At 61.3% G+C, this 57,671-nt stretch carries 49 protein-coding genes and 3 pseudogenes (1 of these 52 running past the window's edge); 20 read left to right on the top strand and 32 right to left on the bottom strand.

Annotated elements, in window-relative coordinates:
• The 6 genes from dapA to IVA82_RS10995 all read right to left on the bottom strand — a co-directional run.
• On the bottom strand, positions 1–312 hold the start of the coding sequence (gene dapA / locus IVA82_RS11020; RefSeq protein WP_247391354.1) for a 4-hydroxy-tetrahydrodipicolinate synthase. It extends 594 nt beyond the left edge of the window; the window shows 312 of its 906 coding nt (coding positions 1–312); the start codon lies at positions 310–312; its stop codon lies beyond the left edge, outside the window.
• A gap of 31 nt (positions 313–343) precedes the next feature.
• On the bottom strand, positions 344–2,107 hold the full coding sequence (locus IVA82_RS11015) for an ABC transporter permease subunit (protein ID WP_247391352.1): 1,764 nt from the start codon (positions 2,105–2,107) through the stop codon (positions 344–346).
• Between the two features lie 4 nt (positions 2,108–2,111).
• Positions 2,112–3,209 (bottom strand): ABC transporter ATP-binding protein, encoded by a 1,098-nt coding sequence (locus tag IVA82_RS11010; RefSeq protein ID WP_247391496.1) that lies wholly within the window; start codon positions 3,207–3,209, stop codon positions 2,112–2,114.
• 26 nt (positions 3,210–3,235) lie between these two features.
• On the bottom strand, positions 3,236–4,315 hold the full coding sequence (locus IVA82_RS11005) for an ABC transporter substrate-binding protein (protein WP_247391350.1): 1,080 nt from the start codon (positions 4,313–4,315) through the stop codon (positions 3,236–3,238).
• A 13-nt stretch (positions 4,316–4,328) separates the two neighbouring features.
• Positions 4,329–5,798 carry an FAD-binding oxidoreductase gene (locus IVA82_RS11000; protein WP_247391348.1) on the bottom strand — a complete coding sequence of 490 codons (1,470 nt, stop codon included), beginning with the start codon at positions 5,796–5,798 and terminating at the stop codon, positions 4,329–4,331.
• Positions 5,799–6,495: 697 nt separating this feature from the next.
• Positions 6,496–6,645, bottom strand: a complete 150-nt coding sequence (locus IVA82_RS10995) for a hypothetical protein (RefSeq protein WP_247391346.1) — start codon at positions 6,643–6,645, stop codon at positions 6,496–6,498.
• Here IVA82_RS10995 and IVA82_RS10990 point away from each other — a divergent pair.
• From IVA82_RS10990 to IVA82_RS48935, 10 genes and pseudogenes are all read left to right on the top strand, one after another.
• Complete coding sequence (locus IVA82_RS10990) at positions 6,644–6,874, top strand: hypothetical protein (protein WP_247391344.1); 231 nt, start codon at positions 6,644–6,646, stop codon at positions 6,872–6,874. The two genes, IVA82_RS10995 and IVA82_RS10990, sit on opposite strands and share 2 nt — an antisense overlap.
• An 18-nt stretch (positions 6,875–6,892) precedes the next feature.
• A pseudogene (locus IVA82_RS10985) lies at positions 6,893–7,294 on the top strand (amidohydrolase family protein); the annotation flags it as partial.
• A complete protein-coding gene (locus tag IVA82_RS10980; protein ID WP_247391340.1) occupies positions 7,291–8,034 on the top strand; it encodes an enoyl-CoA hydratase-related protein in 744 nt (247 codons plus the stop codon). The pseudogene IVA82_RS10985 and the gene IVA82_RS10980, both read left to right, overlap by 4 nt.
• Positions 8,035–8,627: 593 nt before the next feature.
• Complete coding sequence (locus IVA82_RS10975) at positions 8,628–9,905, top strand: lipase family protein (protein ID WP_346658822.1); 1,278 nt, start codon at positions 8,628–8,630, stop codon at positions 9,903–9,905.
• Positions 9,906–10,824: 919 nt separating this feature from the next.
• Entirely contained in the window at positions 10,825–11,649 is an 825-nt protein-coding gene (locus IVA82_RS10970; RefSeq protein ID WP_247391338.1) for a metallophosphoesterase, read from the top strand.
• 6 nt (positions 11,650–11,655) lie between these two features.
• Positions 11,656–12,822 carry an ABC transporter ATP-binding protein gene (locus IVA82_RS10965; protein ID WP_247391336.1) on the top strand — a complete coding sequence of 389 codons (1,167 nt, stop codon included), beginning with the start codon at positions 11,656–11,658 and terminating at the stop codon, positions 12,820–12,822.
• On the top strand, positions 12,819–13,748 hold the full coding sequence (locus IVA82_RS10960) for a sugar ABC transporter permease (protein ID WP_247391334.1): 930 nt from the start codon (positions 12,819–12,821) through the stop codon (positions 13,746–13,748). The genes IVA82_RS10965 and IVA82_RS10960 overlap by 4 nt, the downstream gene beginning before the upstream one ends.
• A gap of 50 nt (positions 13,749–13,798) precedes the next feature.
• Positions 13,799–14,623 carry a carbohydrate ABC transporter permease gene (locus IVA82_RS10955; RefSeq protein ID WP_247493302.1) on the top strand — a complete coding sequence of 275 codons (825 nt, stop codon included), beginning with the start codon at positions 13,799–13,801 and terminating at the stop codon, positions 14,621–14,623.
• A 29-nt stretch (positions 14,624–14,652) separates the two neighbouring features.
• On the top strand, positions 14,653–15,957 hold the full coding sequence (locus tag IVA82_RS10950; protein ID WP_247391332.1) for an ABC transporter substrate-binding protein: 1,305 nt from the start codon (positions 14,653–14,655) through the stop codon (positions 15,955–15,957).
• A 70-nt stretch (positions 15,958–16,027) separates the two neighbouring features.
• Positions 16,028–17,650 (top strand): inositol monophosphatase family protein, encoded by a 1,623-nt coding sequence (locus IVA82_RS48935; protein WP_247391330.1) that lies wholly within the window; start codon positions 16,028–16,030, stop codon positions 17,648–17,650.
• A gap of 65 nt (positions 17,651–17,715) precedes the next feature.
• Here IVA82_RS48935 and IVA82_RS10940 read toward each other — a convergent pair whose 3' ends face one another.
• The 15 genes and pseudogenes from IVA82_RS10940 to IVA82_RS10870 all read right to left on the bottom strand — a co-directional run bounded on the left by IVA82_RS10940 (position 17,716) and on the right by IVA82_RS10870 (position 33,399).
• A complete protein-coding gene (locus IVA82_RS10940; RefSeq protein WP_247391492.1) occupies positions 17,716–18,105 on the bottom strand; it encodes an NUDIX hydrolase in 390 nt (129 codons plus the stop codon).
• A gap of 65 nt (positions 18,106–18,170) precedes the next feature.
• Positions 18,171–19,190, bottom strand: coding sequence for an alcohol dehydrogenase catalytic domain-containing protein (locus tag IVA82_RS10935; RefSeq protein WP_247391328.1), 1,020 nt, complete (start codon positions 19,188–19,190; stop codon positions 18,171–18,173).
• A 149-nt stretch (positions 19,191–19,339) separates the two neighbouring features.
• Positions 19,340–20,287, bottom strand: a complete 948-nt coding sequence (locus IVA82_RS10930) for a sugar-binding transcriptional regulator (protein WP_247391326.1) — start codon at positions 20,285–20,287, stop codon at positions 19,340–19,342.
• A gap of 97 nt (positions 20,288–20,384) precedes the next feature.
• Entirely contained in the window at positions 20,385–21,914 is a 1,530-nt protein-coding gene (locus IVA82_RS10925) for an alkaline phosphatase D family protein (RefSeq protein WP_247391324.1), read from the bottom strand.
• Positions 21,911–22,672, bottom strand: coding sequence for a glycerophosphodiester phosphodiesterase family protein (locus IVA82_RS10920; RefSeq protein ID WP_247391322.1), 762 nt, complete (start codon positions 22,670–22,672; stop codon positions 21,911–21,913). Before IVA82_RS10920 ends, IVA82_RS10925 begins: the two co-directional genes overlap by 4 nt.
• A gap of 8 nt (positions 22,673–22,680) precedes the next feature.
• The gene (locus tag IVA82_RS10915) at positions 22,681–23,601 is read right to left on the bottom strand and encodes an ABC transporter permease subunit (RefSeq protein WP_247391320.1); all 921 of its coding nucleotides are present in this window, start codon (positions 23,599–23,601) and stop codon (positions 22,681–22,683) included.
• Between the two features lie 4 nt (positions 23,602–23,605).
• Positions 23,606–24,640, bottom strand: coding sequence for an ABC transporter permease subunit (locus tag IVA82_RS10910; protein WP_247391319.1), 1,035 nt, complete (start codon positions 24,638–24,640; stop codon positions 23,606–23,608).
• Positions 24,637–25,968 carry an extracellular solute-binding protein gene (locus IVA82_RS10905; protein WP_247391317.1) on the bottom strand — a complete coding sequence of 444 codons (1,332 nt, stop codon included), beginning with the start codon at positions 25,966–25,968 and terminating at the stop codon, positions 24,637–24,639. Before IVA82_RS10905 ends, IVA82_RS10910 begins: the two co-directional genes overlap by 4 nt.
• A 171-nt stretch (positions 25,969–26,139) precedes the next feature.
• A pseudogene (locus IVA82_RS10900) lies at positions 26,140–27,710 on the bottom strand (FGGY-family carbohydrate kinase).
• A gap of 112 nt (positions 27,711–27,822) precedes the next feature.
• A complete protein-coding gene (locus IVA82_RS10895; protein ID WP_247391316.1) occupies positions 27,823–27,981 on the bottom strand; it encodes a hypothetical protein in 159 nt (52 codons plus the stop codon).
• A gap of 748 nt (positions 27,982–28,729) precedes the next feature.
• Positions 28,730–29,776, bottom strand: a complete 1,047-nt coding sequence (locus IVA82_RS10890; RefSeq protein ID WP_247391314.1) for a branched-chain amino acid ABC transporter permease — start codon at positions 29,774–29,776, stop codon at positions 28,730–28,732.
• Positions 29,773–30,642, bottom strand: coding sequence for a branched-chain amino acid ABC transporter permease (locus IVA82_RS10885; protein WP_247391312.1), 870 nt, complete (start codon positions 30,640–30,642; stop codon positions 29,773–29,775). The genes IVA82_RS10890 and IVA82_RS10885 overlap by 4 nt, the downstream gene beginning before the upstream one ends.
• A complete protein-coding gene (locus tag IVA82_RS10880) occupies positions 30,639–31,364 on the bottom strand; it encodes an ABC transporter ATP-binding protein (protein WP_247391311.1) in 726 nt (241 codons plus the stop codon). Before IVA82_RS10880 ends, IVA82_RS10885 begins: the two co-directional genes overlap by 4 nt.
• The gene (locus IVA82_RS10875) at positions 31,361–32,110 is read right to left on the bottom strand and encodes an ABC transporter ATP-binding protein (protein ID WP_247391490.1); all 750 of its coding nucleotides are present in this window, start codon (positions 32,108–32,110) and stop codon (positions 31,361–31,363) included. The genes IVA82_RS10880 and IVA82_RS10875 overlap by 4 nt, the downstream gene beginning before the upstream one ends.
• Positions 32,110–33,399, bottom strand: a complete 1,290-nt coding sequence (locus IVA82_RS10870; protein WP_247391308.1) for an ABC transporter substrate-binding protein — start codon at positions 33,397–33,399, stop codon at positions 32,110–32,112. The genes IVA82_RS10875 and IVA82_RS10870 overlap by 1 nt, the downstream gene beginning before the upstream one ends.
• A 220-nt stretch (positions 33,400–33,619) precedes the next feature.
• Here IVA82_RS10870 and IVA82_RS10865 point away from each other — a divergent pair, with 220 nt between their 5' ends.
• The 3 genes from IVA82_RS10865 (at position 33,620) to IVA82_RS10855 (ending at position 36,565) form a co-directional block, all read left to right on the top strand.
• On the top strand, positions 33,620–34,153 hold the full coding sequence (locus IVA82_RS10865) for a 2,4'-dihydroxyacetophenone dioxygenase family protein (protein WP_247391301.1): 534 nt from the start codon (positions 33,620–33,622) through the stop codon (positions 34,151–34,153).
• A gap of 8 nt (positions 34,154–34,161) precedes the next feature.
• Complete coding sequence (locus tag IVA82_RS10860) at positions 34,162–35,223, top strand: 2,3-butanediol dehydrogenase (RefSeq protein ID WP_247391299.1); 1,062 nt, start codon at positions 34,162–34,164, stop codon at positions 35,221–35,223.
• Positions 35,224–35,599: 376 nt separating this feature from the next.
• Positions 35,600–36,565: a serine hydrolase domain-containing protein gene (locus IVA82_RS10855; RefSeq protein ID WP_247391297.1), complete on the top strand. Its 966-nt coding sequence runs from the start codon at positions 35,600–35,602 to the stop codon at positions 36,563–36,565.
• 38 nt (positions 36,566–36,603) lie between these two features.
• On the opposite strand, the gene IVA82_RS10850 is transcribed toward IVA82_RS10855, so the two are convergent.
• From IVA82_RS10850 to IVA82_RS10815, 8 genes are all read right to left on the bottom strand, one after another.
• Positions 36,604–37,575, bottom strand: a complete 972-nt coding sequence (locus IVA82_RS10850; RefSeq protein ID WP_247391295.1) for a helix-turn-helix domain-containing protein — start codon at positions 37,573–37,575, stop codon at positions 36,604–36,606.
• Between the two features lie 363 nt (positions 37,576–37,938).
• A complete protein-coding gene (locus IVA82_RS10845) occupies positions 37,939–39,534 on the bottom strand; it encodes a GMC family oxidoreductase N-terminal domain-containing protein (protein WP_247391293.1) in 1,596 nt (531 codons plus the stop codon).
• 48 nt (positions 39,535–39,582) lie between these two features.
• Complete coding sequence (locus IVA82_RS10840; protein WP_247493299.1) at positions 39,583–40,989, bottom strand: aldehyde dehydrogenase family protein; 1,407 nt, start codon at positions 40,987–40,989, stop codon at positions 39,583–39,585.
• A 186-nt stretch (positions 40,990–41,175) separates the two neighbouring features.
• Positions 41,176–42,150: a helix-turn-helix domain-containing protein gene (locus IVA82_RS10835; RefSeq protein ID WP_247391290.1), complete on the bottom strand. Its 975-nt coding sequence runs from the start codon at positions 42,148–42,150 to the stop codon at positions 41,176–41,178.
• 217 nt (positions 42,151–42,367) lie between these two features.
• The gene (locus IVA82_RS10830; protein WP_247391288.1) at positions 42,368–42,586 is read right to left on the bottom strand and encodes a ferredoxin; all 219 of its coding nucleotides are present in this window, start codon (positions 42,584–42,586) and stop codon (positions 42,368–42,370) included.
• Between the two features lie 12 nt (positions 42,587–42,598).
• The gene (locus tag IVA82_RS10825; RefSeq protein ID WP_247391286.1) at positions 42,599–42,919 is read right to left on the bottom strand and encodes a hypothetical protein; all 321 of its coding nucleotides are present in this window, start codon (positions 42,917–42,919) and stop codon (positions 42,599–42,601) included.
• A 269-nt stretch (positions 42,920–43,188) separates the two neighbouring features.
• Complete coding sequence (locus IVA82_RS10820) at positions 43,189–44,415, bottom strand: FAD-dependent monooxygenase (protein ID WP_247391285.1); 1,227 nt, start codon at positions 44,413–44,415, stop codon at positions 43,189–43,191.
• 41 nt (positions 44,416–44,456) lie between these two features.
• Entirely contained in the window at positions 44,457–45,668 is a 1,212-nt protein-coding gene (locus IVA82_RS10815) for an ABC transporter substrate-binding protein (protein WP_247391284.1), read from the bottom strand.
• Between the two features lie 184 nt (positions 45,669–45,852).
• On the opposite strand from IVA82_RS10815, the gene IVA82_RS10810 reads away from it, so the two are divergent.
• From IVA82_RS10810 to IVA82_RS10800, 3 genes are read left to right on the top strand one after another with little or no spacing between them, the layout of a single operon-like run.
• Complete coding sequence (locus IVA82_RS10810) at positions 45,853–46,728, top strand: fumarylacetoacetate hydrolase family protein (protein WP_247391283.1); 876 nt, start codon at positions 45,853–45,855, stop codon at positions 46,726–46,728.
• A gap of 38 nt (positions 46,729–46,766) precedes the next feature.
• On the top strand, positions 46,767–47,264 hold the full coding sequence (locus tag IVA82_RS10805) for a MarR family transcriptional regulator (protein ID WP_247391282.1): 498 nt from the start codon (positions 46,767–46,769) through the stop codon (positions 47,262–47,264).
• 39 nt (positions 47,265–47,303) lie between these two features.
• Entirely contained in the window at positions 47,304–48,284 is a 981-nt protein-coding gene (locus IVA82_RS10800) for a cupin domain-containing protein (RefSeq protein WP_247493298.1), read from the top strand.
• Between the two features lie 276 nt (positions 48,285–48,560).
• Here the strand turns inward: IVA82_RS10800 and IVA82_RS10795 are convergent.
• From IVA82_RS10795 to IVA82_RS10785, 3 genes and pseudogenes are all read right to left on the bottom strand, one after another.
• Positions 48,561–49,028 (bottom strand): annotated as a pseudogene (locus tag IVA82_RS10795) (TetR/AcrR family transcriptional regulator); the annotation flags it as partial.
• A gap of 15 nt (positions 49,029–49,043) precedes the next feature.
• Complete coding sequence (locus tag IVA82_RS10790) at positions 49,044–52,151, bottom strand: efflux RND transporter permease subunit (RefSeq protein ID WP_247391280.1); 3,108 nt, start codon at positions 52,149–52,151, stop codon at positions 49,044–49,046.
• The gene (locus IVA82_RS10785; RefSeq protein WP_247391279.1) at positions 52,151–53,257 is read right to left on the bottom strand and encodes an efflux RND transporter periplasmic adaptor subunit; all 1,107 of its coding nucleotides are present in this window, start codon (positions 53,255–53,257) and stop codon (positions 52,151–52,153) included. Before IVA82_RS10785 ends, IVA82_RS10790 begins: the two co-directional genes overlap by 1 nt.
• 232 nt (positions 53,258–53,489) lie before the next feature.
• Between IVA82_RS10785 and IVA82_RS10780 the strand changes: the two genes are divergently transcribed.
• The 4 genes from IVA82_RS10780 to IVA82_RS10765 all read left to right on the top strand — a co-directional run.
• Positions 53,490–54,068, top strand: coding sequence for a TetR family transcriptional regulator (locus IVA82_RS10780; protein WP_247391488.1), 579 nt, complete (start codon positions 53,490–53,492; stop codon positions 54,066–54,068).
• 31 nt (positions 54,069–54,099) lie between these two features.
• A complete protein-coding gene (locus IVA82_RS10775) occupies positions 54,100–54,951 on the top strand; it encodes an alpha/beta hydrolase (protein ID WP_247391278.1) in 852 nt (283 codons plus the stop codon).
• A gap of 167 nt (positions 54,952–55,118) precedes the next feature.
• Positions 55,119–56,279, top strand: a complete 1,161-nt coding sequence (locus tag IVA82_RS10770) for an iron-containing alcohol dehydrogenase (protein WP_247391276.1) — start codon at positions 55,119–55,121, stop codon at positions 56,277–56,279.
• Positions 56,280–56,852: 573 nt separating this feature from the next.
• On the top strand, positions 56,853–57,671 hold an 819-nt coding region (locus tag IVA82_RS10765), incomplete at its 3' end, for an ISNCY family transposase (RefSeq protein ID WP_247493297.1).

Here is a 57,671-nt window from a genome sequence, read left to right as displayed (position 1 = left end):
GCCGTCCACGCCGTCGGCGGCAAATTCCTTGCCGGCCTGCAAGGCGTCGTGAAAACCGGTGTCCAGCACCCCGGCGATAACGGGCCCCCTGCCCGCCATGGCCTTTACCGACAACCCCGCCATCCGGTTGCGCTCGACCCGCGATAGCGCGCCATACTCGCCGGTGCCGCCGAGCGGCACCACACCGTCAATGCCCTGCTTGAGGAGCCAGGTGAACAGCGCCGACACCGCATCGGCGTCGATGGTGTCGTCGGCCCTCACAGGCGTCGGAATGGCGGGAAAGAGGCCGCGAAGGCGATTTGCAGTCAGCATGGCGAGAACCTCTCGTTAGGAACGTGGGCGGCTATCTTGCGGCGGCGCGCCGACGCAAGCGCTCGGCAACGAAAATCAGAAGCCCCATGAAGATGAACAGGCAGGTGGAGACGGCAGCTATGACGGGCGAGACCTGAAGCGTCACCTCGTCCCAGAATTGCTTTGGCAGCGTGGCGTTGAGACCGCCGGTCGCAAACAGCGCGATCGTCAGCTCGTCGAATGAAGTTGCAAACGCGAACAGGAACGAGGAGAACATTCCGGCTGCGAGAATCGGAAAGGTGACGTAGCGCAGCGTTGCGATCGGCCTCGCGCCGAGACTTTGCGCGGCGTGGTCCAGCCGCGTGTCGTAGCTGCGCAGCACGGCCATCATGGTGATCACGACATAGGGCACCGCCACGACGGTGTGTCCGAGAACGAGGCCGGTGGCCGTTCCGACGAGGCCCATGCGCGCAAAGACATAAAACAGACCGACCGCGATGATCATGCGCGGCACCACGATCGGCGACAGGATGAAAGCGAGCCAGGCGGCCTTGCCCGGGATCTCGCTACGTACCAACAGGAATGCAGCCGGCGTCCCGATCAGCATGGCGAGCAGCCCGGTGCCGAGACCGACCATCAGCGAACGCAACATCGCCTGGGTCCACAGCGGCGACTGAAGCACGGTCTCGTACCAATGCAGCGTAAAGCCCTGGGGCGGCCAGTTGAGGCCGCCGCTGCCGAACGACAGCGGGATCATCAGGATCGTCGGCGCGCTGATGACGATGAGCATGGTCCAGACGAACGCCTGCAATCCGAAGCCAGCCTGGTCGGGACCGCGCTCGCGGCGGTGAGAGGGCAACAGCAGGATGATGCGGTCGGAGATCGTCCCGAGCATCGTGAGAAGCGCGTCGCCGGCTGTCTTCGCCGGGCCTGACAGGCGCGAGGGCGTCGCACGGCGCGCTGTGGCTGCGCCGGTCATCGTCGAGAGGCCGAGCAGCCGGTCATAAGCCGCGAAGACGACCAGCACGACAAGCAACAGCAGCACCGAGATCGCGCCGGCAAAACCCCAGTTCATGGTTTGAAGGACCTGATCGATGATGAGCTGCGTGATCATGGTCTCACGCCGACCGCCGAGCAGCGCCGGCACGATGAAGAATCCGATCGCTGTGACGAACACCATGATCCCCGCCGCGGTGACACCGGGCAGCGACAGCGGAAAGTAGATCTTCCAGAACGCCATGCCGGGCCGCGCGCCGAGCGTCGCAGCCGCGCGCGGCAGGTTGCGGTCGATGTTTTCCATCACCGACAGCATGGTCAGCACGGCGAGTGGAAGCAGCGCATTGACCATGCCGACGAGGACACTGCCGAAATTATAAAGCAGGCTCGCGGGGCTCGAGATAATGCCGAACGACAGTAACAGCTTGTTGATGACGCCGTTGCGCCCGAGCAGCACGATCCAGGCAAAGGCGCGCACCAGAAAGCTGGTCCAGAACGACAGCAGCACCCAGAACAGCAGCGTCGCCTTGCGCTCCTTTCCGACCACCGAGATCAGATAGGCGATGGGATACCCCGTCACGACGCAGACGAGCGTCGTGGCCAGCGAAATCTTCAACGTGATGAGGAGGACGTCGACATAGACGGAGGACGCAAAGAGCTGGCGGTATTGCGCGAATGTAAAGCCATTGTCGTTGTAGAAACTAAGCAGCAGCAGTTGGCCGACCGGATAGACCAGGAACAGGGCGAGCAGCATGACGAGCGGCGCGCCCATCGCGACCCGCGTCCAGATTTGCTTTTGCTGTGCGCGCAGCAATACCATGGCCTCACAGCCCCCCGCCATCGCGGATCGCAACAGCGTCCGCCGGATTCCAGCCGAGCGACAGGCGCTGACCAATCTCGTAAGGCGCCGAGCTCGAGCGGGTCGGATAAGAAGCGACGAGCTGCGGCAGGCTCGCGGTCTCCGGCTCAATGTAGAGCCGCGTCATGCTGCCGCTGATCATCACATCGACCAGCCGGCCCGCGAGCTTGCCGTTTCCGGCAGCACCGTCCTCGACCTGGAGATTCTGAGGCCGGACCATGATCTTGATGGGTTCGCCGGCGGCAAAGCTGCTGCCATTGCCGACGGCGCGCGAACGCGCCTGATCGGTCAGCACGATATCGAGCCCCTGCGCATCGACGTCGCGCACCGTGGCGCTCAGCAGATTGGACTCGCCGAGGAAGTCCGCGACGAACAGCGAGCGCGGACGGAAATAGAGATCCTGCGGCGTGCCGAGCTGCTCGATCGCGCCTGCATTCATTAGGCAGATGCGATCGGACATGGTCATCGCCTCTTCCTGATCATGGGTGACATAGACGATGGTGGTGCGAAGCTCGCGATGGATACGCTTGATCTCGAGCTGCATCTGGTCGCGCAGCTTCTTGTCGAGCGCGCCAAGGGGCTCGTCCATCAGAATGATGGCAGGCCGATAGACGATGCAGCGCGCCAGCGCGATGCGCTGTTGTTGGCCGCCGGACAGCTCGCGCGGATAGCGCTTTGCAACATCCGGCAAGCGCACCGTTTCCAGTGCTTTTGCGGTGCGCCGGCGTGCCTCGGCGTCGGCCACCTTTCGCATCTTCAGTGGGAACGCGATATTGTCCTCGACCGTCATGTGAGGAAACAGCGCATAGTTCTGGAACACGACGCCGATGTCGCGCGCGTAAGCTGGGCTGTGCGTGACATCGGCATCGTCGATGAGGATCTGCCCTTTGTCGGGATGGGTAAGACCTGCGATCAGGCTCAACAGCGTGGTCTTGCCCGATCCGGATGGGCCGAGCAGCGTGAGGAATTCGCCCCTGGCGACGTCGAGATTGGTCGGTGCCAGCGCGACGAAGTCGCCATAATGCTTGCAGAGTCCAGAGGTGCGTAGGCTCGACGACACCATGGCCTGCTCCGATTGTGACACGCGGTTCAAGCCAGGATCCAGCTGTTGAACCGCTCGATGACGGCGGCCTGGTTGTCGTTCCAGTATTTCGCATCGATCTTCAGGCCGGCATTGATGTTGTCCGGATAGGTCGGACAGTTCTTGGCGACCTCCGGCTTGACGTAATTAAAGGCCTCCGGCTGGGTGAGGCCGGCCGGGAAATATTCGACAAGCGCGGCCTGCCGCTTCGGGTCCGACGAGAACTTAATGAACTCGCGGCAGGCGTCGGCATTCGGCGTCCCGGCGAGGATCGACCAGTTATCGCCGCCCCAGATCCCCTGGTTCCAGATGATCTCGACGGGAGCACCGGCCGCCTGCGCGGACTGCGGACGAGACACCCAGGTCGGCAGCAGGTCGATCTCTCCTGAGGTCAGCATCTGCTCGACCTGCGCGCCGCTTGTCCACCATACCGCGACGGAAGGTTTGATCTTGTCGAGCGAAGCAAACGCCTTGTCGAGATCGCAGGGATAGACCTGGTTCGTCGGCACGCTCGCCCCCATCAGCGCTTCCTCGATCGTATCAAACGGATGCTTGCGCACGGCACGACGTCCCGGAAAATCCGTCACGTTCCAGAAATCGACCCACGATTGCGGCGCCTTGCGGCCCTTGAAGGCATCCTTCCGATAGGCGAGCACGGTGGTATAAACATTGGTGCCGACGCCGTAGGGCGACATGAATTCGGCCGGAATCGACTTGATCACCGGCTCGGATTCCAGGCCATGCTTTTCAAGATATTGCTTGCTGCCGGTGGTCAGCAGCAGGATCGCGGGCCAACTGATCTTGGCCATGTCCCAGGTGTAGTTCTTGGTGTCGACCATGGTCTTGATCTGAGCGACCGGCTCCGCATTGGCCTGGACCCCGACCACCTCCACTCCGGTCGCCTCCGTGAATGGCCGGTAGAACACGGCGCCGTAGGCCTTGGTGTAGATGCCGCCGTCGTCGCGTACGACGATGCGCTTGCCCGCGGCGCGCGATGGAGACCAGACGGCGGGTGCGGCCAGCGCGACCGCTCCGGCACTAAGAAGCAGGCGGCGGCGGGAAGTGATGATCTTCGGAAGATGGCTCATGTCAGTCCCCTCTCTATGATCTTGCGATTGACGGCGAAGACGTCGACGCGGCGCCCGCCGCGGATGGCGGCGGCAGAACACGACCGGGATTGAAGAGGCCCAGCGGATCAAACGCCTGCTTCACGGCCCGCATTAATGCGAGTTCGACTGGCGGCTTGTAGCGCTCCATCTCGCCGGTCAGGGTGCGCCCGACGCCGTGCTCGGCGCTGAACGTGCCGCGGAGCGAGCTCGCAACGTCGTTGACGGCGCGGCGGATCCGTGCGCCGACAGCGTCGCGATCCGGCAGCGCATCCCAGGCGTCAAAGCTGAAGAACGGGATGAGATGGATATTGCCGTCGCCCATATGGCCGACGATCACGAACGGCAGATCGGGCACGATGGCGCGCACCGATGCCATCGCGCGCTCGATGAAGGCCGGCACGGCCGACACGGGAACGGCGGTGTCCGACGTCAGTCCGACGCCGGCCTTCTTGTTGGCTTCCGAGACGCTGTGACGCACCAGCCACATGGCTTTGCGCTGCGCCTCGCTCGATGCGACGACGCCATCGCTGATGATCCCGGCCTCGAGCGCGCGCTCGAGCACGGCCTGCATCGTTGCGGCGAGCTCTTGCGCATTGCCGGTGTCGGACAACTCGACCAGGACATGCCAGGTGTCGACGCGCTCGACCGGACAGCGGCGGCCCGGCACCTCCTCGAGGACGATTTGGACCTGCTTGGCGTTCATCAGCTCGAAGGCCGAAAGCCGCGAACTGCAGGCGGCCTGGAACAGGCCGAGCATGTCCAGCGCCTGCTGCGGACTGTCGACGGCGAGCCAGGCCACGGCTTCCGGCTTCGGCAGCGGATGCAACTTCAGCACGGCGCCAGTGATGATGCCGAGCGTGCCCTCGGAGCCGATGAAGAGATGCTTGAGGTCGTAGCCGGTATTGTTCTTGCGCAGCGCCGAGAGGCCGTCCCAGATCGCGCCGTCAGGCAGGACGACCTCGAGGCCGAGCACGTTGTCGCGGGTGTTGCCATAGCGCAGCACCCCGGTGCCGCCGGCATTGGTGGCGATGTTGCCGCCGATCTGGCAGGAGCCCTCGGCACCCAGGCTCACCGGATAAAGCCGGTCTGCCGCGGCAGCAGCCTCCTGGATCGCGGCGAGCACGCAGCCGGCATCAACCTCCATCGTGTTGTTGACGGGATCGATCGACCTGATCCTGCGCATCCGCGTCAGCAGGATAATGACCGGTGGCTTTGAATGCTCGGATGGCGTCGCGCCGCCGCACAGGCTGGTGTTGCCGCCCTGCGGCAGCACTGGCACCCCGTTCTCGACGCAAAGGCGAACGACGGCAGCGACCTGCTCTGTGTTGATGGGAAGAACTGCGCACAACGCCGGGGCGCGATAACGGCCACGCCAATCCTCGGTGAGCCCCGCAAGATCTTCCTCGCGAGTCAGCACTGCCGTGTCACCCAGCAAGCGCTTGAATGCCTCGATCAATGCCATCAACCGGCCTCCAGGGAGAGACTGCCCAGCAGCGTTGTTGCCGCAATTAATCGCAATGCGATTACTTCAATTGCATTATGCTAACTATGAGTCTGGGAGTCCGTCCGAGTCAAGCCGCGCGTCATCTGCAACGCATTCGATGTGGAGAAAGCCGGTCAACCGCCGTAGCAATCTGCCCCGCTTAGTGCCAACCGCTCATCTCCTTGAGAGCGAACGACTGACGAAACATCACCTTCGCCGGTGAAAGTGGATTGGCAGCCCACTAGGACCGCGAGAAAGTCATCGGCATCATATTCCGCGCCGATTGTTCTGCGGCGCGCTCGACCCCGATGAAGCTTCTGACCATCATTAGAGAAACGGCAGCGGATTGGCCGCACGATAGAAGCGGCGCAAGGCCCGATCCTAACAGAAAGGGGGCGACTGACCGATGCTCTCCGAACGCAAAGGTCACACGTTCGAATCGTGTCGGGTGCGACAGTTTCTTTGTTTTACAGAGCGATGTGCGTATCCGAGCCGAAACTCCAGTTCTGTCTCATTCTAGCGAGTAAGCATAAGCAGGTCTGGAAACATCGTAGCCGAGTACAGCTAGTTGCAACTAAGATGCCTTTTGGAACGAGCCTCGATTAGTTCTGGCCGACACGAACGTGGGCCCGACGAACGAGCAATAACTGCTTGACCTGAAGTAAATTGAGCTGGATCAGAGAGTAATCCCTTCAAGCTTTCCGATATTCTCCTCAAAGCCTTTTTTCGATGAGCCGGGCAACGGACCCGGCCTGGCGAACGCATCCACTACGTTGCCCAGGAGCTGCGAGACGTTGTTCTCGAAACCGTTGATGGGCAGCGCCATGCTGGCCGCCATCGCCGGCGCGCCTAAGGTCTTGCGCGGAGTCGCGGTGGCGGACGAATCCATCGGCGACCCGACACTCGAGCGCTGGCGCACGGGCGGCATCGTCGGATTGCGCTTCACCGAAATGCGCACGCCGTCCGGCGAACGCTATCCCGGCAGCGTCGGTTTTGCGGCCCTTCATGCCCTGGCGCCACGCATGCGCGAGACCGGCATGCACGCCCAGCTCTAGGCCAGTGCATCTCAGCTTGCAGAGCATCTGCCAGGATTGCTCAGGCTCGGCGTGCCGCTCGTGATCGACCACATGGGTAACCCGGATGCACGGGAAGGTCCGGACGGGGTGGCCTTTGTTCGGATCGTCGACCTGCTCGCCGACGGCGCATTGTGGATGAAGCTGGTGCTCTGCCGGCTGTCCGCCGGCGGATCGGACTACGCGCGCATCAGGCCGCTTCACGATCGCGTCGTCGAGCGCGCACCGAACCGGCTCGTGTGGGGCTCCGTCTGGCCCTATGTCCGCGTGCAGCCGGCGCCGGATGCCGGACGTCTCGCCGACCTCTTCCAGGAGTGGATCGATGACGGGGCGCTCATTCGGCGCATCCTGGTCGTGAACCCGGCCAGTCTTTACGATTTCAACAAGGAGGAACAAGCATGAGAGGATTAGAGGACATCGAACGCTTCCGCGTCACGGTCGAGGCCCATGTCGCAACCGTCACGATCACCGCCCCGCCGGTGAATGCCCAGGACCGTCGTTTCCGCGAGGAATGCATTCGCGCCTTCGACGTGCTCGGCGCAGACGCCGACGTCCGCGCGATCGTCCTGACCGGCGACGGCAAGGCCTTCTCAGCAGGCGCGGATCTTTCCGAGCGCGCAGCAATCCTGGCCGAACCCGGCGGGTATTCGCGGCACAACCGGCTTGTTCGCGCGTCGTTGGACTGCGTGCTCGAATGTCCGAAGCCGGTGATTGCCGCGGTCAACGGCGCCGCGATCGGCGCGGGCTGCGTCCTTGCGCTCGTGTGCGACATCCTCGTCGTTGCCGAGGAGGCATTCCTGTCCATGACGGAGGTCGACTACGGTCTTGCCGGCGGCGTCCGCCACGTGTTGCGCGCCTTCAGCCCGTCCGATGCGCGACTGATGATCTACACGGCTAAGCGGATCTACGGGCCGGAGCTGCTGCGGATGAACGCTGCATCCCTCTGCGTGCCGGGGGCGAAGTTGCTCGAAGAGGCCACGTCCATCGCACGGACCATAGCCGAAAAGGTGCCGCTCGCAGTGCTTCGCGACGGCTATCGTTACGAGCAGAGTCAGACCGCAGCACTGGCGGAGACTGAGGACACCAAGGAGGCGCTGGCGGCGTTCCGCGAAAAGCGAAAGCCGGTGTTCAACGGCCGGTGAGCTCATGCCGCAAGATGCGAAACGGCTTGAGCTGCTCGACTGGCTCTTCGAACTGACATCGCAACCTGACGAAAGCGGGTGGAGCGGTATGTCTTGCCTGAGTCATTTTACATGAATGGGGGCGCGGTTGTCTCCTATGGGGCACCCAAATACGACGCTTACGGTGAGCAAATCAAGTCGGCTCCGCCGAGGGAGGCTTGCCCAACTATGTCGTCGAAACATGGTTCGCGCACTACGGTCCGGCAGCGATGCCGGACAAAATCGTCGGCAAGATCAACAACCCATTCAATCTTGTGCTGCAGGAGCCCGACGCGGTGGCTCGGTTCGCCAAGGTTGGCCTCGAGCCGCGGGCTCCGAGCCCAGCCAAGCGGCTGCGCTGCTCAAGGCGGAATCGGAAAAGTGGGGAGATGTCATCCGGCGGATCAGGCCGCAGGTGGGATAGGATCCTCGATTGGCTGCTAACGCGCCTTTCGAGTGCGGGAAAATAGACGTAGCTCAGGACGTGCGTAGGGATCAGCGCCGTAGGGAGCAACGTGACGAGTCACAAACGAGTGCAGCCTCGCGAGCTGCACAAAAACGGAGGAACGCAAACGATGAAAGCACTTGCAAGAATGGGCGTTGCGGCACTCGCTCTCTGCGCCTCGCCTTGTCCGGGCACGCTGTACGCCGCAGCGGAATCACTACCTCAGGGGCCGAGCGTTGGTGATCAGGATTTGTCGCCGTTCTACCGCTGGACCGACGCTTTGCCCGAGAAGCCAGGTCTCATGCTACGCCAGGAGGGGCTACCCGATCAGCCTGAGATCGTTGCGGCCGCAACGGCGAGGAGAATCCTGTACACTTCGGTGGATTCAAGATGGCGATCCGGCATTGTTCCGGTAAGCGGCACTCTCTATCTTCCGAAGCAGGCCGCGCCACAGGGCGGATGGCCGCTTGTTGCCTGGGCGCATGGCACGCTCGGCGTCTCGGACAGGTGTGCCCCGTCCTGGAGCAGGCATCGACCGCGGGACGGCGAGTACATCAACGATTGGCTGGAACAAGGGTTCGCCGTCGTTGCGACTGACTACCAAGGTCTCGGCGGGCCCGGCCCGCATCCTTACCTGAACTGGGAAGCAGAAGGACGCTCGGTGCTCGATGCCGCAAGAGCAGCGCTCGACCATTCAAACGGGCAGATCACCAACGCCATCATCATCACGGGTCAGTCGCAAGGCTCCGGCGCCTCGCTCGGCGCAACGCGTCTGGCGCCCTCTTACGCGCCCGACCTCAACATCAAGGCATCGATCGCAACCGGCGTCATTTCCGCGTTTCCCCCGGCAGACAAGAAGCCTTCAAGCGAGCAGAGTTTTGCGCGTTCAGTTCCGCCGCAACTCACCATTCTCATGATGATCGGCGGTGCTCTCGGGGACGACGCGATAAAGCCGGGCGACCTCGTTACTGAGGTAGGGAAGCCACTGCTGCAGGCCGCCCGCGAGGGATGCAACGCGGAGCTTGCACAGGTCGTTCGCAGCAATGGCCTGACCCTGGCAAACAGCCTGAAAGATCCAGTCATCGCGGATCGTCTAAGTGCCGTCATAAATATGAGTCCGGTCCGAATGCCGGTACCGGTCTTTCTCGCGACGGGCCTGGCCGACAAGTCGATCCAACCGCAGCGCCAATATGCCGCAGTTGAAGCCCTCTGCGCTGCCGGGAGCCATGTGGTTTGGAAGACCTATGCCGGCGTGAGCCATAACGGAACGGTGCACGCAGCCTATTCCGACGAACTTGCATTCGTTCAGGCCGCCCTGGCGGGGACTCCGATGCAGTCCAATTGCGCTTCGATTGCCGATCCTGGGCCGGCGGGTGAGCCCTTACCCGGTTTCAAATTCAACGATTGATGAGAGACCCCGAAACCACGCCTTAGGGTGTCCGGCTCAAACGCCTCCACGCTGCCCGAGGCAGATCCATTGGGCAATGGAGGAGAGCCATGCGCTCATTTACACGTGCAATGAAACACATATCGAAATACGCATCCGGAGATGCAGGCAATCATTGGATTGATGGACCTGTCGAGGCGCTGGCCCCTGGCCTACCGGAATCCCGTCAGACGGTGGTCAACGGGCCGGGTGACTCACCTCGGCGATTCGGCACACGCCACGCTCCAGTCGCTCGCCGAAGGCGCCGGCATGGCCATTGAAGACGCCGTCCATCTCGCACACCTGCTCAAGAGCGAGCTCCTATCCATCATAGGCAAATTTGATCTAGCTACAACAATCAAGGTCAAACCACGTCAGCTCACTTCTCCCAAACTGACGTTCGCTGCTTCAGAGGCTCCACACTTTGGGGGCAACACGCCCCTCGGCTCCTCAAGTGTGACATTCAGCTGCAGCAGCCGACGGCGACCAACTGATACGTTGGTAGGCAGCAGGTGCCGTTTCTTCTCCCCGCACGCGAGGGAGAACTCACCACCTTCGGCACCATGCGCAGACCTCCACGAGCAGCTCGATGAGGCAACGTACCCAGGGCACTGGTCTGAGGTAGTCGTGGCATGGCCGAACCTCAGTGAGCCGATCGAAACCGGCCTTCAGACCCCGACTCGAAATTACAATTGTCACCACTGACGATCATATGTATAGTTACCGAAAACATTCAAGCTGCTTAGCGCTGTCGAAGGGAGGGAGCGCCAGAAATCTCGAGTCAAGCAATTGCAAATGACTGTGCCAACCTCGCGTGGCCAGAATCGAGGCGTTCGATTCGAGAGAGAGACCGCTGTGCGCCCAACGCACGGCATGACACGCGACCCAAAGCAGAGGCGTCATGGTCCGAGTTATTCAGATTTCCGATACGCATCTCAGCCCGAGCAAGCAGCACTTCGAGGCGAACTGGGCACCGCTTGCGCGTTGGATCGCGCAGCATAAACCAGATCTCGTCATACATACCGGTGACGTAACGATCGACGGCGCCGATCAGGAAGCCGACGGAGCCTATTGCGCAACCCAACTGGCGTCGCTCGGCGTCCCGGTCTTGGCGGTTCCGGGAAATCACGATGTCGGCGAAGTCGGCAACCCGCACCAGCCGGTGAATGACGAGCGGCTTGATCGCTTTCGCGGCCACTTCGGTGACGACCGCTGGCTACGCGATGTGGAGGGCTGGCGCCTGATCGGGCTCAATTCGATGATCTTCGGCGGCGGACCCGAGGAGGCGCGGCAGACCCAATGGCTCGAGACGGCGATGGCCGATGCTGCGGGGCGTCGCATTGCCTGGTTCACGCACCGGCCGCTCTTCATCGAGTCCCCGACTGAGGCCGACACTGGTTACTGGTCGGTCAAGCCGGAGCCGCGTCGCGCCCTTCTCGATTTGCTGCATCGTTATCGGGTGGAGATCGTGGCCAGCGGACATCTGCATCGCTGGCACGAGATTCGGCTGAACGGCACCCACTACGTCTGGGGGCCGGCGGCCAGCTTTCTGGTCGGTGAGAAATTGGCGCCGCCAATGGGCGGCACCGCGCGGCTCGGAGCAGTGATCTACGACATCGACGGCGAAAGCATCGAAGTGAACATCCGTCCGGTGCCCGGTCTTATCGATTACTGGATCGACGATGTCGTACACGAGGTCTATCCGACGCGCGAAGCTGAGGCTTAATCCGAGATGGCCGGCCTCACATTGCGCGGCATCGGGAAGACTTTCGGCGACACGGCCGTTCTCAATAACATCGATCTCGATATTGCGGACGGAGAGTTTCTGACGCTGGTTGGCCCCTCCGGATGCGGCAAGTCGACGCTCCTGCGCATCATCGCCGGCCTTGAATCGCAGGACAGCGGTTCGGTGTCGATCGGCGGTACTTCGGTCGACCATATGCGGCCTCACGAGCGCAGAATCGCCATGGTGTTCCAGAATTACGCGCTCTATCCCCACATGTCGGTGTTCGACAACATCGCGCTGCCGCTCACCATGACGCGCCTCAACCTGTTCGAACGGCTGCCGCTGATGCGTCATCTGTCCCCTCGCCGCAGGGGCGTCATGGACGAGATCGCGCGTGAGGTGCGCGCCGTCGCGGAGCAGCTGCGCATCGAGACCTTCTTTCATCGCCGTCCTGGACAGCTTTCCGGCGGGCAACGGCAGCGAGTCGCGCTCGGCCGCGCAATGGTGCGTCATCCGCAAGCCTTTCTGATGGATGAGCCATTGTCGAACCTCGACGCCAAGCTTCGTGTGCACATGCGCGGCGAGCTGACCGAGCTGCACTCGCGCCTCGGCGTCACGATGATCTACGTGACACACGACCAGATCGAGGCGATGACGATGTCCGATCGCCTTGCCGTGATGGATCACGGCGAAATACTCCAACTCGGCACACCCGCCGATGTCTATGAACTGCCCGCCACGACCGCGGTCGCGCAGTTCATTGGCAGTCCGGCGATCAATCTATTTCCGGCCCGCGTGGGATCCGACCGCCAGATCGAGCTGCTCGGCCGCACACTGCCGATCGATGTTCGCAACGCGCCAGCTCCCGAATTGACGATCGGTGTGCGTCCGGAGGCAATGCGGATCGGGGGAGGACCGTGCACGATCACGTGCAAGTTCCGGCGCCGCGAAAATCTCGGCTCGGAGAGCATTCTTCACTTCGACCTCGTGGCCTCTCCGGAGGTGGCGGTACTCTGCCGGATCGACAATGATATGCCCATTCCCGAGGGCGAGGTCACGCTCGCCTTCGAGCCGCGGGATTGCCACGTGTTCGACAACAATGGCCGCCGCATCGAGGTGGAAAGCCGCGATGCGGCCGGCCGCGACCTGCGCCGCGCGAGCGAGGTCCGATGAACGCGATCACCCCAGAAATCACCCCGCTCGCCTGCGCGCCGCCGGCCAGCCGCCAGCGATGGATCGAACGGTTCGCGGGGCTAGGCTTTGCAGCACCCGCCCTCATCCTGCTGGTCCTGACGAATTTGGCGCCGCTGGCTGCTCTCGCGTTTCTCAGTTTCACCAATTACGAGCTGGGCGCGCTCGACTTCTCGTTCGTCGGTCTCAAGAACTTCGGCACGGCGCTTCAGGATCCCGTGATCCGGCGCTCGGTTACCAACACCCTGCTCTATGTGGCGATCGTCGTGCCCGGCGGCGTCCTGATCTCGCTGCTGGTGGCAATCCTAATTCATCGGCGCAAGCGCACGCGCGCCCTCTATGAAGTGATCTATTTTCTCCCCGTCACCTCGACGCTCATTGCGATGGCGACGATGTGGCAGTTCATGCTGCACCCCAGCCTCGGGCTCATCAACCAAGCCCTCAAGAGCCTAGGCTTCGCCGAGACGGCATTCCTGAGCGAGCCGCGCCTCGTCATTCCGACGCTCGCCGCGATCGGCATCTGGCAGCTTGTCGGCTTCAACATGGTGCTGTTCCTTGCCGGCCTCTCGGCGATTCCCCGAGACCTCTATGAGGCCGTCGATATCGACGGCGCAAGCCATCCCATCGACCGCTTCCTGAAAGTGACGTGGCCGATGCTTGGTCCGACGACGATGTTCGTGACCGTGACGACCTTCATCACGGCGTTCAAGATCTTCGACACTGTTGCGGTGATGACGCGTGGCGGCCCCGGGGGCGCATCCGAGGTGCTCCTGTATGCCATCTATCTGGAGGGGTTTCAGTACTTTCACATGAGCTATGCGGCGACGCTCACGCTGGTCTTCCTGGCGTTCACCCTGGTGTTCTCGGTGCTGCAAACCTTCATCCTTGATCGACGGGTGCACTATTGATGCGCATATCGGCCACGATCGCCCGTCCGCCTGCGCCGGTTGCGGTCCGGATGCGGCGCCTCGTGTCGCTTGCCCTCGTCCACGCGGTGCTGATCAGCGGCGCAGTCTTCATGCTGCTGCCGTTCGTCTTCATGCTGACGAGCGCGATCAAGCCGCCGGGCGAGATATTTGAGGCGACCTTCCGGCTCTGGCCGCGCCAGTTCTACGGATGGCAGAACTTCGAATCTGCCTTGAACACCGCGCCGCTCCTGCGTTTTCTGTTCAACGGTCTCGTCGTCTGCGGCGGAATCCTCGTCGTCCAGCTGCTGGTCGCCATTCCCTGCGCCTATGCCCTCGCCAAGCTGAGGTTTCCGGGACGGCCGATCTTGTTTTCGCTGGTCCTGCTCGGTCTCTGCATCCCTGTCCAGGCGCCCTCGCTCCCGCTCTACATCGCGTTCGCCGAGCTCGGCATCCTCAACACCTATCTCTCGATGATGATGCCGTTCTTCCTGTCGGTATTCGCGATTTTCCTGTTCCGCCAGTTCTTCAAGTCCTATCCGGACGAGATCATCCAGGCCGCGCGGCTCGACGGTGTCGGTGAGTTCGAAATCGTGTGGCGCATCGTCGTGCCGAGCGCCTGGCCGGCAATCGCGGCGTTTTCGATCTTCTCTGTCGTGGCGCACTGGAACGATCTGTATTGGCCGCTCATCGTCGTCTCCGACACCAAGCTCGCAACGCCGCCACTCGGCATGATGTATTTCGCCGATTCCGAGTTGGGCTCGAATTACGGGGCGCTGGCCGCCGGCGCCACCATTATCACGGCACCGCTGGTCGTCGCGTTCCTGATCGCGCGGCGGCATTTCATCGCCGGCATCACGATGACCGGAATCAAATGACTTCAACCACCGCCAGGAGAGATACCGCCATGCTGCATCGCCGAGACCTCCTGAAGAGCGCCGCGGCCGTCGGGACGACCGCGCTTTCAAGTCCGTTTCTGACACGGTCGGCCCACGCGCAGGACGTGACGCTGGACGTACTCTATGCCTTTCCCGCCTTCGCGAAATTCCATGAACCGATCGCTCAGGAGTTCATGAAGCAGCAATCCGCCATCAAGATCCAGTTCCGGGCGCCGGCGGCGAGCTATGACGAAGGTCATCAGACCATGCTGCGGCAGGCCGTCACCAACCAGCTGCCCGACGTCTATTATTCGGGTTATCACCTGCTCGCCGAGCTCGTGCGCACGCTGGTGAAGCGCAACCAGATCACGGAAGTGGCACCAATGCTGCAGAAGGAGAATGCCGCCTGGCGCAAGGCCAACTATTCCGATGGGATCCTGGCGCTCGGCGCGGTCGACGGCAAGATCTACGGCCTCGCGTTCAATGCCTCGCTGCCGATCATCTATTTCAACGCGCAACTCGTGAAGGAGGCGGGCGGCGATCCGGACAAGATGCCGGACAACTGGACGGATATGATCGCCCTCGCCGCCAACATCAAGAGCAAGGGGTCCGATGTCGCCGGCATAGCCTATAACATCCATGACTGGCCCGACGACTGGCTGTTCCGTTCCCTGATCCTGCAAGGTGGTGGTCAGATGCTCGATGCATCGGAAACCGCGGCCGGTTTCGGCAGCGACGCCGGGCTGAAGGCCCTGGCCCATTGCCGACGGTTCGTGGCCGACGCCAAGATGCCGTTGATTGATTGGGACTCCTCGCGCCAGCAATTCATCGCCGGAAAGATCGGCATTTTCGCCGACACACCGGCTCGGTTGCGCCAGGTCACGGACCTGATCGGCGACAAGTTCACCTTGCGCACCTGCACCTTCCCGATCGACGACAAGCAAAAGGGTGGACTCCCGACCGGCGGCAACGCGGCAATCATCACGGCGAAAGATCCGGCGAAGCAGCAGGCCGCCTGGGAATTCCTGAAGTTCGTGAGTGGTCCGGAAGCGCAGAAGATCGTAGTCGAAACCACGGGCTATATGCCGACCAATTTGCGTGCCTCGGGGCCCGAATTCCTGGCTCCGTTTTACGACAAGAACCCGAACTTCCGCACCGTGTCGAAGCAGATCGAGCGCGCGAAGCCGTGGCAGGGCTATCCGGGCGGACAGTCCGTGAAGATCTGGCGTACCCAACGCGAGATCATCCATTCCGTCATGCGCGGCGAGACGCCCATCGAGGCCGGGCTCGACCGCATGGTCAAGGAAAGCAATGCCTTGATGAAGAGTTCGTAGGCAGCGGGCAATCGATTGCGGCAAGCGGCCGGACGCAAGCCACAACTTTTCTCCTCGGAGGCGGAATTCTGTGTTCATCATTGCCCAGCTCAGCGATCTGCACATCCGACCGCCCGGCAAGTTCGCTTACGGCCATGTCGATACTAACGCGATGTTTCAGAGCGCGATCGACGCCGTGCTGAGGCTCGACCCACGGCCCGATTGCGTCGTAGTCAGCGGTGACCTGACGGATGGCGGGCTCGACGAAGAATACGAGATCGTCGCCGCCGGCCTGGCCAGGCTGCCGATGCCGGTGTTCGTCATTCCCGGCAACCACGACCGGCGCGAGCAGCTCATATCGTCGCTCCGCCCGCGCCACCGCTACCTCCCGCCCGACGGGTTCATCAACTTTGTCGTGGACGATTTTCCGCTGCGGCTGATTTTCCTCGACAGCGTCGAGGCTGGAAAGATCCACGGAACCTTCTGTCCGGCACGGCAACAATGGCTGCGCGACGTGCTCGCGGCCGGACGCGGCAAACCGACACTTATCGTCATTCATCATCCGCCGTTCTTCGTCGGAGCCGACGGGATGGACGATCTGCGCCTCCTCGAAGCCGACGCGCTCGACGCAATCATCAAAGACCATCCGGAAATCGAACGCGTGCTGTGCGGTCACTATCACCGCTCGATTACGGTGCGCTATGCGGGGACAGTGGGCTATGTGGCGCCCAGCACGGCGCACCAGGTCGCGCTCGACCTGCGGTCTGGCAGCACCAATCGCTTCATCAAGGAGCCGCCGGGTTTTGCGTTGCACGTTTGGCGGCCGGATATGGGCATCAGCAGCCATCTTGTTCCGATCGGAGTGTATGGTCGCCCGTTCGACATCGCAGCACCCGATCGGAACTCTCCGGGGATCGAGCAGCGCAAGAGCCTTCCGACGCTGCTAGCGCGCGCAGAGGCCGTCGTTAGCGAGGCGGCGGCCAAGCTGGTGGCGATGCAGTCCACGCCGCTGCGCACCGAGCGCAAGGACCATCTCGACATCGTCACCGAGGCGGATCTCGCCTCCGAGGCGATCATCGTCGCGGGTCTGAAGGCGCTGACGCCGGATGCCGGCATCCTGGCCGAGGAGAGCGGCGCGAGCCCAGGGGACAACGCTGCGCGCTGGATCATCGATCCGCTCGACGGGACAATCAACTACGCGCGGGGACTGCCGTGGTTTTCCGTGACGGTCGCTTACGAGGTTGGCGGCGAGACGAAACTCGGCCTGATCAACTCTCCCAAGATCGGACTGACGGCGCGCTATCTGGCGGGAGAAGGCGCGACGATCGATAGCGTGCCGGCATGCGTCTCGACGACGCGTTCGTTGTCGGATGCGGTCGTTTCGGTGATTCTAACCTCTCACTTCTCGCCCGAGGAAGTCCGACGGACGTCGCGCGTGATTGAACTGCTCGGCAGAGTGGCCCGCGGCGTGCGTATCGTCGTCTCCGGCGCCCTCGAGACGACGATGGTCGCCTCGGGTCGGCTGGACGGCTTTGTTTCACTGAAAGCGGACATCGTCTCGCACGCGGCCGGGATCCCGATGGTGTGGGCCGGCGGCGGCCAGGTCACGACGCTGGCGGGACGTCCGTGCCGCAACGACGATCTCGACAAGATCGCCTCCAACGGATTGATCCACGAGGAACTGCTCGCTCTCCTGCGCCAGGCGCTACAATGACGAGCAGTTCCAGACCCGCATGACGGACGAACCTTCACCCGAAGGAACCGTTTGGCGCAAGCCACCTAGCGGCGGCCTCGCCTCGGAAACAGCTTGTCGCGGATGTAGCGCGAGGTCGGCGTCAGTCTGGCGCCGCGCGGCTTGCGCCAGACCGCTTTATCGATCTCATTCTTGTCGCCAACCTTCAGGCGCCCCGACGCCTTCTTGGCCAGGAAGATCGCATCACTCATTCGCCGGCCGGTTCGGCTCTTCCTCGCTTTTACTTCCTTCCATAGTTTCAACGGCCCGAGCTTCAGCTTGGGAAGCTCCTCTTTGATCTCGCGACGAAGGCAGCTCCTGTCGCTCTCGCCTGCCCGCCTTCGGCCGCCGGGAAACATCCAGAGCCCGTCGCGCCTGCGCCGCACCAGGAGAACGCGACCTTTTCTTGCGACGACCAACTTCGACGATTTCGCCATCACGTCACGACAGGTCCTGCTTCTGTGCCTATCCCACTGCACCAGGCTCTTGGATAGCGCTCAATCTACGGGCAGATGATCGCCTTGATGATGCCATCGCGCCGCGCGACCTGCTGCTCGAACGCGGCGGGCGTCTGCTCGAGCGAGAACCGATGCGTGGCCAGCGGCGCCAGCTTGATCTGCCCGGCATGCGCAAGCGCGATGGCTCGCGGATAGACTTCCGGCATGCGGCGTGAAAACTTGATCGACAGGCCCTTCCGGCGCGACTCCGCGCCGCTGAGGATGTACTGGTTGTTCTCGGGGATGCCGACAAGAACGACCCGGCCACCGATACGGGCGCAACGCGCCGCATGCTCGAAGCCATGCGAGGAGTCGGTCGCCTCGATCACCAGATCGACGCCGCGACCTTCGGTGGCATCTCCGACCTCGGCGTAGCTGCGGCACGCCACATCCGCCCCGAGGTCGCAGGCCAGCGCGGTGCGCTGCTCGACGGGGTCGATCGCGATGATCTTTCCGCTGCCTGCGAATCGCGCCAGTTGCACCAGCAACAATCCCACCGGCCCGCAGCCGAGCACCGCCACGGTTTCCAGTAGCCGCGGACACGCCAGATCCATGGCATGGATTGCGACGCCGAGCGTCTCCAGGATCGCCGCGCCGGCCGGGTCGATGCTGTCCGGCATCAAATGCACGGCGGATCTGGGCACGCAGACGAATTCGGCCATGGCGCCGTTGTGAGGGGCGTAACCGAGGAACTTGACATTGGGGCAGAGATTGGTGTGCCCGCGGTGACACCACTCACAATGGCCGCAGGGAATGGAGGGATCGACCGCCACCAGCGCGTCGGCCGAGAGCCCCGCTTTGCGCGCCGAGTCCGGCGTGAGCACGCCCGAGAATTCATGCCCCAGAACGAATGGCCTGACGTGCGTCGGGCCGGTTGTTCCGCCCTCGAGATAAGAATGCAGGTCGCTGCCGCAGACGCCGACAGCTTTGACTCGGATGATGAGCTCGTCCTCCGCGAACGGCCTCGGCTCGGGGATATCGAGGACGCGGATATCACGAATGTCCTGGAGCACCGCAGCGCGCATGTCGACGCCATCCTTCTGAGCATTTGTCTCTTCATATTACATATGTAACTCCGGGATAACAAATGCTTTTACACGCCATTCGGCGCGGATGCGGGCTATCGCGCCCCGGTGTCGAAGGCGCGGCTCCCCTCTTGGGCGCGAAAATGCAGCTATTTCTGCTTGTCGATCAATTTCAGCGCGGCGACGGCGGCGTTCTCGTCGGTCACCAGCACCTTGCCGATCCGGCCGCGCAGCACCGCGGCGATGATCGGCGCCTTGTTGAGCCCCCCGGCGATCAGCATCGACGTCGGCACACGCGCCAGCTTCTCGAGCGGCAGCGCAATGGCACGGCTGTTGATGCCATGATCGATAGGCCGGCCGGTCTTGTCGAGAAATTGCGCCAGCACGTCGCCGACGGCGCCTGCCGCCCGCAGCTGCTCGGCACGCACGTCCGGCGGCAGCCCATGGCGCATCAGGAGCGAGCGCGGCGTCAGATCTCCCATGCTCAACAGCGCAAGATCGATCCGATCAACGCTGTTCAGCACCTCCTGATAGACCTCTTGAGCCAAAAAGGTGTCGCGCGAGCGCCGGCTGCTGACGAAGATCGGGGCGGCCAGATAGCTGCACTGGGCGTGCAGCCGGTGCGCGAGCTCACCCGCAATTTCGAAGGTGTTGAGCTCGAGTCCGCGCGACAGGCCTCCCATCATGGAGACGATGGACAGTTCGGGATAGTCCGCCGATGTGACGTAACGGATGGTCTCGCGCAAGGTCGCGCCCCAGCCGATGCCGATGATGCGCGGGCGCTTCTGCTCGAGGAATTTCGATAGATACGCTCCCGCCGCCATCCCGATCAGGCTGCCGACCTGGTCGGGATTCTGCGGGCTCGGGATGACGACGGCATCCTCGAGGCCGCATTCTCGGCGCAGGCGATGCTCCAGCTCCGTGCAGCTCGCAAAGGCGGAGTTGAGGCGTATGTTGACGATGCCGGTCCGGCGGGCCTCCGACAGCATGCGGTTGACGCGGGCGCGGGTCAGCCCGAGCCGCTCGCCGATGTCGGCCTGGGTCAGGTTCTCCATGTAGTAGAGCCAGGCGACCCGCAGGATGGTTTGATCAGTCACGGCGCAGCCCCCCGCAGCGGCCCCAAAGCACAGTCAGACGTCGGGGCATTTGAGGCGATCTTTCGTTGGCCGTCAAATCTGTGCCGCGCGGATCTCGTCAAGCGGCCTTTGCGCCCGGCACACCATCCTCGACCACAAAGCTCGTCAGCCGGCGCACGGCGCTTCCTGCGTCCTTGACGTCGTCGACCACCTCGAATCCCACAGTGCAATGCCGGGCGTCGAGTTCGACGGTCGCATAGCCGCGCTTGTCGCCACGCGCATAGACCAGATGCGGGTTTTCCGCCAGCGCCTTGCGCACGCTGGCTTCGCTCGGCCCGTCTGAGGTGATCGACGTGCCGACGAACTCGGTCGCAATGGTCGGTCCGTCCGGCCGAGCGAAATCGTGCTTTAAATCGGCCGTAAAGAAGGCGTGACGATCACCGCCGATCACGATCGGATTGCGCCGGCGATGCGCCACGAGCGAATCGAGGAGTCGGCGGCGTGCATTGGGATAGCCGTCCCAGCCGTCCATCCAGAAATGCGTGCCATCGTCCCCTTCCCGCTTGTCCTGTGCCATCAACGTCTGCTGCGCGACGACTGTCCAACGGCCGTGGCAGTCGCGCAGGCGCGCACCTAGCCATTGCTCCTGTTCCTGGCCCAGCATTGTCCGCGCTCCATCCGTCCGGCCTGCACAGTCCGTCACCCAGGTCGGGCGCCGGCTTCCAACACACGCCGATGCCGAGCGATATTGCCGGTCGTCGAGCAGCAGCACGTCGAGCATCTCGCCGAAGCGATAGTGCGCATAGATCGTGGCATCCGCGCCGCGTGGTCGCGCCGAGGGTGGGAGCGGCATGTGCTCGTAATAGGCCTGATAGGCCGCCGCGCGGATCTTCAGGAACTGACCGGGGTCGCGCACAGTGTAGGAGCGATCATTGGCATAGTCGTCCATCACCTCGTGGTCGTCCCAGACCGTAAGCCAGGGTAGGACAGCGTGCGCCGTTTGCAGGTCGGGATCGCTCTTGTAGAGCGCGTAGCGGTTGCGGAATTCCTCGAGCGTCGTCGGAATTCCGACGCCGTGCTGGCGGACGTGGTGCGATCCCCAAGATTTCTCATAGATGTAGTCGCCGAGATGCACGACGAGGTCGAGATCGCGTGCGGCCATGTCGCGGTAGGCGGTAAAGTAGCCCTGCTCGTATTGCTGGCAGGATGCGAAAGCAAAACGGAAACGCCTCGCCGACCCGGCGGGCGCGGTTCGGGTGCGTCCGACCGGGCTGAGCGCCGAACCGGCGCGGAAGCGGTACCAGTAGACCCGATCCGGTCGCAGCCCCGTCGCCTCGGCATGCACGGAATGCGCAAGTTCTGCCGTCGCCCGAACGACGCCGCGGGAGACGATGCGCGAGAAGGCCTCGTCGTCCGCAATCTGCCATTCGACCTCCACTGGCGCGTCCCGCATGCCGCCGCCCTCGAGCGGCTGCGGCGCAAGGCGGGTCCACAGAATGACGCGGTCCTCCCGCGGGCACCCGGAGGCTACACCGAGCGTGAAGGGATCTGCGCTGAATGAGACCGGCGCTCCCCGCACGAACCCGACAGGCGCAGCCAAGGCGGCGCTCGCCAGCGATCCCACGAGAAAGCGACGGCGGGGAATCATGGGCGCGCCGGCATCGTTTCGAGCCTGCGACGAATGCTCACGGCGAGATCCGGCCGATCGGTCGTGATCTGCCGCACCGGCTGAGCGAGCCAGTAAGCGATATCCTCCGGCTCATTGGTCACCCACGCGCCGAGACGCTCGGAGCCGAGCACCTTGAGGGCGAGCGGCAAGGCGAGCCCCAGGAGCGATTTTTCGACCGCGACGATACAGCCGGGGATGACGCTTAACTGCGTCAACGCAGGCTCAATTCCGCCCATCATCTCTGCCGAACGACGATCGAGCGAAACGAGCACACGCGCCTCCGGCCACAGCCGGCGCACGGTCTCGATCACCGCGGGCACGAAGCAGGTGATGACGGCACGCCGTTCCAGGCCCCGGCGCTTGATCTGGTCGATCAGCCGCGCCTCGAGGCCCGAATAGGGATTGCCAAGCGCGTCCGTCTTGATCTCGAGATGCAGCTCGAGCTTGGTTTCGCTGAGCACATCGAGCACTTCCTCTAAGGCCGGAATGCACTCATCGCCGGCATCGCGAAGACGCGTAGCCGTCAAGCGTCGCAGGCTGCGCGCGCCCACCGGCCCGCTCTCGAATGTGGTGCGATCGAGCAGCGGATCATGGATCACGACAAGCCCGCCGTCCGTGCTCTGATGGACGTCGAACTCGACTGCGTCGACCCCTTCCCTGCAAAGGTTGCAGAAGCCCGTCAGGCTGTTCTCCGGCCAAAGATTGCGTCCGCCGCGATGCCCGGCGATAAAAACCATGATCAGTCCTACTTGCTGCTGTCGACAAGACCCTTGATGAACCAGCGTTGCAACAGCAGAACGACCAACACCGGCGGCAACATCGTGAGAAGCGCACCGCTCATGGCGATGTTCCAGGCCGGCTCGCTGTCGGAGCGGGGGATCAGCCCCTTCAACGCAATGACCGCCGTTGCCATGTCCTTATCGGTCGTGAACAGCAACGGCCAGAGATACTGATTCCAGCCGAACAGGAACAGGATGATGGCGAGCGCCATCATATTCGGAACGGACAGCGGCAGTAGAATGCTCCAGAAGAAGTGCAGCGGCGAGGCGCCATCCAGCCTCGCCGCCTCGCACAGTTCCTCCGGGATCGTCAGGAAGAATTGGCGAAAAAGGAACGTGGCAGTGGCTGAGGCGATCAGCGGGAGGATCAGCCCGGGATAGGTGTTGACCATGTTCCATTCGAGCGCGATCGCGACCTCGTGACCGCTGATCCAACTCCAGAGATCGGCGACATGCAGCGTATCCAAGAGCCATTGCAGGGGCAGCGCCGCATTTGCCACGGCCTCGAAGGTCGGCACGATCCGGACCTCGATCGGCAGCATCAGCGACATGAAGATGAGCCAGAATGCGAGCATTCGATAGCGGAATCGGAAGTAGGTGATGGCGAAGGCCGAGAGCAGCGATACTGCGATCTTGCCGGCCGTGATGCCGAGCGCCACGATAATCGAATTGGCGAACGTCCGGCTGAAGTTGCCCTTGCTCCAGGCCAGCTGCAGATTGTCGAAGAACTGGCCTCCCGGCAGCCACGGCAGCGGGACCTTCTGCACCTCGGCCACCGTGAGCGAGCCCGCCACGAACGCGAAATACAGAGGCACGCACACCATCAGCGCGCCGACGATCAGGATCGCGTGACAGACCATGTTGAGGACCGGCGAGCGTTCAACCATCCGGCTAGACTCCGTAATTAACCTTGCGGTCGAAGTAGCGGAATTGCAGCAGCGTGCAGATCAGCGCAAAGCTCATCAAGAGAACCGACTGTGCTGCGGAAGAGCCGAGATCGAGATTGACGAAGCCGTCGACGAAGACCTTGTAGACGAGAATGTTAGTCGCACCGGCCGGGCCGCCTTTCGTCACGGCATCGATGATGGCGAAGGTTTCGAAGAAGCCATAAATGAAGTTCATCACCGTGAGGAAGAAGATGGTGGGCCCGAGCATCGGCAGCGCGATCGAGACGAAGCGGCGGATCGGTCCCGCGCCGTCCACGGCGGCGGCCTCCATCAGCGAGACCGGCACCGCGAGCAGACCTACCACCAGGAAGATATAGTCGTAGCAGATGTGCTTCCAGGACGCGGCGAGCGTCACCAGGATTAGCGCGTCGGTCGGATTAAGGTTGGGATCCCATGCAATGCCGAAACTGCGCAGCACCTGCGCGAGCGGGCCGACCGCCGGGTTGAACAGGAAGGCCCACAGGATGCCGGCGATCGCAGGCGCAATGGCATACGGCAATAGGACAATCGTGCGATAGGCCGAACGACCGCGTACGATCCTATCGGTCGCGAACGCGAGCACGAGCGCGCCTCCCAAAGTGAGCACGTTCTGCATCACCGTGAACCAGAACGTCACCGTGATCGACTGGCGGTAGTCGCTACTCGCAAACAGCGCCCTGAAATTGTCGAGCCACACGAACTGGACGTTGTTTCCGAAGGGATCGCTGAGCAGGACGGATTGCATCAGCGCCCGCAGCGATGGGATGAAGAAGAAAAACAACAGGATGAGCAATTGCGGCAGCAACAGCAGCGTCGGCAGGCCGGGACCATCACCGAAATTGGCTCGCTTCAGTCCGGCCTCCTCAGGCCGCCGCGTCTTTCCCGACGTGCGCGAGCCACCGGCAGCCGCCGGCACGGCCTTGGACCCGCCGCCCCCGTGCCTTCCCCGAAGCACGGGTTCGCGCGCCTCGCGCCAGGGCATGGACAAGCGCAACGTCATGGACGCTCGGTTTCCGGAGTCTTCCCGGCATTCAGCTTTTCGAACTGCCGCAAGATTTCGTTACCCCGCTTGACTGCGTCATCCATGGCCTGCTGCGGCTGCTTCTGACCGGCGAACACCGCCTCGACTTCCTGGCGCTGGGCGAGCATCGTCTGCACGAAGTTGCCGAAACGAAACCCGCGCGAATTCTCGTTCGGCATGCCGCGCGAGAGCTGCAGCACCGCGATCTCCCTGGTTGGATGATCCTTGTAATAGCCGCGCTCCCGCGCGAGCGCATAGGCGCGGTTCGTCGCTGGAACATAACCGGTCGCGCCGTGCCACCACACCTGGGTTTCCGGCTGCGCAACGAAATCCAGAAAGGCCGCGACAGCCTCGTATCGCTCCGCCATGTGGCCTTTCAAGACCCAAATGGCCCCGCCTCCGATGGTGCTGTTGAGCGGCGGATTGATATCGCTCTCGTGCGGCAGGAAGGTGGCGCTCCAGTTGATGGTCGCGTTTCGTTCGATGTTGCCGTGCGATGCGGTCGAATTGACGAAGGTCGAACACCGACCCGACGTAAACAGCTGCTCGGGACTGAAGCCCTGGCCCGCGATCTGCATCAGGCCGTCATCGAGCCACTTCTTGAGCCGCGCGACTTGCGACACCACCTTCGTCTTGTTGTAGACGAACTCGGTGCCGAGCCCTTCGAAGCCGTTCGCAAGCGTACCGTAGGGCTGGTCATTGATGGCGCTGTAGTTCTCGAGCAGGCTCCAGTAGAAATCGCCGGGCAGCACCGTGCCGCACTCGCTGATCCCCTTGGACTTAATCGCGTAGAGCTGGCGCTCCAGCTCCTGCCAGGTGTCGGCCGGCTTATCGAAGCCGGCCTTCTGGAAGTGATCCTTGTTGTACCAGAAGATCGGCGTCGACGAGTTGAAGGGCATCGCCGACATCCGCCCCTTATAGCTCCAGAAGCTTGCCAAGGGTTTGATGAAGTCCGAAAAGTCGATCTTGTAGCCCTTCTGCTCCAACAGGTCCTGCACGGGAACGATGGCTCCCGAGAGCAGCATCGTCATGTAACCGCGCTCGGCGATCTGCACCATTTCCGGCGGTCGCTTGGCGCGATAGGCGGCGATCACCCCGTTGGTCACCTCATCATAGTTCCCCTTGGCAACCGCGACGACTGTGTACTTGTCCTGCGACGTGTTGAACTTCTCGACCAGCTCATTGAGCCGATCGGCGAGGACGCCACTCATGGCGTGCCACCACTGTACCTCGACCCGCGCCTGCGCCGGACCAACCAATGCCAACGCGCCGAACAAGACCGCAATGAATGCGACTTTCCTACTCATGGGCAGCCCTCCCCCTCGCCAGGCAAAGAGGCCCGGTTTATACATTTGTATCTCTATCATGACATATGTGTCGAGATGATGAAAGAGGGTCGAACGCCGCTCTCGTCCCGCATCTGTGCCGGCGTCAGATGCAAGCCGTGCTTGGGGGCGCCGGGTCCAGTCGGCAAAGGGCTACGAAGCGCTTCTAATTGCTCGACCGACCTTCTGCAGGGCGTCGAAGGCTTTGAAGCGCCGATCGGCCCAGCCTGCCAAAACGGCCTGGGGGTGATGGATTTCTCCCAAGGCCGACATTGCCTTCATCGCCTCGCTGAGGTCGGCATGCTCGCCCGAGGCAACCGATCCAAGCATTGCGGAGCCGAGCAGGACGGCCTCCGGGGATGCGGACGCTGCGACCGTCAACCCCGTCATATCGGCGAGCACCTGCCGCACCAAGCGGCTCTTTGCGGCACCGCCGCTGACCACGATCGTATCGACGGCAATGCCCTTGTCTTGCTGAGCGCGAACGATCTGCCGGGCCCCGCAACCGAGACCGCACAGGCCAGCAAGATAAAGTGCCAGCAGGCTCTCCAGATCCGAGCGCATATCGAGCCCGGCAATCAGTGCGCGCGCGTCGGGATCCGCGAACGGCGCGCGATTGCCGAGGAACTCGGGGACGACATGAAGCTCGCCGACCAACCCCGGGAGCCGTTCAGCACCGCTGCGTGATTCAATTTTCGACGCAAGCCAATCGGCAAGAGGCTGCTGCTTCTGGCTTGCCACTTGTGTTGCTTGCGCGGAATGCGGATGCATCTGCAGCAGATGCTCGACCGCAGCGCCGGCGGCCGACTGCCCGCCTTCATTGAGCCAAAGCCCAGGCACCATGGTGGAGAAATAGGGTCCCCAAACACCTGGGACGAAAGACGGGTTCGGAGTGGTCGTCATGGTACAGGCGGACGTTCCGAAGACATAGGCTATGCGCGTCAGCACCGTACCCACCGTACCGAGCGTCCCACCGTACCAACGCCGCCGGCATGCGCATCGATCAAGCCGGCGGCGACCGGCGTGCCCGCCACGAGACCGACATCGGCCGCTGCCTCTGCAGTCAGACCCGCTGCCAGCTTCGTTCCGCCGGGCGCGATCTCGGTGCCGATCCTGCGGAACTGCTCGTCCGCCAGCACGCCGAGGCCGACCTTGCGGAAGAATTTATCGTCCCAGCGGTCTTCGTGACCCAGGTAGGTCCACTTGCACGTCACGGTACAGATGGAGCGGGACAAGCTCCCTGTCGCACGCCACGTGAGAAAGTCGGTCAAGTCCATGAACTGCCACACACGGAAGAACGTGTCGGGCATGTTTTCGGCGAGCCACAACAGTTTCGGCGTCTCCATCTCGGGTGAGATCGTTCCGCCGACATAGTCGAGAACTTTCTCGCCCGTCTGGTTGATCCGGCGCGCCTGATCGGCGGCGCGGTGATCCATCCATACGATGACGTTGCGAGCCGGATCGCCGGACGGCCCGACGGGCAGCGGCGTGCCCCCCTGGCCCAGCACCACCAGTGAGCAGGTCGCGTCGAAGCCGATGCCGGCGATGCCATCCGGCGCGATGCCGGCCTCCGCCACCGCGCCACGCACGCTGCGGCATACGGCACGCCAGATATCCTCGCTCGACTGCTCGACGATGTCGCCGGCCTCCCGCCAAAGCGCAACAGGGGCGCTGTCACTCCCGATCAGTCTACCCCGCTGATCACCGCAGACGTGGGAGCTCATACCGGTTACGATAGGACCGCCCGAGCCGAATAGATGGATATCGTCTCGAGCGATCTCGGCCCGACAGTCAAGGCACAGACGCGGCCCAGATACTAATTTTAGAGCGTCCGGCTCAGAACCATTCGCCCGGGGTATATTTGTCGATGATCAGCACAGAGAGCGACAGCAGCAGCCCGAGTCCGCTGAAAATCGCCACCGAAAGAGCGCTGTCGATGTCGGCAACCGATTTCCCAGACGCGCGGGGCAGCAACCATGCAATCGCAGCGTTCATGTCACTCTCCGTGGAAGACGGCTAAGACCCGGCACCCACCACAAGAGCAGGCGTTCGTTTCAGAATGATTTCACGCGGTCAGGAAATGGCTTCGCGACCTGCGACGACCGCGCGCTCGATCTGACGGCGCGCCGGGAGGCACTCGCGGCCAGCTGTCGTTCGCTTTGACCCCTCGACGGGCCAGGCGTCAATCGGCTGACGATCGGCTTCGGCGTGACAGCCTGTCCGTACTTGGTTTCTAAACGCCGCTGATAAGCTCATCGCGGCGGATGCTGGATAAGTTGTCACAGTAGAAACTGCCACAGGGCCTCATTCCTAACCGTTTTAAACCTTAGGAGGTCGCTCCCGATTTCGTCCGGTGCCTTCCAAAAGGCAGTACAAGTGCTTCCAAAATGCTCCGCTCACAACTGGTAAACTTGGGGGCGCGCAGCCGTTGATAAGCTTTTGCGACGATTGCTCAGTATGGGCCGGAATATGGCTAAGATCCGAACCTCACCCGAAAACGGGCGGATTGCCGGGCATTTTTGACCAGCTATGGCGGAGAGAGTGTCAGTCAATCCCCATTGAAAGATCAAGCATTTTCGACCTTGCCGGACCAAAACCCACCGGTTGAGCTACGGCCGAAAATAGATCTCGCGTCCGATAAACGCAAGCCGAGATGCGCGGCGAACTCTCTCGTCTTTCAATTGATGGCTCGCTCTGCCTTGATGCCTGATACGTACTGTCTCCAACACGTAGACGAAGTCGGCTACCGAAGCACTTGGGCAGAACTCTCACGCTCCTCGTGCACAGCTGATGCTTGCCGTCTCGCCAAAGTCCTCCTCACGGGAAACCACGGCCAGTCCTTGACGCGGGTAAGGATGCTCCAGATGCCGCCAGGAGCGTGCAAGGCAACGAGTAGCGTCAGGATCCCGAGACCGACGAGGTACGCGGCGCCGTACTCTCCGAAGAAGCGGGTCGCAAAAAAATAAAGCAGCGCTCCAATGATCGGGCCTTCGAGGCGCCCGATGCCGCCGACCATGACGATAAAGATGCAGATCGAGGACCAGTTGGGGTCGAAGCCCGAAGAAGGTGTGATGCGAAGCTGCGCCATGAAATAGACAGCTCCAGCCAGACCCGTTCCAGCCGCCGAAAGGAGGAATACGATAAAGCGCATCTTCGCGACGTCCACTCCCTGACTTGAAGCGGCCACCGGATCGTCGCGCATTGCGGTGAGCGCCAGACCGTAACGTGAGCGCAGAAGCACGTACGTTCCGCCGACCGTCCCAAGAAGCAGGCAGGCGCTCAAGATGGTCAGGCCGATTTCCCGCTCATGCGGCGAAAATTGAGCCATCACACTCAGCGACAATCCGGAGCCGCGCTTGACGTAAGCGATGTTGGAAACGAGGAGGCGGAGCGCCTCTGCCACGACCCAAGTGCCGATCGCAAAATAGGGTCCGTCGAGCCTCTGAAGTAAATAGTAAACCGGGACAGCGACCACAACCGGAGCAACAACACTGAGCGGAACGGCGAGGAACGGGTTGAGCCCCAGATTGCCGGCGAGAATGAAAAGCGCGTAGCCCCCACAGCCTATGAATGCCTGTTGTCCCACAGAGACCATGCCTCCATACCCGGCAAGCAAATTCCACATCTGCGCAATAGCGATCAGACAGCTCAACTCGACGGCCCAGCGGATGTGCCCAGAACTGGCCCAGAAGGGCATCGACGGAAGAGTGAGGAGAAGGATTACGCCGACCGTGAGGGCAATCCTGCCGGAAAAGGTCTGCCGCTCAACAGTGACAATGGACTCGGTCATGCCGCGCCTCTCGCGTTCGCCGCAAGACCTTGCGGGCGCATCGCAAGCACCACCAAGAAGACGATGTGGCCGAGAAGTATCCCCCATCCGGGGTCCAGTCGGGAGCCGACGACCTGCGCCACCCCGAGAACCATCGCGCCAAAAAACCCGCCCCAGATCGAACCCATGCCGCCGATAATCACCGCTTCAAAAGCGAAGAGCAGCTGAGATCCGCCGTCGGCGGGGGCAATGGAGGTCCTAGTCGCTTGAAAAACGGCAGCGAGACCCAGGATCGCTACAGCAATCGCGGTTGCCAATGCATATGCCCCCTTTGTGTCGACGCCGGAGAGTGCAGCCGCTTCCCGGTCGGCAGCGGTTGCCCGGAGAGCGCGCCCGAAACTCGTATGCCGCAGGAGCCCGTGAAGACCGGCTGTCAGGACTATGGCGCTAACGAAGATGATCGCAGGCAGCACGCCAACGTAAATTGGGCCGACCGGAACAGACATCGTGCCGATCGATCCGGCAGACATTGAACGTGGGTCGGCCGACCAGATCTGGAGCATCAGATTCTGGAGCGCTATTGATAGACCGAACGTGGCGATAAGAGACGGCAAAGGGTCGGCGCCGACGACCCGATTGAGGATGCCACGCTGAAGCAGCCAGCCGATGACTGCACCGAGAGGCATAAGAAGCAACGCCACCAGTCCAGAACCTGCTCCCGTCAAGGCGGCAATCGCAATACCAATCAGGCCTAGCAGGATGACGAGATCGCCGTGGGCGATGTTGACGATCCGCATGACCCCAAACATGAGGGCCATTCCGATGGCATATTGCGCATACAGGCCGCCCAGCAGCAGCCCTTGTATAAAGGCGTCGACCCAGTTCATCTGTGGACTCCGAAGTATGCTGCCGCGATTTGTTCGCGACTGATCTCGGATGCCTTGCCGGTCAGCGTGATTCGTCCTTCGAGTAGGCAGTAGATGCGGTCGGCGGAAGCTGCGGCCAAGGCAACGTCCTGTTCGACCAGGACAATCGCGGTGCCCGTCGACCGGATTTCGGGCAGCCGATCATAGATTTCCCGTATAACTTTCGGAGCGAGGCCGAGGGATATCTCATCACAGAGCAGCAGGCGCGGTTGGGTCATGAGTGCCCGCCCAATCGCTACCAATTGCTGCTGTCCCCCGGAAAGCCGCTCTACATCTGTACGTCGCTTCTCGGCAAGGATCGGGAACAAGGCGAATAACCTCTCCACCGTCCAGCGCGCCTCGCGCGCGACGGGCATGGACGCCCGATCGAGGGCTACGCGAAGGTTGTCCTCGACACTCATCCCAGCGAAAAGCCGGCGGCCCTCAGGGACCAAGGCTAGCCCCTTTCGGACCAGCTTGTGAGCGGGGACATTCGAGATGTCCTCTCCATCGAAGGCAACACTGCCTTCGCGGACCGGTAGGAGCCCGGCTACACTGTTGAGCAGGGTCGACTTGCCTGCTCCGTTGGCACCGATCAGGGCAACGACCTCGCCGGGCGCAATCTCGAAGTCGACTGAAAACAAGGCCTGGAAATCGCCGTAACCGCCGCTTGCGCCGCGCACGTCCAAGATAGGGCGGGTCATGCCTCAATACCCATATACACCCGGCGTACTTCGGGGTCGGCGATGACATCGCTCGGAGCGCCGTCAGCGATCTTCTGGCCGAAGTTGAGGACGATGATACGGTCCGCGACCGACATGATCGCGTGCAGGACATGCTCGATCCAAACAATCGTCATCCCGCGATCGCGGATGCGACGGACCAGCGCAACGAGTTGTCCGGATTCCTCTTCGGTAAGTCCGCCTGCGATCTCGTCCAGCAGCAGCAATCGCGGCTTGCCCGCGAGCGCGCGCGCCAGTTCGAGGCGCTTGCGGTTGAGAAGCGTCAGAGAGCCCGCGGGCTGGTTTTCACGCTCCGTAAGTCCGCATTCCTCGAGTATCTCGGCACACTCGGCATACGCAGTTCGTTCGCTTCGTCCACCCGCGAACATCGCTGCGACGAGCAGGTTTTCGAACGTTGTCATTCCGGCGTATGGGCGTGGTATCTGGTAGGTGCGACCTATTCCCCGGCGCGCCCTGATGTGGGGAGGAGCTCCCGCCAGGCTTTGACCATCCAGGAGGACGGCGCCCGCATCCAGCCGCAGATCGCCGCTTATCAGGTTGAACAGAGTCGTCTTCCCCGCACCATTGGGTCCGAGCACACCGACCACCTCTCGATCCGCTACATCGAAATCGATATCTGTCACGACCCTTAACGCTCCGAACGACTTCGAGAGGCCTCGCGCCGAAAGGAGGACCGCGCTACCGCAGTCCTCCGAGGCCCCCGTCATCACGCCTTCCAAGGCAGCGGCTCCAGTGTTTTCTCGGCCTTCATGATCGGATAAAGCGAGGTCTCCACAATCTTAAGGTCGAAAGGCCGCTTGCTACCTTTGACCCACTGGCCTCCCAATATCGGCGTCTTGGAGACGTTCGGGTGGGGTCCTTCACCAAACTTCACGCGTCCAACAAGCGTCTGCAAGTCGGTCGCTTTCAGCGCGTCGCGAATAGCAGCACGATCGAGCGGGTCCGCGGCGCGCTTAAGCGTATCGAGAATGACCTCCCAGATCGCATGCGAGTAGCCGAGCGGCTGCGTCCACTGCTTGCCGGTCGAGCCTTCCCAAGCTGCTGCGATCTGAGCCGAGCTCTCACCTGTCAGTGACGAGGGATAAGGAAACGATGGGGTCCACCAAACTTCGGTGCTCATGCCCTCTCCAAGAGAGCCTAATGCCTCGACCGCGGAGGGGAAAAGCAGGCCGGCGGCGATAGTGACGATGGGAGGACGGAAGTTTTGCTGCGAGCACTGGATCACACATGTGCGCAGATCGCCCGGGTAAACGAGGCCGCCTAGGATTTCGCATCCAGCCTCCTTGAAGGCGGATATCTGCGCGGTGAAGTCGTTGGTGCGAGGTTCAAACTTGCTTGGGACAATGACTTCGAATCCGGCCTTGCGTAGCACTGGAGGGAAACCGATGTTCTCGTCTCCCCACACCTCTCCATCTGCATTCTTGGGCAGCAGCAAGCCCACCTTGCGATTGGAGCGCGCTGATTTCCAAACATTGACGTACACGCCGATGATGTCCTCCAGCCCCCAAAAGAAGTGATAGGTCCACTGGAAGGGAGCCTTGCTGCCACCGCGAGGCATGACGACGGCCTGCCATGGAGCGGTAGAGGAGATGCATGGAGTCCCGAACAGCTCCGCTTGCTCCGACACCGGCAAAGTGACGTCCGTCGTTGACGCCGGCACGATCAGATGCACTTCTTTGTTCTGGATTAGCTCACCAGCGAGTTCGGCCGCTCTGTTTGGGTTGGACTGTGCGTCCCGGTCGAGGATTTGGACCTGATAAGTTCGATCTTTAATCTTTAGTCCGTTCGCCAAATACTTCCGTATCCACGACAACGCGTAGGCATCTGTTTCGCCGAACTGGCCAAGCTGCCCGGTCTGAGGGCTCACGTAACCGATGCGAATAATAGCGGATGACTGCGCCCGCAAAATCGATGGAGCAGCGAGCGCGCCGGCAGTTGAGCCGAGCCCCACCAGCGCCGTCCGTCGTGATATCCGCCGTTCCCCAATATTCTTCATCGTAATCCTCCCTTTCGATGACCGCCAATCGAGCCCATCGTTGTGCGCCGATGATCTGTCGATAAGGCTAGGGGACACTAGCGCAGGCTCCAGCGCTCGTCGCGACGTGGATACCGCTCTGTCCTTCCTGCCAAAGCAGATCGTCCCTCTGGGACAAATGCGGGTCCGATGACCTGCTAATCTGACTGGCATCCAAGCTTTAAACCACGCGGAGAAGAGTATGCCCGAAGCCCCGACAAACGAATTCTGGCGAGGTATCAAGCCGATCACTAATGTCTTTCGGCCGGACGCGCAGCCGGAAATCTATATCAAGAACGCGCCAATAGAGGACGAGCGGTATTACGTGCCTCTTACCGAGACCGTGTTCACTCGGCCGCTTTGGATTTCGCCGAGCAAGAACAAATGGTGCGACATTCTGTATGCAAAGAAGGCCGGCCTTGTGAACCGCCACTATCACCCACATGAGGTCTTCGCCTACACCATCTCTGGCAAGTGGGGATATCTTGAGCACGACTGGACCGCGACGGCCGGGGACTTCGTCTACGAAACTCCCGGTGAGGGACACACGCTCGTTGCCTACGAGAGCGATGAGCCCATGCGCGTCAACTTCAATGTCACCGGTCCGCTCATCTGGTTGGACGAAAATGGCGAGTTTACTGGGACTTTCGATGTGCACGACTACATCGATCTCGCTCGGAAACACTACGAGAAGGTAGGCATCGGCGCGAGCTATATCGATCGCCTCTTTCGGTGAGGCGCACCTTGGAGGACCAGCACTTCATGGGCGCGGTCTGGCACGGCGCGCGAGACGTCCGGGTCGAGCCCAGGTCACGCATGCCGCTTGCACCGGGCGAAATCCGCATCCGGGTGGCGGCATGCGGCATCTGTGGTAGCGACATGCATGAGTATGTCGACGGTCCGCACGCGATTCCCACGGAAGCCGTACATCCGTTGTCGGGACGGCGTGCGCCACTCGTCATAGGACACGAGTTCAGCGGCACGGTGGTTGAACTCGCTCCCGACGTATCGACTGTCTGCCGCGGGCAACGCGTGGTCATTGAGCCCGAATATCGCTGCGGGCGCTGTGCGGCTTGTCTGAGAGGAGAGTATAATCAATGCCGGTTCATGGGCTTTGCCGGGCTTATGGGCGATGGTGGGATGGCTGAAGAGGCCGTTGTCCCTGCGTACATGGCCCACTCGCTGCCTGATCAAGTCAGCTTCGAGCAGGCGGCGGTGTTGGAACCCGCAGCGGTAGCGCTTCATGCGATCAGGCAAGGAGGCCTTTCTGCGGGGATGCGGTGTGCCGTCGCGGGAGCCGGCCCGATTGGCCTCCTCATCGTGCAACTGGCCCGAATAGCAGGTGCGCGCCAGATTGCCGTGAGTGACCTATCCGACGACCGTCTCGCGTTTGCTGTGGCCCTCGGCGCCACTCACACCGTGAACGCACAGACGGGAAGGCTGGCGGCCGCCGCTGGTGAGGTCGATGTCGCCTTCGAAGCCGTCGGCGCGCAGGCGGCCCTTGACGATGCCTACGCTACTGTCCGGAAGGGCGGTCGACTGGTTCTGGTGGGACTTTTCAATCATCGAGCTACGATCGATGCATTCGGTCTTGTGAACCGCGAGATCAATCTCATTTCCAGCGTCGGGTACCGCCATGTTTTCCCGGATCTCATCGAGATGGTGGCGAGCGGCCTTTTTGATCCGTCTAGAATCGTGACGCGCCAGGTCTCGCTCAAGTCCGTCGTGGAAGAAGGGTTCGGCCGACTGGCTCGGGAGACGGTGGATGTGAAGGTCCTGGTTAGGCCTTGTGACAACATTGGCTGAGATGAAGCATTCGACAGAGGGGAAACGTCATGAAATTTCATAGACAAGTTGTGATCGCATCGGTGGCTATAATCCTTTCGGCCTCCGCTTTTGCTCAACAATTGGAACCCGAGAGCGATCCCGGAAAGCTTGGATTTGATGCTGATCGCCTGGAGCGAATAACGCAGACAGGGCTATGTCGATAGCGGCCAACTTCCCGGAGCAGTTATCCTGATCGCCCGCAAGCACAAGGTCGCCTACTTCCGAGCCTTTGGTTTCCGGGACCGCGAGCAAAAGACCGCCATGACCAGAGATTCGATCTTCCGAATTGCCTCTATGACCAAACCGATCATCAGTGTAGGTGCCATGATGCTCGTCGAGGAGGGCAAACTAAGTATTGGCGCGCCCGTGTCCAACTACCTTCCGGAATTTAAAGGATCTGCAGGTCCGTCTCGAACAGATCGATCCTGCCACCGGCAAGAAGGAAACGGTGATGCAGCCTCAGACGCGGCCGATGACGGTTCAGGACCTTCTTCGTCAGACTGCCGGTCTCGTTTATCCACCTCCCATTGGCAATGGCCCAATCTCGGACGCCTATCGGGATGCAAACGTTCTCGATCGCAATACAACACTGGCCGAGATGGTGACGAAGATTTCCAAGCTTCCCCTTGCCAACCAGCCGGGCGAAGTTTGGGAATATAGCGCGGCGGTCGATGTCCTCGGCCGGATCATCGAAGTCGTCTCTGGAATGGACCTAGACCGCTTTATCGAAGAGCGCATCACAAAGCCGCTAGGCATGTCCTCGACAGGCTTTTACGTGCGTGAGGCCGATCGCGACCGGCTCGCACAGCCGCAGATAGATCCGGCGAACGAAAAACGTCCGCCTATGTTCGACGCCCAGAAGCCAAAGTTGTTTTCTGGCGGCAGTGGCGGTGTGTCTACCGCGTCCGACTACCTTCTCTTTTGCGAGATGCTGTTGCAGGGTGGCAAACTCGGCACCACGAGCCTGCTGTCGCAGTCAACGATCAACTTGATGACATCTAATGCGCTAAAGCCGGGGATCGCATACTCAGCCGTCACGCCGCGGCTATTTGAAGATATCGCGCCAACACCGGCGATGGGACAACAAGGTTTTGGATTAGGTTTCGCGGTGCGCACTGAAACGGGGCAAAACCCACTGCCCGGATCAACCGGGTCATTTTATTGGACCGGCTCATCCGGCACGACGTTCTACATCGATCCGAAGCAGCAACTCATCAGGTTCCCTTTTCCGCTGTTACTTTCTATCGGCACCAGGTTCGTTATCTCGCGTACCAGGCACTTTCAGCACCCGACTAGTCGGCCGCTTCAATCAATTTGCTAGGACGAAGATTTTGTAATTCGATTGAAGCCACCGACTAGCTATCGCGCTCTCGATTCCGACGGCGTGCAGCCAAAGCGCTCGCGGAAATTCCGAGAGAAGTGCGAGACATTGCGAAAGCCCCAGCTGTATGCAATTTCGGAAACGCTCGCCTGCTCCGTATCCCGACGCCGGAGGTCCGTGCGGCATGCATCCAAACGCATAGCAAAGATGTGGGCGATCAGGGTGTCTGGCTCCCCGGCAAAAAGTCTGTTGAGCTGCCGGACGCTGATGCCGGCGTGCTCCGCAATCATCTCCGGCGATAAGTTTGGATCGCGGAGGTTTGCTGCGATGAATTGGTGAACCCGATCCATTACCAAGGAGTGATACGTCGAACGCTCCGCGCCTCGTGAGAGACCCTGAGCCATGCGCAAAACATTCCAGATCTTCTCTTCAATCTCCGTGGCGCCAGTCGCCATGCCGCTAAAAGGACTATAGTGCGTTATGATTTGCCGCAGCGACGTGGAGATTTGCCGACCCGCACCGATAGACGAGTCGTACCGACGGGCGGCGCGGAGGTCCCAACCCGGAAAGCGTTGCCTGAACTCGTTTCCGGAAACTTCGAACATGACGTGACGCATAAATCCAGGGAAGCCATGCATGTATGGGCGGTTAGTATCGTAAAGTACGACATCGCCCTCGTTCAGAAGCACACACTCATTTGCGCGGTTTACGAACGCAGCACCGCTCACGAGCAGCGTCAGGAACACCGAGTCTTTCTCTCTCGTCCTCAAATGGACGGGCAATCTCTCGACCACGTGTTGGTGCCCGGTAATATCAACAAGCTTGATGGCGCCGAGGTCAACATACCGAAATCTGGCCTGGAGGCCGTCCGCTTCCAGGCTCGAGCAGGTCAAGCCGACAACATACTCTCCGCACTGTTCCTCCCAGTAGGAGATCCTGTCGGTGGGTGGGACGACCCGGGTGTCGAACGTCGTTACGGGAGCAGTTCGCAAGGCTTCATTCAGTTGCATCCTTCCCTCCCTTGGTATCGGCATAGCCTGCCGCCATTGTTAGTTTTCCCCACGATATGGATCTGCGCCAAGCGGGTCAAATAATCTGCTGCCGCCAGCTACTTGCGCCAGACAAAAGCCGGACACGGTATCTAGTCTCGTCCCACGGACAGTGGCGCGTTGGCGCGCCACGCAAGAGCCCCCGGCGAGTAGGGTCAGCGCCGGCACAATCGTAGGGACGACCGCCGCACCTGACGCCGGGACGCAATCAGAAGGCTGACTTCTCGGTCACTTTTGCGGCCGGAAATAGCGATCGGGTCATTGACAACATGCGGATACCCTGCCCCGGGATGCGTGTTGCAATGGTCCTTGATCTGGGATCTCTCAGGCCGCCTTTTCCTTGCCAAGAATGAAGCGGGCGCCGCGCTCGCCGATCATGATGGTGGGCGCATTGGTGTTACCCGAGACGAGCGTCGGCATGATCGACGCATCCACCACGCGCAATCCGTCGAGACCGCGCACCTTCAGATCTTCACCCACGACCGCCATGCGATCGTCGGGTGCTCCCATCTTCGCCGTCCCTGCCGGGTGGAAGACGGTCTTGGATACGGAGCGGACATAATCCCGCAGAGCTTCTGGATCCTTTTCGACGCCGGGGCTCGGCAGCGCACGCCGCTTCACAATGCGCGCAAGCGATGGGGCCTCCACTATCCTGATGGCCAGTTCGACCCCGCGGACCAACGTCTCGACGTCCGCGGGGTTGGATAGAGCGTTAGAGTTGAAGAGGGCCGGATCCTTTGGATTGGCCGAGTGCAACTTGACGGTTCCGCGCGACTGCGGCCGAAGAAAGCAGGGTCCGATCGAAATTCCGTGTCCGGGCTCCTGCTGCCGTTCCGCAAAACCAATAAAAGTCGGCAGAACGTGAAACTGCACATCAGGCAAGCCGGTGCCGGACGTATCGACGAAGCCGCCGCATTCCACCACGTTGGATGTCAAGAGACCGGTCTTGGTTAGCATGTACTGCAGCATGTGCTTCGCACCGATCAATCCCTTGTCCTGCCCGAACAGCGAGAGGATGCTGATCTCGGCTTGAACCGTTGCCTCAAGGTGATCCTGGTAATTCTCCCCAACTCCCGGCAGGTCCGCGACCACCTCGATACCGTGACCGCTGAGGTGCGCAGCGTCACCGATACCCGAGAGCTGCAGGATCTTCGGCGTAGCAATGGCTCCGGCCGAGAGGATCACTTCCCGGCCTGCGCTATAGGTCTCGCCGGTTTCGAGAGCGATGCCGGTCGCGCGCCTGCCTTCGAAGAGCACTTTGTGCACACGCTTGCCAGTCAATATGGAGAGGTTCGCGCGCCCTTCGGCGTCACGAAGAAAACTGCCGGCGGACGATTGGCGGCGTCCCTCGTGCGTTGTGGTCTGGTAAAAGCCGACGCCTTCCTGGTGTGCGCCGTTGAAGTCTTCGGTGTAGCGCAGGCCCGCTTCCTGCGCGGCGCGGATGAAGGCCCAAGAAATTGGATGTCCGTAGCCGCGGTCGGAGACCTTCAAAGGCCCGTCTGCGCCATGAAATTCGTCGGAAAGGCGCTGATTTCCTTCCAGGGCGCGAAATACCGGCAATACCTTATCGTACGACCAGTGCCGGCAACCCATTTGCGCCCACGTGTCGTAGTCCTGCTTTTGTCCGCGGACGTAAATCATCGCATTGATCGAACTACCGCCACCAAGAACATTGCCCTGCGGCACGATGGACGGCCGCCCATTCAATCCCTTCTCGCTTTCAGAGGCGTAGAAATGGACGTCCACGCCCTTCTCGATCACCTTGAAGAAGGTCGCCGGGATATGGATGTAACGATTAGTATCCTTGCCGCCGCTTTCGATCAGCAACACCCTGTTGGCGGCATTTTCTGATAGGCGCGCGGCGAGCACGCAACCCGCCGAACCGCCGCCCACGACGATATAGTCGAACCCTGTCGTCATTCCCGCCCCCGGAAAGGTTGCCTTTGACTACCGTCAGCCTCTGCTTGGTCAGCAGAACACAGTCTGGACAGTGGTGAATTCCTTCAGCCCTTCGGCACCGAATTCGACGCCAAAGCCCGATTGTTTGACACCCCCGAAGGGAGCATTGGGCTGAATCGCCCCGTGCTTGTTGATCCAAACCGTTCCACATTCGAGTTGGCTGGCGACCGCCTTGGCCTGATCGAGATCGCTACCCCAAACCGACCCGCCGAGCCCCATCGGGCTGTCGTTGGCTTTCGCGATGACTTCCGCGACGTCATGGTAGCGGATGATCGGCAGCGCGGGACCAAACTGCTCGTTGTCGACGAGTCGGCAGCCATGATCGACGTCGGCGACAAGGGTCACGGGGTAGAAAAAGCCCGGTCCTCCGTCGGGATTCCCGCCCAGCAGTATTCGTCCACCTTTGGCGCGGGCTTCCTCAACGTAAGAGGAAACGATGTCAAACTGCATCCGATTCTGTACCGGGCCAAGCGCCGAGGCTTCCAACAGGCCGTTACCGACAGGCACCGCACTGGCGTAGACGGTGAGCTCCCGGCAGACGTCGTCATAGATGCTGTCGTGAACGTAGAGCCGCTTGAGGCACGCGCAGGTCTGACCCGAATTGATGAACGAGCCCCAGAACACGCCCTCGGCGATGGCCTTGGGATCGGCGTCGGGAAGCACGATGCCAGCATCGTTTCCGCCAAGTTCCAGCGTGAGCCGCTTGAGCGAGGGAGCGGCGCTCTCCATAATTCTTCGGCCGGTCGCGATGGATCCCGTGAAGGTTACCTTGGCAATTCCCGGGTGGCGCGACATCGTCGAAGCGACATCGTTCTCGCAGGTGATCACGTTGACGACGCCCGGAGGCAATACTTCGTTGATGATCTCGACGAGACGAATCGTTGACAGCGGGGTGTTGGGTGACGGCTTGATAATAACAGTGTTGCCCGCACGCACCGCCGGAATGATGTGCCAGCAGGCGATCATCACCGGCCAGTTCCACGGAGTGATCGAACCGACTACGCCGATGGGCTTGCGGTGCAGTTCGACCCGCCCTTCCGGACTGTCCTGTAGCACCTCGACCGGCAATTCGATCTCGGCAGTGTGGCGCGTCCAGGCCACGGCGCCGCCGATCTCGAACCGCGATCCAAGGCCACCCAGCGGCTTGCCCTGTTCGAGCGTCAGAAGCTTCGCAAGCTCTTCACCATTGTGTTCGATCGCGGCGGCTATCCGTCGGCAAGCGTCGGCCCGCTCGGGTCCCGGAACGTTCTTCCAGCTTTCGAAAGCGCTTGTTGCAGCCAGAACGGCCATATCCAAATGTGGGATGCTCGCGAGTGGCATGAGACCGACGACATCACCTGTCGCAGGATTGCGTACTTCGCGGTGGCTAACAGTTTCGATCGGCTTGCCGCCAACGATGAGCCCGAACGGTTTCATCAGTGATACTCCTCCCTGAGCCTTTCGAGCTAGGTAAGAGCATTGCCTTCCGCCTGTCTTGGAGTCCGGCGCAGTCCGAATTGGACAAACACGCAAGGCCTATCACAGGCAGACCTTGGACGGCGGCGCGCGCAGACGCCGCCCCCTGATATCAATAGAACCCCTATACCTTGAAAGGCCCGCGCCTCAGCTTAGACCCACGGAATTCTCGGGCCGAACGATGGTCTTCGGAGAACAGGAGAATATCTTCTTAAAACAACGGTTGAAGTAAGAAATATCGTTGAATCCGGAATTGTATGCGACCTCGGCGATCGTGATGTCGTTACCGTTCCGAACGAGGCTGAGCTGATCGCGCGCGTAGTAGAGGCGGCGCATGCGGATAAGGGAGTTGACCGTAGTGCCAAGTACGCTGAAGTCGCCTTGCAAAGTCCGCAAAGAAACGCCGACGCGGTTGGCCAGCCATTGCGGCGTGAGTTTTTTCTCCGTCAGGTGGCGATCGATGAGAATCTGCACGATCTCGATGCGATGGTAGCCGCAATCACTTTGGAGAGATAAATCGTCAGGGTCGTCCGACGCAAAGGCCTGACGCGTTGCACTGAACAGCAATTGACGCAGCTCTGGCGCTCGCTTGTCGCCGCTGTCGGTCTTCATCAACTTCGCGACTAGGCCTCGCAGGATCGATGACATCGGATCGTCGGCTTCTACACGTCGCGAAACGTCTACTCGCGTCGACCGATCGGAAAGGAATATCTGCCTCGGCAGGTGCACGGATAGATGGTTGGAGAACTTCCCTCCAAAGTGGAAGGTCGAGGCGCTCGATGAATCGACCAGAACGCAGTCGCCAGGCGCAACAATAGTCTGCCGTCCAAACTGTTCGATGCCGCATTCGCCTTCGATTTGGAGCAGCAGGAAGAGATGTTCGCCATAATCCTTGCGGATGTCGTCGAGATTCCGCTGGATGGTTGCAAGGTCGTTTGCCACCTGCACCAATTCGATCCCACCCGCCGTGGAGGGATGCACCCGCCCAGTCACGCCGCGCATTCCGTCGCAGGGTTTGGATTGAAAATTCCCACAGACTGAGCGGAGTAAGCTGGACCATTCATCGAGAGGATACTCGCGATAAACATCTGGCGAGAATTCGCGAAACCTTGTCAGTTCCATGCTTGTCCCCCGATGCACGTTGGCGTGCATTCGTGCGTTTCCGGCCAAAACTATAGGGTTATCGGGAGAAACTTCAATCGTCCTGGGGTCGGCCAGCCCGGCAATTTCGGGGTTTCGTCTGGCACCCGAATTCACGTCTGTGGCTCACGTCCACCGCGTCCCACCACATCCTGCGTCGTCACTGCAACTGCAGGCCAGTCGCGGCAAAGTATTGCGATCAGACGGAGCCTTCCGGCTCGATGATAATGGCCTCTTCCGGGCAGTTTGCCCGCGCGATGAAGGCCTTCTCGACAAGCTCGGGCGGAAGGCGGCTCTTCAGCACCTCGCGGGCATTGCCGAACTCATCGAGTTTGAATAATTCCGGTGCGAGTGCGCTGCAGCGGGCGTGGCCCTGACATTTGTCAGGGTCGACCCGAACGGTAGTGGCCGTTGTCATTGCTTTCGTTCCTCAAAGATTCACCGGTTCGGGCTGGGTTCTGATGTCGCGCATGAGGTCACGCCCCAGAATTGCGGAGCTCGCCAGAACACCTCCCACGAGGGCGCCGATGACACCGTCTGTCGAGACATCCTGGCCGGACAGATAAAGTCCACTGATCGGCGTGGTGGCTCTCAACCAGGTCTGACGAAAGCGTTTTGGCGAGGCCTCGATGCCCATGAAACCACCGCGCTCGCGCTTGACGAAAGTCTCGTAGCTCAACGGCGTCGATACCTCAACGTAGTCCAGCGCCGATCGAGCCGCAGGTACGTTGCGAAAGAGATTGTCGAGCAACCGTTCCCTGATTCACCCCTTGAGGGTCAGGTAGTCCTCACCGCTTCATCCATCGGGCTCCCGACCATTTTTCGAAATGCCTAAAGTTGGTGTAGCCGTACATCTCTACCGTCGCCTTGCGGGGATATTCAGCGTCCCAGGACGGATCCTTGGCCGACGGGAAAGTTGCGAACGTCCATGGAAACGGAGCTTCGAAGTCGCGGCGGTGAGCTTCGAGATTTGCCTCAAAGTCGTTTGATGGGTGCGCCCAGATGTTCGCACCATCGAAGCTAAGGTCGCTCGCCGATCGGTTGAAGCCGATATTGACGCCTTGGCATCGCGATCGGCTGCCAGAGCCAGTTCAAACACCGGTAATAGTCTTCGGCGGTGCGCTCCTGATAACATTGGCGCCTTACACCGCGCGCGATCGCGTCCTCGGCATGATACATGTCCCAGAGCGCGCGGGATTCGAGCTGAACCCTTGATGTCCGAATGATGCGGTCGTGCTGAAATCGCTGAAATGCGGTGATTATGTCACCACCTGTCACGTCGAGCAGTGCGGCGAGATAGACGGCGTCCTCGATCGCCATGCCGGCACCTTGGGCGAGCGACTGCAAGGTCGCGTGCGCGGAATCGCCAAGCAGCGTGACGCGGCCTCTGGCCCATTGCCGGATGGGGTTGCGGTCGGCAAGGGGCCAGCGCCTGGACAGATCCATCAATCCCAGGACCGCCTGCATCTCTGGATGCGTATCCTGATAGGTTTTCTGGAGCTCCGCCTTGTGGGCTACGGGATCGTTCTTCTGGGCGTAGGTATCCGTCTTGAACACCGCGACGATATTGAGCTCGGTGCCATTCCGCAGTGGGTAGTAGATGATGTGAAAGGCCGGACCGACCCATAGGACGACTTCGTCGCATCGAACGCCGTGGGGAACCGATTTGATCGGAACAATGGTCCGGTGCGCCACATAGCCTATCGAACGCGGTTGATCCTGCGGATGCATTTGAGAACGGATCACGGAACGCATGCCGTCGGCGCCAATCAGTGCAGCGCCTTCGATCATCCCCGCTTCGGCCGTGAGCACGCTGACCCTGTCCCCCAGGTCTTGAAAGCTCGACACTGTGATCGATTGATCCAAGCGAACGTTCGGGAGCTTCCGGCAGGCATCCAGGAGAATGTTGTGCAAGTCGACGCGATGAATCGCGACATAGGGTTCGTCAAACCGGGCCCTGAACGTCTCATCAAAGGGAACGGCGGCGAGTTGCTCTCCCGAATATGCATCCAGCATGAGCAATGCGCTCGGCTTGTGAGATTGTGCGCGAACCGCGTCGGCGACCCCCATTTCCGCGAAGGCCGAGAACACGTTGGGGCCCATCTGGATCCCGTAGCCAATGGCGCCGATCTGCTCGCTTTGCTCGAGCAGGCGGACCGGCATCCCCTTCCTGCCGAGCGCCAACGCCGCCGAAAGGCCGCCAAGGCCTCCGCCTACAATCAGGATTTCGTTGCTATCGCGGCTCATTCGAACCTCCTATTGGCTTTGCCAGGACGAAACCGATGCGGCTACTTCTGCACCAGCGGGCAGCCGCCTTCGCCGATTGGCCTAAAGGCCTTGTCAGCGGGGATCACGTTGACGAGCGCGTAATAGTCCCATGGTCCCTTGGATTCCTCAGGCTTCTTCACCTTGAACAGATACATGTCATGGATGGCCCGGCCGTCGGGGCGGACCGTGACCGCGCCGAAGAGGTCGTCCTGAATCGGACGTTCCTTCATCTTGGCGATCACCTCAGCGCCGTCATCGGAGTTCGTTGCTTTCACGGCATTCAAGTAGGCCAACACCGAGGAATACACGCCGGCATGGTTCATGGTCGGCATCTTGCCGTTGTTGCGCGCCGCGAAGCGCTTGCTCCACTGCCTGGTTCGATCGTTCAAATCCCAGTAGAAGGCTTCGGTGAAGAGGAGGCCTTGCGCAGTCTGCAAGCCGATCGCATGAACGTCCGAGATGAAGACCAGCAGAGCCGCCAGAGTCTGACCGCCCTGCGGTATCCCGAATTCCGAAGCCTGTTTGATGGCGGTGCTTGTATCGCCGCCGGCGTTGGCCAATCCGATGACTTTGGCCTTCGAGGATTGCGCCTGAAGCAGGAACGACGAAAAATCGGACGTCCCGATCGGATGCCGAACAGAGCCGACTACCTTTGCATTGTTCGCCGCCACCGCCGCCGTGCCGTCGCGCTCCAACGCGTGCCCGAACGCATAGTCGGCGGTGAGGAAGAACCATGAAGCCCCGCCGCGTTCGACGACGGACTTAACGGTCGCATTGGCTATCGACCAGGTATCGAATGTCCATTGCACGGTGTTGGGCGAGCACGCCTTGCCGGTCAGATCGGAAGACGCCGTGCTCGACGCAAGCAACGCATGGCGGGACCCGCGCGTGATTTCGTTGACGGCCAACGCAACGCCCGAGTTTGGAAGATCCAGAACGGCATCCACGCCATCGACGTCGAACCAGCGACGAACGATGGCAGAGCCGATGTCCGGCTTGTTCTGGTGATCTGCGGATACCACTTCCAGCTTAAGACCCGGCCCGAGCGAACCAAAGTCCTCCACAGCCATTTGCGCGGCGAGGACCGAGCCCGGACCGGCGGCATCGGCATAGAGGCTCGACTGATCGTTCAAGACACCGATTTTGACGACGCCATTAGAAATCTCGGCCTGCGCCCCCGTACTCGATAGCAAGACGGCAAACGCTGCTGCGGCAATGCAATGCCTCATCATGTCCTCCCAATCGCCCCTCTTCGGAGGCGGTATTTATAATCCGTGTACCTACATAATATAGTGCAGAATGTCAAGGATCGCCTTCCTTTTGCGCCATTTTATCTGGACACCAGCGTTGCCATGTTGTATGTATACGGACAATAGCTGGTTTCATTGCCAGTCCATCCACGGGGAGGAGCGCGCGATGCGTCTGTGCCGTTTCAACGACGACCGGCTCGGCCTGGTCGAGGGCAGCACCGTCTACGACGTCACCGCATCGATTGAGACACTGCCAAGCCGCCGCTGGCCATTTCCAATGGCAGATGCGCTTGTCGCGCATCTGCCCGAGGTGTGCGGCGCTGCCGAGAAATTGAAACCGCACGCCAGCCGATTCGATCTGGCGCGGGTCGCGTTGCGCAGTCCCATTGCCAATCCAGGGAAGGTCATGGCGGCGCCGGCCAATTACCGTCTTCACGTGGAGATCGACGCGAAGGACCCGGCGGTCCACCATAATTTTCATAACAAGCAATTGGCGGGGCTGGAGCGGCCGGTGGAAACGCTCGGCCTCTTCCTGAAGGCGACGTCCTCGGTAGTCGGGCCAAGCCCTGGCATTAACCTGAACTGGCAAGAGCGGCGGAATGACTACGAGGCAGAACTCGTCGTCGTGATCGGAAAAGCCGGAAAGAACATCCGCGCTGAAAATGCGATGGAGCACATCGCCGGCTACTGCGTCGGCCTGGATATGAGCGTTCGCGGCGCTGAAGAGCGAAGCTTCCGCAAATCCGCCGACTCTTACACCGTGCTGGGCCCGTGGCTCACGACCGCCGACGAGATTGCCGATCCCGAGCAACTGACCCTCTGGCTGACGTTGAATGGAACCGAGCGGCAACGATCATCGACGGCCGCAATGACTGTGGGCATACGGCACCTGATCAAAATCGCGTCGAGCGCTTACACGCTCTATCCCGGCGACATCCTGATGACCGGAACGCCGGAAGGTGTCGGCGCGGTCTCACCGGGCGATATCATCGCAACCGGATGCGATGGCCTCGGCGAAATGACGGTGCCCGTCGGCATCTGAAGATACTCCGGGACTGCCCACAGCTACAGGAATGTATCTTGCCGAAAACAACCACAGCTTCCTCCAGCAATCCCAGCCCCGCAGGGATCGAGTCCTTTGCGAAGAGCCTGTTTCTTCACGAATTGCCGGGGTATCTCATCCGCCGGCTCGATAGCCGCGCGGCCTTCCTCTACGAGAAATTCACCGCGCAATCCGACCTCACGCCGCGGCAATTCGGCGTCCTGCTCACGTTGTTTCAAGCGGGCCCCCTTCCCCAAACCGAACTCGGCAACCGCTTGCATCTTGATCGCAGCACGCTCGGCGAAATGTTGCAGCGGATGGTCGATCGCAAATTGGTGGAGCGGCGGGCGCACGAAAGAGACAGACGCGCCGTCGAGATCGTCCTGACGCAAACCGGAAAGACCGCGATGTTGACAGTGGTCGAACAGGCTCTGGAAGCTCAGAAGGCGTTGCTGTCGCCTTTGCCTGATTATCTCCGGCCGGTGTTTCTGAAGTGCCTGCAGATGCTCGCCGATGTCGACGAGCCGGTCGAATGACGATGCGCTACCCGCCAATCCAGCCGATGGGAGATCATGATGAATAACGTAATGACCCAGGACCGCGCCGTCCACGACGGCAGCATCACATCGCTGGATGATCTCTATCGCGAGGCGGAGCGCCTGCAGGTCACGCCTGGCTGGATCAGCCGCGACCGGCCGATCTTCTGGAAGGAACCGCGAACCGATTTTGTGCCCGCTCACTGGCACTACCGGCATGTCAAGAGTGCATTGGCGTCAGCCGGCAACTTGATTGACGTCGCGCTGGCCGAGCGCCGCAATCTCATTCTGCGCAATCCATTTCCTGCCAACAATTTCGCGACCGTAAGGACCCTGGTCTGCGCCTATCAGATGATCCTGCCGGGCGAGGTGGCGCCTTCCCATCGTCACTCGGCACATGCCTTGCGTGTCATTCTCGACGCCAAGCAATCCTACTCTGTGGTCAACGGCGAAAAGACCCCGATGGAATCGGGCGACGTCATTTGGACGCCCGGTGGGTGCTGGCACGGGCACGGACACGAGGGCTCAGAGCCGGCTTATTGGCTGGATGGCCTGGACATCCCATCGGTGCATTTGATGGAGCCGATGTTCTATGAAGAGCATCCTGATAAGTACGAAAAGATTAGGACCGTCGCAGCCAGCTCGCGCTTTAGATTTTCGCGCGATTCGATTCTAGCCGAACTCGACAAGACCAGCGACGACAATGAGGGAGCTCATGGACCACGGATCACCTTGCACACCCCGGACATGCCGATGATGGGGCTCACGGTGGAGAGGCTGAACTTGGGCCAGCAGACGCGCCGTCAGCGTTCCACGGCAAATCGAATTTTCGTCGTCATGGAGGGAACGGGTACGACGAGAGTGGCTGACGGTGTTTTTGCCTGGCAAAGAGGTGACACGGTCGTTGTCCCGACGTGGTCGGCCTTCAGTCACGAAGCGTCGTCGGATGCTCAACTTTTCGGTTTGTCGGACGAACCGCTCATGCGAGCCTTCAGGTACTATAGATCGGAATTTGTGTGATGGCTGCGCCGACGTGGCGTCGATAGTTCCGCGCCACTGGTTCTTATCTTCATGCCTTCTATAAATACGGAAGCGCCCGCCTCGTCGCGGGCCGGCGCGGGAAAGCGTCAGGTCCGAATATGGCAAGCTGCTTGGCCGGACTTGCCGAGAGCTTTCAAGATAAAGCGAATCTGGGGGCGTAGTCCTGCGTCGGTATCTTCGCCGCGTTGAACGCAGTGCTCTATGAATCGGATGGAAGAACGGCGCGAATGCGGATCTGACCGCTCGCGCGGCTTCCGCGGCATCTTCGACCTCGAATTCCCCCGCTTCGACACCCTCGCGTATGATCGCCTCGAGGATCGTCACCATACGCTCGATATGCGCCTTGATGATCGGCCAGTTCTCCCGCATGGCGGCGACGATCAGATCGTGCATGGGCTTTGCCTTGACCAACATCATCTTGCTGTGGTGGTGAACAGTGCTCAGCAGTTGATCGAGTTTCTCCGTGGCCGGCGCGTCCGTCCGTGCGATCGCAAAGGCGAGGTCGGCAAGCTCGTTCATGAGACGCCCGCAGATGGACTCGTCGATTGCATTCCTGGAGGGAAAGAAGCGGTAGATATTCGCCGGGCTCATGCCGAGTTCAGCGGCGATGTCGGCCACCGACGTCCTGTGGTGACCGACGCGGCGAAAGCGCTCCTCCGCCGCTCCCAGGATCCGCGCGCGGGCTTCGTCGGACTCTTTTCCCGTTCGGACCGGACGATCCATTGGAGCAACAGCGCCTTACTCGGCAGCCAATGCTGGCCGCAATTCCGGCTTCTCGCGCGAAACCTCGTGCATATCTGCGGTCGGCTTGATCCGAAACCACGCGGCATAAAGCGCGGGAAGGAACAGCAGAATCAGAACCGTTCCAACTGCGGTGCCGCCGATCAGCGTGTAGGCCATCGATCCCCAGAAAACGGAATGCGTGAGAGGGATGAAAGCCAGCACGGCAGCCAGCGCGGTCAGGATCACGGGCCTGGTGCGCTGCACCGTGGCCTCGATGACGGCATGATAGTCATCAAGGCCGGCGGCAAGGTTCTCCTTGATTTGTTCGGTCAAGATGAGAGTGTTGCGCATCAGGATGCCCGCCAGTCCAATCAGGCCCAGAATCGCGTTGAATCCGAAGGGCTGGTGAAAGGTCAGCAACATCGGCACGACGCCGACGAGGCCAAGTGGTCCCGTCAGCACGACCATGGCCATTGTCGAGAAGGATCGCACCTGCAGCATGATCACGATCAGCATGGCGGCAATCATGGCGGGGAAGATGGTCGCCAACGCGTCGTTGGCCTTGGTTGCCTCCTCGATCGATCCGCCCAATTCGATACGATAGCCAACCGGAAGGGATGCGATCAACGGCTGAAGGGCCGTCTTGATCTCCTTGGAGACCTCCGGAGGTTGGGTCGCTTCATTGATGTCCGAGCGTATCGTGACGACGGGGGTGCGGTCGCGGCGCTTCAGGATCGGCTCTTCAAGTCGGACTTCCGAATGGCCGACCTGATCGAGCGGAATCGAGCGGCCGTCCCGGCTCGTCAACGAAAAATCCGCCAGGCGCGCCGGATCGAGCCGCTCTCGGCCGGCGCTGCGCGCCACGATGGGGACATTGCGGATGTCCTCGCGGACCTGCGTAACGGCGATGCCGGTGAGCAGGAACTGGAGTTGCCGGCCCACCTCGGTCGGCGAAAGGCCGATGAGGTTCAGTCGATCCTGATCCGGGATGAAGCGGAGCACGGGTGTGCGATCACCCCAGTCGCGATTCGCCTGCCGCACATCGGGAACGCCTCGCATGATTTCGAGGGCTTTTCGAGAAATTGCGTACAATTGCGCGGGATCGGGCCCCATGACCCGAAACTCCACGGGGAACGGCGTATAGGGTCCGAACACGAGCTGGGTGACACGCACGTTGGCCTCAGGTGCAAGGCCCTGTGACACGGCCTGTCGGAGCCGACGCTTCAATTCCTCGCGCGCCTCCGCGTCCGGTGTCAGCACTACGATCTTGGCGAAGGCCGGATCAGGCAGCTCCGGTGCCATCGCAAAGAAGAAGCGCGGCGCGCCCTGACCGACATAGCTCGTGACGATCTTGGCCTCCGACTGGTGGTCAAGCCAGTACTCGAGCTTCTCGACCGTGGCGGTCGTCGTCTCGATGCTGGTGCCCTCCGGCAGGCGAACCTCCACCAGCACTTCGGGGCGGTCGGATGTCGGGAAGAACTGCTGTTTGACGCCACCCATGCCGACGACGGAAAGCACGAAGGCGACAGCGACGATGCTGCAGGTCAGGAACTTGTGGCCGACGGCGAAGGTGATCAGCCCTCGCAGGCGGCGATAGTTGGGCGTGTCGTAGATCGCGTGGTGGCCGCCTTCGACCGGCTTGATCGCAGGCAGCATCTTGACGCCAAGATAGGGCGTGAAGATCACCGCGACGATCCATGAGACGATGAGGGCGAACCCCACGACCCAGAAGATGTTGCCGGCGTATTCCCCGGCCGTCGAGCGGGCGAAGCCCACCGGCAGGAAGCCGGCGATCGTCACGAGTGTTCCGGACAGCATCGGTGCCGCCGTGTGGCTCCACGCATAAGCCGCCGCCGAGATGCGGTCCATGCCCTCTTCCATTTTCACCACCATCACCTCGATGGCGATGATGGCATCGTCGACGAGGAGACCAAGCGCCAGGATGAGGGCGCCGAGCGTGATACGGTCGAAGAACCGGCCGGTCTCCAGCATGATGAGGAACACGACAGCGAGCGTCAGAGGGACGGCGGCCGCGACAACGATGCCGACGCGCCAGCCGAGGCTGAGCAGGCTCACCAGCAGCACGACGCCGAGCGCCATCGCGAACTTCATCATGAACTCGTCAACCGCTGAGGAGATGTTGACGGCCTGGTCGCTGACCTTGGCCAGCGTCATCCCGAGTGGCAGCGTGCGAGAGATAGCTGCGGACCTCGCTTCCAGCGCCTTGCCGAGCGCGAGGCCATCCCAGCCCTCTTGCATGACTGCAGCCAGCATGACGGCGGGCTCGCCCTGGTGTCGGATCAGGTAGGTGGAAGGATCCTCGTAACCGCGGCGGACTTCGGCAATGTCGGAGAGTTTCAGCGTCCGCCCTGCAGCGACGATCGGGGTGTCGGCAATCGCCTGGACGCTATCATAAGCGCCATCGACCCGGATAAAGACCTGCGGTCCCTTGGTGTCGATCGAGCCTGCCGGTGTGACCGTGTTTTGCCGCTGCAAGGCGGCAACAATATCCGGCGCCGAGACGCCGAGGGTTGTCAGTTTGGCATAGGAAAACTCGATGAATATCTGTTCGGGACGTTCACCGAGGATGTTGATCTTCTTGACGCCGGGCACGTGCAGGAGATCCTGACGAATGGTCTCGGCTTGCCTGGCGAGTTCACGCATCGGCATGCCCTTGGCCTTGAGGGCATAAAGGGCGAAGCTCACATCCGAATATTCGTCGTTGACGAAGGGGCCGAGCACACCAGAGGGCAGCTTGCGCGCTTCATCCCCAAGCTTCTTGCGGGCCTGGTAGAATTCCTCCTGCACGGCAGATGGCGGTGTGCTGTCCTTCAGCGTCACCGTCATGTACGCATAACCGGGCCGCGTGGTCGTCTCCACGCGGTCGTACCAGGTCAGTTCCTGAATCCGCTTCTCCAAGGGTTCGGCGACCTGGTCCTGCATCTCGCGCGCCGTCGCGCCCGGCCATACCGTCGTGACCGTCAGGGTCTTGATGGTGAAGGAGGGATCCTCGGCCCGCCCGAGCTTGAAGAAGGCGTAGGCGCCCGCGGCCGCCAGCAGGAGGATAAAGAACAGGGTGACGGCCCGCTCGCGAACGGCGACCGCGGAAAGATTGAAGCTCATCAGTTGCTCCTGGATTCAGACGCAGTCCTGACGCGAGCGCCCTCGTGCAGGAGGTGAGCGCCGAGAGAAACGATCTGGTCACCGGAGTTCGATCCGGAAATGACGGCCGTTTCGCTGGTCACACGCAGAAGTTTGATCGACTGAAAGCGCACGGTCGAGGTGGCGCTCTCGAACACCCAAACGCCTGTCGTTCTGCCGTCGTCGAGCACGGCTCCCAGCGGGACCTGGACTTCGGGCTTAGCCTCCTGGCTGGCAAGCCGAATTGTGACCGTCGCGCCAAGCGGTGCTGCCGCAGCCTCACCGTCGAGCACATAGCGCGCCTCATAGGTGCGGGTTTGGGCGTCTGCGGAATCCGACAACTGCCGGAGATGCGCCGTATAGCGGCGTCCATCGCTGCCATACAGGCTGGCCTCGGCGAGCGAGCCTATTGCCGGGCGGATCGTTTCGGGAAGCGCCACCACGGCTTCGCGAGGACCGGACTGTGCCAGTCGAACAACGGTCTGGCCGGCGGATACGACTTGTCCCGGTTCGCCAAGCGTTTGGATGACCGTTCCGTCCGCATCCGCCACCAGGACCGAATAGGTCGCCTGGTTCTCGGCGACGTGCGCGTCGGCTTCGGCCGCAGCGAGTTGTGCGTTGGCTGTGTCAGACGCGGCCTTCGCCTGCTCATAGCGCTGTTTGGAAGTCCACCCGTCGTTCACCAGATTGGCGTATCGCTTCTCATCCGCATCGGCCTGAACGACAATTGCGCGCGCCGCGGCAACGGCGTTGCGCTTCGCAGTAAGCGCCAGGCGGAGGTCAGTTTCGTCGATCCGCATCAGCGGCTGCCCGGATTTGGCCTGCTCACCGACATTCACGAGCCGTTCGACGATCTTACCGGCGACGCGAAAACCGAGATTGCTTTCCACTCTCGCGCCGATCGTCCCGGTGAAACCGCGTTCGGATACCCTCACCCGACTGGCCGTCACAAGGCTGACAATCGGAGGCTCCTGCCTCGGATCGCCTACCGCGGAGGCTTCTTGAGCGGGAATGGCGACAGCAACGAATGTGGCTACCGCTGCCGGGATCAAAATACTGGCCAAGACCGCAAAGCCCCGCATCTTCATGTCAGTCTCCCAAGTTTAGATTTCATCCGAACTCTATATTGTAATTAGATGTCGACCACAATCTAAAACTGGAGCAGGCAACGAAAATGTGATTCGGGCCTCTGGTGAGAGTTAGAAGGTTTGGCAGAAGCGCTCCCGCCAACAGATTTCTCCTTGGACCACTTCATAGATTGCGTTCGGCTTCTATCTGCAGTAATAGAGTTCGAATGAAATCTAAATTTGGAGAGTGCCGATGCGCGTAAGTCGCGTTCAGGCCGCGGAAAACCGCCAAACCGTGATCAATGTGGCAAGTCGCCTCTTCAGGGAGCGCGGCTTCGATGGCATCGGGCTCAAGGATCTGATGGAGGGGGCGGGGCTAACGCAAGGCGCCTTCTACAAGCAATTCGCGTCCAAAGAGGATTTGGCTGTCGAGGCGTCCAGGCGAGCATTAGAGAGCGCGTCGGGCCGATGGTCGGACGCGGCTGCTCAGAATCCTGATGATCCGCTTGGCGCGGTGATCGGGTTTTACCTCAGTGGCGACCATCGCGGAGAAAAGATGGACGGCTGCCCGATCGTGGCACTCGGCTCAGATGCTGCCCGACAGGGCCCCGACGTGAAGGCGGAATTCGAAGCGGGAATCAAAGCGCATCTCGACGTGCTCGGCCGCTTCGTCGCCGGGACCGGCGGCGATGCCTCCCGCGGCAAAGCCATGGCCATTCTCGCGACGATGGTCGGCGCGGTGACGCTATCGCGCGTCGTCAAGGACCCCGATCTGGCTCAGGCGCTTTTGGATGCCGCGGCCGAACAGATTCGCGACACCGCCGCCGCTTGAAGGCGCGCGCCATCGAACACGGAGAGATCGAATGCTCAGCCTGATCGACGCCAAACCAAGTCTGCTGAAGATATCGGATAGACTGAGCGTACGTTTTCAAAAAACCGGCAGCGGGCCTCCGCTGCTCCTCATACATACGATCCGGACACAGCTCGAATATTTCCGCGCACTTGCGCCCCTCCTCGCCAGATCGCACACGGTGTACGCCATCGACCTTCCGGGCCACGGCCACTCGCCAATTGACCCAGGCGCGAGCTTCGACGAACCCTACTTCAGGCAGGCCGTTATCCGTTTCATCGAGAAGCTCGATCTCTCGGACCTAACGATCGTCGGGGAGTCGATCGGCGGCGCATTGGCCCTCACGGTGGCGGCATCGCTTCCGCAGCGGATGAAGCGGGTCTTTGCGACCAATCCCTACGACTATGAGGCCCGCTACGGCGACGGTATTCGACGCGGCAGTTGGTTTGCGAATTTCATCATCGGAAGTTTGCAGATCCCGGTCCTCGGCGCGATCAATGCATCGCTCGAAAACAAGATCATCCTCGGCAAGATCATGGGTGGCGGATATCACGACCCGCGCAAACTGGCGGCCGATCTGCTCGCAGAGTTCGATGAAGTCGCCCACCGCCCGGGATACAAGCGGATCGCACGCAAGGTGCTGGCAGGCTGGCGATCCTGGAGCAAAGCACCGGATTGCTATCGGCAGATCTCGGCGCCAGTGACGCTCATTTATGGCGATAGCGACTGGTCTCGAACGGACGAGCGCGAACGAACGCGGTCACTGATCCCCGCCGCGAAGATGGTGACGCTGAAAAATACCGGCCACTTCTCAGCTGTCGAGAATCCGTCGGAGCTCGCTCGCTTGATATTGGCGGCGGAATGACCTCATCCATGAACAGCGACAGCGGACGCCGCCAATCCGGCAAGGCAACTGTCGTGATTTAATTTTTCAGCATGCCACAGAGCACCATCGTGCCGAGATGCTGAGCCGAACTTGCATGATGATCATAATATAACACCCGATTATCGGGGGTCTAGTGGGAGTATGAAATGCGCAACGCTGGTGTACATAACTTTCCGGCAATTGATCGTGTTGTCTATGGCAAAGCCGCCTCGGAAGCTATCCGGGAAGAAGCGGAGCGACTTAACGCAAAGCGCGTCTTCCTTATCGCCAGTCGAACCCTAAACTCCAAGACCGACGAGATCGAGAAGATCCGGCATTCCCTCGGCGACAAGCATGCAGCGACCTTCGATGGAATTGCACAGCACACGACGCGCAAGCAGGCTGCCGAGGTGGCCCTTCATGCAAAAGAGACGCGAGCCGATCTCGTTGTGGCTGTCGGCGGAGGTTCCGCGGTCGATCTCGCGAAGATCGTCATCATGGCGATGGAGCACGACATCCGCGATGAAGCGGGCTTCGATCCCTTTCCGATGGGGCCGGGCGTGAGCCATTCTCCCTTCCGCTCGCCGAAAGTTCGGCAGGTCGCCGTGCCGTCGACGCTGAATGGCGGCGAATACAATGCCGCAGCACTCGTCACCGATGAGCGCAAGAAGCTGAAGCAGATTTTCTTTCACCCCCAGATGATGCCGGTGGCGATCATTCTCGACCCCGCCCTCACGCTTCATACGCCAACAAAGCTCTGGATGGGCTCGGGCACACGCTCGATGGATCACGGCATCGAAGCATTGTGCTCGCCGGCCGGCACTCCCTTGGCTGACGAAGTCGTCCTGGCGGGCATCCGAACGTTGCGCGAGGGAATGCTCCAGACTTTGCAACAACCTGACGATGTCGAGGCGCGCCGATTGTCCCAGTATGGCTCATGGCTCGCGTCGTTTGGGCTGCAGGCTCGCGTCCCCATGGGCGCAAGTCACGGAATTGGCCATGTGCTTGGTGGGACGTTCGACGTTCCCCACTACTATTGCACGCCTGTCATCATGCCGAGCCTTCTTCGCTATAACAAGCCGTTCACCGAAGATGCACAGAAGCGTTTGGCGACGGCACTCGGAGCCCCGGGCGGCGATGCCGCAGATGCTTTCTCGGAATTCACAATGACACTTGGACTGCCTGGACGACTTGCCGACGTCGGCATCGATGGAGACAAGTTCGATAAGATCAGCAAGATCGCGATCAATCATCGCTTCGTAAAGGCCAACCCACGCCCCTTCAAAGACGAAGCCGATATCGTCGCTCTACTGCGAGCCGCCGCGTAGCAGCCGCACTGGGAAGGCACCGGAACCGGGGGGACCTTACCTCGCTCGTGTGCCTCTAAGCCGAGAAGCGCGCGTTCGTTAGTTCCGTCAGGCTTACGAAGGAAACGCCAACATGATCGCCTCCGCTCCATCGGCCGAACAACGGCACGCCGATATTCCAGGGCGTTCGCAAGAGAACTCTCCGGCGGGCGGCCATATCCGCAGGCGGACCGTTCACGCCAACCGGCTCGATTTCCCGATTCTGGAGAGTGCCAGGGCGACCCGAGCGGAGGGGGATCGCCCGCCCGAAAGGGCCGCTCGAAGAGCGGGTCTGCACAAGCGCGTGCCAGGATTTCCGGTGTTGAGGATCTGAGAAAGCGCGGAAGACCGGGGAGACCGCTCGGGTCGGCGCCGGCATGACCGGCGCTTCACCCTGGCGCGCGCGAGGGGCGGAGCCCCTTAGAGCGAGAGGATGGGGTATGTTGGCTGTGCTAGCTAGACTAGCCGTGCCCGGTGTCCGTAGCTCGTGATCTGTCGCCTGTTTGTAGCTCGTGAAGTGTCGTGTTTTTGGTGCCCTGGAACAAAGGGGGCACGATGGGCACGGCATCCATTCACGAGGGTGTACGACGGATGCGGTTTTCGAGTTTATTGGATCGGACGGAGGCGAAAGAGCTGACGCAGGCTGCGGCCTCCGAGCTTCTCGGGATCAACGTGCGGACATTTCAACGCTGGGCGGAACGCTTTGAAGCGGAGGGCGACGACGGGCTGGTCGACCTGCGTATGGGCCGACGATCGCCGCGACGGGCGCCGGAGGAAGAACTGGAGCGGATGCTCGGGCTGTTCCGGGACAAATACGCGGACTTCACGGTGAAGCACTTCCATGAACAGCTGCAGAAGCGGCATGGCTATGTGCTTGGCTACACGGTGACGAAGCTGGCCTTGCACGCGGCGGGCCTGGTGCGGAAGGCGCCGAAGCGTTCGGCGCACCGCAAGAAGCGTCCACGCCGGCCGCTTCCGGGGATGCTGCTGCACCAGGACGGATCGCGCCACCCCTGGATCGAAGGTCTGCCGGCGATGGACCTGATCGTCACGATGGACGATGCGACGAGCGAGATCTACTCGATGCTGCTGGTCGAGGAAGAAGGGACGGCGTCGACGTTCCAGGCCTTGGGCGAGGTGATCGGCGAGCATGGCCTGTTCTGCGCGCTCTACACCGATCGCGGCAGCCATTATTTCTACACCCCGAAGGCTGGCGAGAAGGTCTCGAAGACGCAACAAACCCAGGTGGGACGGGCCTTATCGCATCTCGGGATTGAGCATATCGCAGCGTATTCGCCGCAGGCGCGCGGGCGCTCCGAGCGAATGTTTGGCACGCTGCAGGGCCGGTTGCCGAAGGACCTGCGGCTCGCCGGG

The organism is Bradyrhizobium sp. 142 (genome assembly GCF_023074015.1).
GTDB lineage: Bacteria > Pseudomonadota > Alphaproteobacteria > Rhizobiales > Xanthobacteraceae > Bradyrhizobium.
Note: the sequence above shows the minus strand (reverse complement) of the source record. Positions and strands in the feature narration are given on the sequence as shown.

Excerpts from the sequence above, each read along its gene's own strand:
- IVA82_RS11015 (WP_247391352.1), bottom strand. The coding sequence starts at position 2,107 with ATGGTATTGCTGCGCGCACAGCAAAAGCAAATCTGGACGCGGGTCGCG.
- IVA82_RS11010 (WP_247391496.1), bottom strand. The coding sequence starts at position 3,209 with ATGGTGTCGTCGAGCCTACGCACCTCTGGACTCTGCAAGCATTATGGC.
- IVA82_RS11005 (WP_247391350.1), bottom strand. The coding sequence starts at position 4,315 with ATGAGCCATCTTCCGAAGATCATCACTTCCCGCCGCCGCCTGCTTCTT.
- IVA82_RS11000 (WP_247391348.1), bottom strand. The coding sequence starts at position 5,798 with ATGGCATTGATCGAGGCATTCAAGCGCTTGCTGGGTGACACGGCAGTG.
- IVA82_RS10990 (WP_247391344.1), top strand. The coding sequence starts at position 6,644 with ATGCTGGCCGCCATCGCCGGCGCGCCTAAGGTCTTGCGCGGAGTCGCG.
- IVA82_RS10995 (WP_247391346.1), bottom strand. The coding sequence starts at position 6,645 with ATGGCGCTGCCCATCAACGGTTTCGAGAACAACGTCTCGCAGCTCCTG.
- IVA82_RS10980 (WP_247391340.1), top strand. The coding sequence starts at position 7,291 with ATGAGAGGATTAGAGGACATCGAACGCTTCCGCGTCACGGTCGAGGCC.
- IVA82_RS10975 (WP_346658822.1), top strand. The coding sequence starts at position 8,628 with ATGAAAGCACTTGCAAGAATGGGCGTTGCGGCACTCGCTCTCTGCGCC.
- IVA82_RS10970 (WP_247391338.1), top strand. The coding sequence starts at position 10,825 with ATGGTCCGAGTTATTCAGATTTCCGATACGCATCTCAGCCCGAGCAAG.
- IVA82_RS10965 (WP_247391336.1), top strand. The coding sequence starts at position 11,656 with ATGGCCGGCCTCACATTGCGCGGCATCGGGAAGACTTTCGGCGACACG.
- IVA82_RS10960 (WP_247391334.1), top strand. The coding sequence starts at position 12,819 with ATGAACGCGATCACCCCAGAAATCACCCCGCTCGCCTGCGCGCCGCCG.
- IVA82_RS10955 (WP_247493302.1), top strand. The coding sequence starts at position 13,799 with ATGCGGCGCCTCGTGTCGCTTGCCCTCGTCCACGCGGTGCTGATCAGC.
- IVA82_RS10950 (WP_247391332.1), top strand. The coding sequence starts at position 14,653 with ATGCTGCATCGCCGAGACCTCCTGAAGAGCGCCGCGGCCGTCGGGACG.
- IVA82_RS10940 (WP_247391492.1), bottom strand. The coding sequence starts at position 18,105 with ATGGCGAAATCGTCGAAGTTGGTCGTCGCAAGAAAAGGTCGCGTTCTC.
- IVA82_RS10935 (WP_247391328.1), bottom strand. The coding sequence starts at position 19,190 with ATGCGCGCTGCGGTGCTCCAGGACATTCGTGATATCCGCGTCCTCGAT.
- IVA82_RS10925 (WP_247391324.1), bottom strand. The coding sequence starts at position 21,914 with ATGATTCCCCGCCGTCGCTTTCTCGTGGGATCGCTGGCGAGCGCCGCC.
- IVA82_RS10920 (WP_247391322.1), bottom strand. The coding sequence starts at position 22,672 with ATGGTTTTTATCGCCGGGCATCGCGGCGGACGCAATCTTTGGCCGGAG.
- IVA82_RS10915 (WP_247391320.1), bottom strand. The coding sequence starts at position 23,601 with ATGGTTGAACGCTCGCCGGTCCTCAACATGGTCTGTCACGCGATCCTG.
- IVA82_RS10910 (WP_247391319.1), bottom strand. The coding sequence starts at position 24,640 with ATGACGTTGCGCTTGTCCATGCCCTGGCGCGAGGCGCGCGAACCCGTG.
- IVA82_RS10905 (WP_247391317.1), bottom strand. The coding sequence starts at position 25,968 with ATGAGTAGGAAAGTCGCATTCATTGCGGTCTTGTTCGGCGCGTTGGCA.
- IVA82_RS10895 (WP_247391316.1), bottom strand. The coding sequence starts at position 27,981 with ATGAACGCTGCGATTGCATGGTTGCTGCCCCGCGCGTCTGGGAAATCG.
- IVA82_RS10890 (WP_247391314.1), bottom strand. The coding sequence starts at position 29,776 with ATGACCGAGTCCATTGTCACTGTTGAGCGGCAGACCTTTTCCGGCAGG.
- IVA82_RS10885 (WP_247391312.1), bottom strand. The coding sequence starts at position 30,642 with ATGAACTGGGTCGACGCCTTTATACAAGGGCTGCTGCTGGGCGGCCTG.
- IVA82_RS10880 (WP_247391311.1), bottom strand. The coding sequence starts at position 31,364 with ATGACCCGCCCTATCTTGGACGTGCGCGGCGCAAGCGGCGGTTACGGC.
- IVA82_RS10875 (WP_247391490.1), bottom strand. The coding sequence starts at position 32,110 with ATGACGGGGGCCTCGGAGGACTGCGGTAGCGCGGTCCTCCTTTCGGCG.
- IVA82_RS10870 (WP_247391308.1), bottom strand. The coding sequence starts at position 33,399 with ATGAAGAATATTGGGGAACGGCGGATATCACGACGGACGGCGCTGGTG.
- IVA82_RS10865 (WP_247391301.1), top strand. The coding sequence starts at position 33,620 with ATGCCCGAAGCCCCGACAAACGAATTCTGGCGAGGTATCAAGCCGATC.
- IVA82_RS10850 (WP_247391295.1), bottom strand. The coding sequence starts at position 37,575 with ATGCAACTGAATGAAGCCTTGCGAACTGCTCCCGTAACGACGTTCGAC.
- IVA82_RS10845 (WP_247391293.1), bottom strand. The coding sequence starts at position 39,534 with ATGACGACAGGGTTCGACTATATCGTCGTGGGCGGCGGTTCGGCGGGT.
- IVA82_RS10840 (WP_247493299.1), bottom strand. The coding sequence starts at position 40,989 with ATGAAACCGTTCGGGCTCATCGTTGGCGGCAAGCCGATCGAAACTGTT.
- IVA82_RS10835 (WP_247391290.1), bottom strand. The coding sequence starts at position 42,150 with ATGGAACTGACAAGGTTTCGCGAATTCTCGCCAGATGTTTATCGCGAG.
- IVA82_RS10830 (WP_247391288.1), bottom strand. The coding sequence starts at position 42,586 with ATGACAACGGCCACTACCGTTCGGGTCGACCCTGACAAATGTCAGGGC.
- IVA82_RS10820 (WP_247391285.1), bottom strand. The coding sequence starts at position 44,415 with ATGAGCCGCGATAGCAACGAAATCCTGATTGTAGGCGGAGGCCTTGGC.
- IVA82_RS10815 (WP_247391284.1), bottom strand. The coding sequence starts at position 45,668 with ATGATGAGGCATTGCATTGCCGCAGCAGCGTTTGCCGTCTTGCTATCG.
- IVA82_RS10810 (WP_247391283.1), top strand. The coding sequence starts at position 45,853 with ATGCGTCTGTGCCGTTTCAACGACGACCGGCTCGGCCTGGTCGAGGGC.
- IVA82_RS10800 (WP_247493298.1), top strand. The coding sequence starts at position 47,304 with ATGAATAACGTAATGACCCAGGACCGCGCCGTCCACGACGGCAGCATC.
- IVA82_RS10790 (WP_247391280.1), bottom strand. The coding sequence starts at position 52,151 with ATGAGCTTCAATCTTTCCGCGGTCGCCGTTCGCGAGCGGGCCGTCACC.
- IVA82_RS10785 (WP_247391279.1), bottom strand. The coding sequence starts at position 53,257 with ATGAAGATGCGGGGCTTTGCGGTCTTGGCCAGTATTTTGATCCCGGCA.
- IVA82_RS10780 (WP_247391488.1), top strand. The coding sequence starts at position 53,490 with ATGCGCGTAAGTCGCGTTCAGGCCGCGGAAAACCGCCAAACCGTGATC.
- IVA82_RS10775 (WP_247391278.1), top strand. The coding sequence starts at position 54,100 with ATGCTCAGCCTGATCGACGCCAAACCAAGTCTGCTGAAGATATCGGAT.
- IVA82_RS10770 (WP_247391276.1), top strand. The coding sequence starts at position 55,119 with ATGCGCAACGCTGGTGTACATAACTTTCCGGCAATTGATCGTGTTGTC.